Consider the following 40,882-nt stretch of genomic DNA (forward strand, 5'->3'; position numbering starts at 1 on the left):
CCACGCCCACGCCCACGCCCACGCCCGCGCTCTCGACCACGCCGAGGGCGCCGTCGACGATGACGTGGTCGCCCGTGTGCAGGGTGGACGTCGCCGTGCTCGTCCCCACGACGCAGGGGACGCCGAGTTCGCGGGCGACGATCGCGGCGTGGCAGGTGATGCCGCCGCTGTCGGTGACCACAGCGGCGGCACGGCGGATGACGGGTACCCAGTCCGGCGAGGTCATCGCGGCGACCAGGACCTCGCCGGTGGCGAACCCGGCCGCCTCGCCGGGCGAGGCGAGGACGCGGACCTTTCCGCCGGCCCGGCCCGGCGCGCCACCCCGGCCGGTCAGCAGGACCGTGCCGGCCGGCGCCATGCCAACAGACGCCATGCCGGAGCGCGGCAGCACACCCGGGTCCGGGCCGCCGGGTGCCGCGGCCGCGCCGGTGGTGACGGGGCGGGCCTGCACGAGGTGGATGTGGCGGCCCTCGATCGCCCACTCAATGTCCTGCGGCCGGCCGAAATGGTCCTCGACCTGCAGAGCGAGCCGGGCAAGGCCCAGAATCTCGTCAGCGGAGAGGGCCTGCCGACCATCCTGCGTCGCCATGCCGACGGCGAGGTCGTGTCCGTCGGTGCCACGGACTATCTGATGGCTCTGCGCGCCGGTCCGGGCGTCGACGAGCCGTAGGCCGTCCTTGTCCACGATGTATGTGTCGGGGATGACCTTGCCGCCGACGACGACCTCACCGAGCCCGAAGGCGGCTTCGATCACGATCCGGGACCTGTCACCGGTCAGCGGGTCGGCCGAGAACATCACGCCTGACCGCTCCGCGTCGATCATCCGCTGGACCACGACCGCGATCTCGGGTTCAGCCACCAGGCGGCGGCTGGCCCGGTAGGCGACGACCCGCGGCCCGTACAGCGACGCCCAGCAGTCGCGAACCCGGGCGAGGAGTTCCGCCTCACCGGAGACGTTGGTGAACGTGCTGTTCATGCCCGCGAAGGAGGCGTCGGCCGCGTCCTCGGCCGTCGCCGACGACCGCACCGCCACCGGGCCGCCGCCCAGCTCCCGGTAGGCCCGCGAGATCGCCTGGCGCAGCGGCTCCGGGACGGGCGCCGCCGCGATGCGTGCCCGCAACTCCCCGGCGACCTGCGCGAGCTGCGCGGAGTCGTCCGGGTCGATCCGCGCGGCACGAGTGGCGATCTCCGAGCGCATCCTGGCCGTCTCGACGACGTCGACGTACGCGGACGCCGTGACGACGAAACCAGGTGGCACGGGCAACCCGGCGCGGGTCAGCTCTCCGAGGTTCGCGCCTTTGCCCCCGACCTGGTCGACGTCGTCCGCGCCGATCTCCTTGAACCACGCGATCCAACGGCGCTCGCTCACCGGCCGGCCTCCCTGCCGCTCGCCCCGGCCGCACCGATCGGCTGGGCGATCTCCAGGCCCAGCACCCCGGGGACGTCGCAAACGAGCCGTCTCAGCACGGCGAGATCCGAGGCATCGGCGTCGAAGACGCCGAGGTTCGAGATCCGAACCCTCCCGTGTAGCACCTCGATGTGGGGCGAACCGTGGACCCCGGCCGCTTCCACCGCTGCGCGGACGTCCTGGGCGACCGTCTGGTCGGGGCGGGCGAGCAGCCGGAGCAGGTCACTGCGGCTGATGATGCCGACCAGCATTCCGGCTTCGTCCAGGATCGGTACGCGCGAGATGTGCTGGGCCAGCATGACGCCGACGATGTCCGCGATGTCGGTGTCGACTCTGGCCGTGACGACCGGCGACGACATCAACTCGCCGACAGTGCCTGGTGCGGCCGGCCGCGGATTGCGATCACGGCGGGCGTGCAGCCTCGAGTCGGGTCGGGCCTCGAGGGCGATGAAGTCCGCCTCCGTCACGATGCCGACCAGCTCACCCTGAGCGGAGACCACCGGCACGGCGCCGATTCCCCGCAGGGCGAGAAGCCGCGCGACGTCCTTCACCGGCACGTCGGGTGTCACGATACTGAGCTTGCGCGTCATCAGTTCTCCGGCACGCATCGCCGCCGCCTTTCCAGGAGGAATCAGTTCGCCCGGCGCCGCCGAATGGATTTGTATCGGGTCCATCCGGCGGCCGCTTTTCAGGAAAGCTCGGGTCCGTCCCGCCACGAGACGGGGGAGTTCAGATCAGGTAGGGCCGGCCGCGGGTGACTGCGGTGCGCTCCCACCAGCCCCCGAGACCAAAGGAACGACCGGCGCCGAAGACGGCGAGAACACCGAGGAGCAGGGCGTAGACGAGGTGGTCGTCCATGAAGGGGTTGTTCTCCGGGGGAAGAACCGCGGCCCACATGAGGACGAGCAGAGTGGCACCCGTGACGGCGGCGGCGCGCATGCCGACACCGAGGACGAGGGCGGCTCCGATACCGGCCAGGCCGATCATGAACAGCCAGTCGGCCCAGGCGGCGCCCGCGATGTCGTGGTAGATCCCGGCGAAAGGCCCGGTGGCCGCGTGGGCCAGGAAACCCTCGGTGGGGCTGCCGCCGTTGACCCAGGCCTGGGCTGAGGTGGTCTCGTGGCCCAGGCCGAACAGCTTGTCGACGAAGGCCCACAGGAAGACCCAGCCGAGGCTGACCCGGGTGACCGCGAGCAGGACGTCGGCGGCGACGCTGTGGCGTCCTGGGTGGGGGCGGTGGTTGAGGTCACCCAGGGGCGAGCGGACCGCCGCGGTGGCCTTCGTACCGGTGGTGGCAGGCATCGTGTCCTCCTCGATCGGGATGACCATCAGCATGTCGCCAGCCGAACGTCCCTCCGAGTGAGCTACCTCCTGCCACCTATGGGCGGATGGTCCTGGTCCGGACGGGACCGCCGGACACCCGGCAACCCACGGTCAGCGGAGGTCCCCGCTACCGGGGACCGCTGGCCCCGAACCACGGCACCGCTGCCGGCGCTCAGCCCGGACGGCATCCTCGTGACAGGCGCAGTGCGGTGGCGCCGATCAGGTAGGTGAGAAGGCCGCTGGCAGGCATGCCGACGATGTAGTTCCCCGTCCGGGGGGTCAGGTTGTTGCTGAGCAGCCCGGCGATGACCGCGGCGAAGGCGGCCAGGGTCAGCCCAAGGCGCGGAATCGGCGTACTGACCGTACTGACGACGCGTTCCAGCCGTGGTGGGCACGGGGCGGGCGCGAGGCGCGGGCCGTGTACCTCGATCCGGCCGAATATCGTGACCAGGATGGTCAGAGCCACGGTCAGCATGACCAGCCACGGCAGCCGCCAGAGCCACCATGCCGCGGTCGCCGCCGGCGGCGTCGGCAGGGCGTCCAGTGCGTTCAGGAGACCGACGACCAGCAGCACAGCGCTCATGTGCCACAGGAACACGGTGAGCACCACCGTGTTCACCGCCACCACCGCCTGCCAGGGCCGGGCGCGACGCAGCCAGCGCTCGGCCGGGTCGCGCAGCATCAGCACCAGGCCCAGCTGGAACGCGGTGTCCGCGAGCAGCGCCAGCGTCGGCGGGGACGCGTTGTGCATCCGCTGCCCGGAGACGTCGATCATGCTGATCGAGTAGGGCCCGGGCACGGTCAGGAGGAACACCACGGCCAGCCCGCCGACCAGCAGGGGCAGCCACAGCTGCGGCCGGAACGACAGCTGGCCGCCCTGCCAGGCGAAACCGATCTGGTGAATCGCCAGCCAGCCGAAGACGAAGTTGCCGTCACCCCAGGCGTCCGCGCCGCACAGCCGGGCCAGGTCGCCCAGCCCGACCAGGACGACCAGCACCGCCGGCACGCGCCAGCCGTGGTGCTGATGTAGCCGGAACATGACCGGCGCCAGCAGCACCACGACGAGGTAGGCGGACAGGAACCACAGCGGGATCGACGCGACCCAGACGGCCATCCGGGTCAGATCGGGGTCCGCCCCGGACAGGCGGGCGATGAGCGCGCTGCCGGCGAGTACGACTAAAAGAGTGGTGGTGGGTGGGACCAGACGCCCGGCCCGGTTCTGCAGCCAGGTGGCGGCGTCGCCGCCTCGGCGACGGTGCGAGGTCAGGGAGGCGGCGTTGGCGTATCCGCCGACGATGAAGAACAACGGCATCACCTGAACCAGCCAGGTGATCGGATATGCCCACGGCTGCGACTCCAGCGCCGAGTGCCCGGTCAACTCGCCGCGTTCGTCGTACTCGAGCACGCTGATGAGCCAATGGCCGAGGACGACGAGAACGATCGCTGTCGCGCGTAGCAGGTCGATGTAGCGCTCGCGCGAGGCCGGGGTCCTCTCGGCCCGTTCGCGTAGCGCGCCCACGGCGGCAGCCTAGGGTCCCCGGCGGCCTGCCGCCCGCCGATCTGACCGGTGCTGGCCATGCCGACCACGCCACCTTCGCCGGAGGCTTCGGCGGCGCGCCTGGCGACGGATCAGGAGCTGGCCACGTCGACGAGAGCGTCGGTGACCGCCTGTGGCTCAGTGATCATGAGGTCGTGCCCGGTGTCGATGTCCCAGAGCCGGCCGGCGGCGCGGGCCTTCGATGTCAGCTCCGGGTCCCTGGTCGCCAGGGTGGAGGTGCAGACGATGTGGTACTGCGGGATCGCCCACAGGGCGTCCTCGTTGGTGAGGGTCAGCGGCTGCTCGAAGCACCGCCAGGGGTGCGGGGTCAGCCGGTCGGCCATCCAGGCGATGTCGTCCGGGTCGGTCACCCCGTAGAAGGTGCCGGCTTCGGGGAACGGGATGAGCACGAGCTCGACACCGTCCACGACCTTCCCCATCGGGCGGGTGGCGGCGATGATCGGCCCGGCGACGTCGAGCAGCGACTGGCCGTTGACCGGGTTCGCCGCGTCGAGGTAGACGAGGCGCCCGATCCGGTCCGCGGCACGGTCGGCGACGCCGGTGATGACCATGCCGCCGTAGCTGTGCCCGACCAGGATCACGTCACGCAGGTTCTCGTGGTGCAGCAGCGCGACAACGTCCTGGATGTGCAGGTCGAGGTCGATGTGGGGGCCGACGAGGTGCGCCCGCTCACCTAAGCCGGTCAGCGTCGGCGTGTACACCTCGTGCCCGGCCGCCCGCAGCAGCCGTGCCACCGGCTGATAGCACCAGCCACCGTGGCCGCCGCCGTGTACGAGGACGTATGTAGCCATTTGATGCCGTCTCCTCCGCACGATGGCGCCGGTCGAGTTGGTGCCTGACGGAACCATCGAAACCTGGATTAACCACCCGAGTAACGAGGTTACTAGAGTAACCGTGTTACTCTGAGGGCGTCAACCGAGATCGTCGCGGCTGATGCGGCGGCTGGGCGCAGGGGGCGTGCTGGCGGGGAGACGGACGCTGGGAACACATCGAGGGGGCCGGCGCGGTGGCGGAGTCACGGTCGGCCGACGCGATCATCGATGTCGTCGTCGCGCTGCTGGAGTCCGAGGGCTACGACGCGGTCCAGCTACGTCTGGTGGCTCGTGAGGCCCGCGTCTCGCTCGCCACGATCTACAAGCTTTTCGGCACCCGTGACGAACTGATCGTCGCCGCCGTCGAACGGTGGATGGCGCGGAACAGCTGCGCGCCGGTGCCCGCCCCGCCACCCGGCGAGAGCCTCTACGACGGCCTGATGAGGGTGTTCCGGCACGTCTTCGAACCATGGGAGCGCAGCCCGCGCCTGCTCGAGGCCTACCACAAGGCCCGTGCCACGCCGCCCGGCGATCGGCTCGAACAGCAGACCATGACCATCATCGAGCCCGCGGGCCGTGCCGTGCTCGCGGCCGGCGAGCCCGGCTACGTCAGCGACATCGGCCTCCTGCTGACCAACGTCGCCTACGCCGTCGTCGCCCGGTTCGCCGTCGGCGAGATCGACATCACCGCCATCCTCCCGACACTCGAGCGTGCCGCGTACCGGCTCACCGCGAACAACGAGCCCGCCGCCAGAGCGGCCTCCGCGCCTGCGGTCGCGCCCCGCCGGGCCAAGCGGCGGCCGCAGCACCGCGAGGGCGCATGATTCCGCATCGGTAGACGCCGCATCAGTCCGCGTTCGCCCGCTGTTGCCGCGGTGCTCCAAGGCGCAGTGGTGACCAGGCCGAGGCGGACGGTGGAGCGGTCGGCCGGCGCGAACGCTCCGGCGTCGGGCAGCGGCACGACGACCAACCGCCGGTCAGGCGCCGACCGCGGCGAAGACGTCGTGGTCGGCGGCCGCCGTGCCGAGCCGCTCCAGGAGCGCCGCGGTGATGGGCGGGTCGACCTTCACCGTGATGCCCCAGAGGTAGAAGCCGTGCAGGATCCCGCGGCCGATGGCGCGCCATGCCTCGTCCCACTCCGGCGCCTGCACCCCGCCTGCCCGCAGCCGGTCAAGGTAGTGCGAGAGGAGGTCGCGTTCGCTGCGGCGGCGGTCCGCGACGGTCAGCGCGGACGCGATGTGATAGCCGACGTCGATGTACCAGGGGCCGCGCTGGACCAGCTGCCAGTCCAGGAAGGACGGGCGTCCCGCGCCGTCGAGGAAGAGGTTCCCGATGTGCGGATCACCGTGGATCACGGCCCACGGTGACGCGGCGGCGGTTTCGGCGGCCAACCTGCGGTAGGCCGCCACCAGGCGTTCGGCGTCGCGCGTCTCGTCGGGTACTCCGGCGCCGATCCAGCAGGCGAAGTTGGCGGAGATCTCGGGCAGGCCGCGTCCCCGGAGATAGCTGTCCAGCCGGCTCCGCAGCCATCCGACGTCCGCGAGGGAGGGATCGGCCCAGGTCGCCGCGTGCAGGGTGGCCAGCTGGTCGAGGCTGTCGGCGGCCTGGTCCGGCGTGTAGTCGCTCAGCCCGTCGAGGAAGACGCCGCCCTCGGCCACCACATCCTCGGTGATGACGATGTTCGCGTCGGTGCGCGTGTCGACGTCCGCGAAGACACTTCGCAGGGTGCGGATTCCGGCGCGGTCGGCGAGATCCCGGTAGAAGCTGGTCTCGGGCACCCCGGCGGGGCTCGCCGGCCGGCCGATCTCGCTGAAGTAGCCCTTGGCACACAGGTGGGGCGACAGGCCCTTCGGGACTCCGCCGGTGCAGTCGATGCGGAACCGGGCGTTGGTCGAGACCCGGCTGACCACCGGGCCGGGGGTGACCTCGACGATCTCGATCCCCGGGTAGCGGATCGCCAGCGCTTTGTTGAGCCATCCAGGGGAGAGCACCTCGTGGAGCTCGTCGGGTAAGGCGACCACGGATGCGGATTCGGAAGACACGGCTTTCCCCTCTTGTCAGGCACAGCGCCCTCTTGTCGGGCACAGCGCGCCCGCCCTGGTCAGGCAGGCTCTGAAACGGGTGCTGGGGCGGAGGCGGGTGGGGGCGCAGCCGGGGCCCGACGGCCGCCGGACCGGTGGAGGCGGCGGTCCGGCGGCGCGCCGGGCCCCGGCAGGCCCGGCGCCGGTCAGGCCCCGGCGACCTCGTAGCTCGTCGGGTATCCCTTGTCGTCAAGCGTGCTGATCAGGCCGCCCTGTACGCAGGAGGCGGGCGCTGTGGAGGCCGCCTTGCCGCCGCACTGGAACTTCTGCCCGCCCGAGCCGGGCAGCTCCTTCTCCGGCATCGTCTTCAGCGCGTTGATGATCGTCGCAGGGGTGACCTCACCGGTGAGGTCCTCCAGCGCCGTCTGCAGGCCCGCGACCGCCGTGAAGATGTTGATGCCGGCGATCTTGCTGGTGTCGATGTTCTTGCCGTAGGTGGCGGCGATCGCGTTGTACAGGCGGGTCGACGGGTTGTCCGTACCGACCGGGGCGATGGCGGAGATGCTGATGCCCTTGAGTTGGTCACCGGAGATGGCGGTCCGGGTCGAGTCGGTGACGCACTGGGCGATGGCACTGATCGGGCCGGTGAACCCGACCGCGTTCAGCCCGTTGAGAGCGCTGATGCAGAACGAGTCGTTGCCGAGGATGAACACCTCACCGTCGTCCTTCGCGATCTGCTGCATCTGCGGCGTCATGTCGGCGGTGCCGATCGGGACGGCGACCAGCTCGAACTCGATGCCCGCCTTCTTGTAGATCGCGGGCGCGCTGGCCTCGAGCGCTCCCTTCGCCGCCGGGACGTCGATCACGACGGCGGTGACCTTCTTGACACCCTCCTTCTGCGCCACCTTGAGCGGGAGCCCGATGGTGCCGAAGGTCGCGTCGGCGAACGAGAACGTGCTCTTGGCGTCGGCCAGCAGCGCGGTGGCGCTGGTGGAGTAGAGGATCACGGGTATGCCGGCGTCGTGCAGCGGCGTCCAGGCGCTCTCCTGGGCGGCGACGCCGCCGATGACCACCGCGGCGACGTCCTGCTCGATCATGCGGTTCGCGCAGTCGGCGGTTATGCCGGGATCGGCCTGGGACGCGCAGGTGACCAGCTCGATCGGCCGCCCCGCGATGCCGGAGCGGTGCTCGTTGAGGTAGGCCACGGTCGCCTTGCCGGCCTCGATCTCGACCGACTGGTCGACGGTCGCCGCCTTCCCGTCGGAGACGAGCCCGATCCGCACCGGCTCGCCGGCGGCCTTCGCCACCGGTCCCAGTACCTCGGTCGCGTTCGTGGCATCGCCGGTGCCGCTGGCGCCACCGGCTGTGTCGGAGCTGTCGCTGCCACAGGCCGCGACCAGCAGCAGGCAGGCGGCCAACCCGCCCGCCACAGCGCCTAACCGGACCGCGGCCGGCCGCGGTGCCACCACTCGCCGACGTGTTGTCCCTCGGCGGAAGCCGTTCTGCCGCATGGGCGGATTACCTCGTTTCGCTTGTCAGCGGTCGACGATCAGGACCGGCGGCCGGTTGTTTCGGGGATCGGGAGGTCGATCGATCGGGAGGTCGATCGATCGGTGGGTGCGATCGATCGGTGAGGTGCGATCGGTGAGGTGCGATCGGCTGGTTCCGATCGGCTGTTCCGATCGGCTGGGTGTGATCGGCCACGGCGCCGGGCCGTGCGGTTCGCGGCCCGGGTTCGCGAGTCCCGAGGTCCGCGACCTGCGATGCCGGCCGCCGGATGACTGTGAGGAGGATCGCAACACCTCCGAGAGAAGTCAACGTTCTACCCAAAACGAGATGGGGTCTTCCCAAGAGGCATGTCGTCGGCCTACATTCGGGTCGTTCAGCTGACGACGGCGCCTCGCCCGTCTGGTCGCGCCCCAGCCCTTGATCGCAAGCTCCTGATCGTGCGCAGGGGCCGGGCCGCTCTGCCCGCGCGGGACTTCCGCGTCACCCGCGGGGACGCGTCGTCTCGATCACGAACCCGGCCCGGCCGAACAGACCGACCGGCACGCCGACCGGTAGACCGAACGACCGAACGACCGACCGAACGACCGAACGAACGACCGAACGAACGACCGAACGAACGACCGACCGAACGAACGACCGACCGACCGACTGAACCGACTGAACCGACGCAGAGGAGGAGGTGCCGCGTGGCGAAGGGGGCCTTCGACGGCTTACGTGTCGTCGAGCTCGCCCAGTGGGTGTTCGTGCCCGTCGCCGGTGCGCTGCTGGCGGACTGGGGCGCCGATGTGATCCGGGTCGAGCGGCCCGAGGGCGACCCCTACCGTGCGCTGGCCACCCAGGGCATCGGCACCGATGGCGGCGGCGTGAACCTCTCGGTCGCCCTGGCCAACAGGGGCAAGCGCTCCGTCGCCCTCAACCTGCGCACCGAGGCCGGTCGGGCGTCGCTCGACCAGCTACTCGAGTCGGCAGACGTCTTCCTGACCAGCTTCCGGCCCGGCGCCCTGGAGCGTCTGGGCCTCGGCGCCGAGGAGCTCACCCGGCGCTTTCCCCGCCTCGTCTACGCCCGAGGGCACGGTTTCGGTGCCCGCGGCCCGGGGGCCGACCGGCCGGGGTACGACTCGTCGGCCTTCTGGGCGCAGGGCGGCATGGCGCATGTGCTGACGCCACCGGACCGCGATGCGCCGATCGGCCAGCGCGGCGCGATGGGCGACCGCAACGGCGCGATGGCCCTGGCCTTCGGGATCGCCACCGCGCTGCTGGGCCGGGAACGGACCGGTGAAGGGTCGGTCGTCGACGTCTCGCTGCTGGCCACCGCGATGTGGACGCTGTCCTCAGACGTGCTGGCGGCCCTCGCCGGCGGGCGGCCGCGGGCCGCCAGCGGGCGGGCGGGGTACGTCAACCCGCTCGTCGGGGCGTACCGGACCAGCGACGGGCGGCACATCCAGCTGGTCTTCCTGGAGGCCGACCGATACTGGGCCGACTTCTGCCGCCTCGTCGGGCGCGACGACCTCGCCGCCGACCCGCGCTTCGCGGACCTGCGGGCCAGGGCCGAGAACCGCGAGGCCTGCGTCGCCGAGCTGGAGGCCGAGTTCGCGAAGCGCTCGTTCGACGAGTGGAAGGAGCTGCTCGGACGGATCGACGCGCCGTGGGCTCCCGTGCAGGCCGTGGAGGAGCTGCTCACCGACCCGCAGGTGCTCGCCAACGACTACCTCGGGGAGGTCGTCGTCGAGGGCGGGCCCAGGTATTCGCTGCCGAACGTGCCCGTACAGCTCGACGGGGCGCCGCCGGCACTGCGCCGGGCCCCGGAGCACGGCGAGCACACGGAGACGGTGCTGCTCGACCTCGGCTACACCTGGGAACAGATCGTCGAGCTCAAGGACGCCGGGGTGATCCCGTGACGGCCCAGCCGCGGACGACCGAAGGTCAGCCGACCCGGCCGTTACCGGTTCCGGACGCGGTGTCGTCCGGCTACTGGGAGGCGGCGGCCGGGGGAGTGCTCACCGTGGCTCGCTGCGGACGTTGCCGTGCCCACGCGATCCCACCCGGCCAGGTCTGCCCGTCCTGCGGCAGCACCGACCCCGGCTACGGCTTCGAGCCGGTCAGCGGGCGGGGCCTGGTGCGGTCCTGGACCGTCGTCCGCCAGGCGTTCCTGCCCGGGTTCTCCGCCGACGTGCCGTTCGTCCTCGTCGACGTCGAGCTCGCCGAACAGCCTGAACTGCGCATGATCGGCCGGCTGCTGGACGGCCCCGCGGCCCCCGGGCTGCGGCTCGGCGCCCAGGTCACGGCGGCGTTCGAGGACGTCGCTGCGGGGGTGGCCGTACCGGCCTTCCAGCTCGCGGACGCGTCCGGGCGGCCTGGGGAGGCGTCATGAGCCGCCGGTTCGCGGCGCGCGGCCAGGTCGCGATCGTCGGCTACGCGCACAGCGACGTGTGGCGGCACGCGCCCCGGCCGCTCGGCGCCCTCGCCGTCGACACCGCGCGCGAGGCCATCGCCGACGCGGGACTCAAGCCCGACGACGTCGACGGATTCGTGACGGCGCCGCTGTTCCCGACCGCCGGTGCGCACGCCGTCGAGGACGGGGTCAGCACCGTGACGGCGCAGTGGCTCGCCGAGCATCTCGGCGTCACCCCCGCCTACACGTCGGGATTCTCGGGGATCGGGCAGCTTCCCGGGGCGCTGGGGCTGGCGGTGGGCGCCCTTTCCAGCGGCGCCGCCGACTACGTGCTTCTGCACCGGGCGCTGCACAACCCGCCGGGTCGCTACCACGGCAATCCCCTGCGGGAGGCGGCCGGCTCCGCGCAGTGGACGGCACCGCAGGGCTTCTTCGGCCCGTTGCCGATGATCGCGCTGCCCTACAACGAATACCTCCAGCGCTACGGCGCCAGCCAGGAGGCGATGGCGGCCGTTGTGACGGAGGCGCGCAAGAACGGCGCGCGGATCCCGTGGTCCTACTGGCGCGACAAGCCGCTGGGCGCGGAGGAGTACCTCGCCGCGCCGATGATCAGTGACCCGATCCGCCGCTTCGACTGCGACCTGCCGGTCGACGGGGTGGCGGCGTTCGTCCTGACCTCCGCCGAGCGGGCCCGGGACCTGCCGCACCGGCCGGTTCACATCGCCGGGATCGCCACCGCCGCGCCGCCGCGCCGCCGGCTGCCGCTGCACTGGCCGCTCGACGACATCATGGCCGCCGGCACCGGGCTGGCCGGGCGGCTCTGGGAGGCGGCCGGGATCGGGCCGGGCGAGGTCGACCTGCCGCAGCTCTACGACGGTTTCTCGCCGTTCGTCTACTTCTGGCTCGAAGCCCTGGGGCTGTGCCCGGTGGGGGAGGCGCACCGCTTCGTCCAGGACGGGCGCATCGACAGCGACCGCCCCGACGGGCTGCCGGTGCTCTCCGGTGGCGGCGCCATCGGGAACGGCCGGATGCACGGCGTCCCCCAGATGCTCGAGTGCTACCTGCAGTTGTCCGGCCGGGCCGGGCCGCGCCAGCGCGAACGGGCGACGGTCGGCGTTGCCTGCCAGTCCTCGCCCCACTTCGGCGGCGCGGTCGTCTACACCACCGAGCCCGCCTGAGAGGCAGCCCGAGACAGGGCCCGAGACAGGAAGGAGCGAGCACCGTGACGGAGATCCTCGCCGAACGCCGCTCGTACATCGCCGGACGCTGGGTCGACGGCGACGAGTCGTTCGACGTCGAGAACCCGGCCGACGAGTCGGTCGTGACGAGCGTGGCCGCGGCGTCGCCGGCCGATGTGGAGCGGGCCATCCTCGCCGCGCGGGACAGTTTCGACCAGGGCACCTGGGCCGAGACCCCGGTGGCGGAGCGGGCGAGGGTGCTGCGTGCCCTGCTCGACCACATCGAGACACTGCACGCGCCGCTGGTCGCCAGCATGGTGGCCGAGGCCGGTCAGCCGGTGCTCTTCGCCGAGTTCGCGCAGTACGCGGCCGGGATCACGCTCGCCCGCAACACCATCGACCTCTACCTGTCGATGCCGCACGAGCAGGCCAACCCCGTCCCGCTCGACGAGCTGGTGCGCGGCGGGCTCAAGGCGAGCGTGCGCCGCCACGAGCCGGTCGGGGTCGTCTCGGCGATCACCCCCTACAACGGGGCGATCATCATGGCGTTCCAGAAGCTGATCCCGGCGCTGATGGCCGGCAACTCGGTCGTGCTGCGCCCGAGCCCGCTCACGCCGATCTCGTCGCTGGCCTTCGGCGCGGCGGCGGAAGCGGTGGGCCTGCCGCCCGGCGTGCTCAGCGTCGTGATCGAGCAGGGCTCGGCCGGGGCCGAGCTGCTCACCAGCCACCCGGCGGTGGACATGGTGTCCTTCACCGGCTCCACCGCGGTCGGCCGGAGCATCCTCGCCCAGGCCGCGCCCACGGTGAAGCGGGTCGCCCTCGAGCTCGGCGGCAAGTCGGCGCAGATCTACCTGCCGGACGCGGTGGAGCGGGTCGCCGCCGGTGCGGCGGCGGTGGTGGCGATGACCGCCGGGCAGGCGTGCGTCGCGGCCACCCGCATCCTGGTGCCCGCCGATCGCAAGGACGAGGTGGTCCAGATCGTCGCGCAGGCCTACTCCGCGCTGACCGTCGGCCCGCCGTCCGATCAGAAGGCCACAATGGGCCCGCTCATCAACGCCGCCGCCCGCGAGCGCTGCGCCCGGATCATCGCGGCGGCCGAACAGCACGGCGGCAAGGTCGCCCTCGGCGGCGGCCGCCCGGCCGGGCTGGACCGCGGCTACTACGTCGAGCCGACCGTCCTCGACCTGCCGGACAACAGCAACCCGGCGGCGCAGGAGGAGATCTTCGGCCCGGTCGTGAGCGTGCTCGGCTACCGCGACCTCGACGACGCGGTGCGCATCGCCAACGACAGCCCCTACGGGCTGGCCGGCCAGGTCTACGGCGCCGATCTCGCGGCGGCGACCTCGGTCGCGCGCCGGCTGCGCACCGGCGCGGTGAACGTCAACGCCGGCATGTTCAGCGCGTACGCCCCGAGCGGCGGCTACAAGCAGAGCGGCCTGGGCCGCGAACGGGGACCGGACGGCATCCGGGCGTTCCAGGAGGTCAAGCACATCGCTGTGGGCGAGCTGCGCTAGCGGCTCGCCCGGAGGACGCGGGCCCGCCCGTCCCGCCTCGCTTCGCCCGGACCTGACCAAGAGCAAGAGCAGGAGGAGGAGACATGACCTCTGACCCGAACGGCCTGAACCTCGACTGGCTGATCTCGGTCGACGACCACGTTCTCGAACCGCCGCACCTGTGGGTGGAGCGCGTCCCCGCCAAGGACCGCGACCGCGCTCCGCACATGGAGATCGACGACAGGGGGATGGACTTCTGGGTCTACGACGGCAAGAAGTTCCCCAGCTCGGGCCTGTCCGCGGTGGCCGGCAAGTCGAAGGAGGAGTTCTCCCCGGAGCCCCTCGCCTACAGCGAGATGCGCCCTGGCTGTTACGACGCCGCCGAGCGCATCAAGGACATGGACCAGGCCGGCGTCCTCGCGTCGCTGTGCTTCCCGACGCTGCCCAGGTTCTGCGGGCAGCTGTTCTACGAGGCCTCCGACCGGGACTTCGGCCTGGTCTGCCTGAAGGCCTACAACGACTGGATGATCGAGGAATGGTGCGGCGCGGCCCCCGGCCGGTACATCCCGCTCGTCCTCATCCCGCTCTGGGACCCGGCCCTGGCCGTGAAGGAGCTGGAGCGCTGCGCCGCGAAGGGCGCGACGTCGTTCGCGTTCTCCGAGAACCCGGAGCCGCTCGGCCTGCCGACGATCCATGATCCGTCCGGCTATTGGGAGCCGGTGATGGCCGCGGCCAACGACCTGGAGATGGTCGTGTCGATGCACGTCGGCTCGTCCTCGCAGGTGCCGAAGATCGCCTCGAACACCCCGTTCATGGCGAACCTGACCTGGGGCGCCATGCGTACCTCGGGAACCATGCTGTCCTGGCTGTTCTCCGGCCTGTTCCAGCGATACCCGAACCTGAGGATCGCCCTGTCGGAGGGTGAGGTCGGCTGGATGCCGTACTACCTGGAGCGGGCCGCGCAGGTTGTCGACAAGCAGCGCTACTGGGTCCAGCGGGGCGCGACGTTCGGGGACCACGGTGCCGCGACCAGCGTCGACCTGGACACCTTCGACGTCCGCCAGACTTTCCGCGACCACGTCTTCGGCTGCTTCATCGAGGACCACCACGGCATCGCCAGCATCGCCGAGATCGGCGAGGACAACATCATGTGCGAGACGGACTACCCGCACTCCGACTCCACCTGGCCCAACTGCATCCAGACGGTCAAGAGCATCATCAGCCACCTCCCGGCGCAGACCCAGTACAAGCTGCTGCGGGGCAACGCCGAGCGGCTCTACCGCTTCACCCCCGCCGCGCCGCCCGTGCTCGCGGGGGTCTGAAAAGTGGCTCAGATCGGCGCGGTCACGGTCGTGATCGACCGAGGGCGCTGCATCGGCAGCGGGATGTGCGTGATGTACGCGCCGGCGACCTTCGAGCACGACGACGCGGCCAAGGCCGTGCTCGTCGAGCCGATCGGCGACTCCCCCGAGACCGTGGAGAACGCGGTGGACGCCTGCCCCACCGGGGCACTGGCGCTGGCTCCGGCACCAGCTCCGGCCTCGGCCCCGGTGGCGGCTGACGCCTCCCCATCAGAGAGGGAACAAACATGAGTTCCACCGCACTGCTCGACGGCAGGAGCGCGATCGTGACCGGCGCCGGCTCGGGTGTCGGGCGGGCGTCGGCCCTGCGTTTCGCCGAGGAGGGCGCCCGGGTCGTGTGCGCCGACATCGATCTCGGCTCGGCGAAGGAGACGGTCCAGCTGGTCGAAGCCGCCGGCGGCACCGCCGTGGCCGTGGCCTGCGACGTCTCCCAGGAGGACGACGTGGCGGCGGCGGTCGCGGCCGCCGTGGACAGCTTCGGCCGGCTCGACATCATGTTCAACAACGCGGGGATCCCGACGCCGCGGCTGGGGGCGGGCTTCACCGACCACACGGTCGCCGACTTCGACCGGCTGGTCGCGGTCAACCTGCGCGGGGTGTTCCTCGGCTCCCGCCAGGCCGTGCTGAGGTTCCGCGAGCAGGGCGACGGCGGGGTCATCGTCAACACCGGCTCGGTCGCCGGCCTCGTCTCCTGGGGCGGCTCCGTATACGGCGCCACCAAGGCCGGGGTGCACCAGCTGACGCGCGCCGTGGCCATCGAGGGGGCGCCGTACGGCATCCGCGCCAACGCCATCTGCCCGGCGGGCATGCCGGCGACGAACTTCATGGCCGCCGGCGGCCTGCCGTCCAGCCCGGAGCTGCTGGAGGCGACGTCCCGGCAGGTCGGTGCCTCGCATCCGCTCGGCCGCCCGATCACCGCCGAGGACTGCGCCGAGGCCGCGGTCTTCCTCGCCTCGGACCGCGCCGCCAACATCACCGGCGTGCTGCTGCCCATCGACGGCGGATACGTGGCCAGGTGACGGACCGATGACGATGACCCACCTTCTCGACCGTGACCGGGTTCGCCGGCTGTTCGACCTGCGTAGCAGCTACAACGCGATCGCCGGCGGCGACTTCACCGACGACCCCTACCCGGCGTGGCGGCGGCTGCGTGAGCAGGCGCCGGTGCACGAGGGCACCGTCCACGAGCTGACCGGCTATCAGGGCCAGGCCAGCTTCCACGGCCTGCCGGAGCCGGACCGCCCGCACTTCTCCACGTTCAGCTTCGCCGTCTGCGACGAGGTCTACCGCAACGAGGAGCTGTTCTCCTCGTCGACGAGCCTCGGCCTGGACGGCGACGTCGGGGTCGGCGCCAGCCTGCTGACGATGGGCGGGAACCGGCACCGCCGCTACCGCGCCCTCGTCCAGCCGTCGTTCGTGCCGGCGAAGGCCAAGTGGTGGATCAGCAGGTACATCGAGGAGACGGTCCAGCTGCTGATCGACAGTTTTGTGGACGACGGCCGTGCTGAGCTCAACGTCGACTTCTGCGCGGCCATCCCGGTGCTGACGATCACCAGCAGCTTCGGCGTCCCGGTCGAGGAGGCCCTGGACATCCGCGAGGCGCTGCACCAGCCGGCGAAGGTGATCCAGCATCTCGCGCCGATCGTCGCGGCCCGCCGCGAACAGCCGCAGGACGACCTGATCAGCATCCTCGTCGAGGCGGAGGTCACCGACGAGGACGGCGTCCGGCACCAGCTGACCGACGCCGAGATCTACACGTTCGCCGTCCTGCTGCTGCTCGCGGGTTCCGGGACGACCTGGAAGCAGATGGGCATCACGCTGACCGCCCTGCTGACCCGCCCCGAGGTCCTGGCCGCCGTCCGGGAGGACCGGTCGCTGCTGCGGCCGGCGATCGAGGAGGCCGTGCGCTGGACACCCACCGACCCGATGTTCTCCCGGTGGGTCACCGAGGACGTCGACTTCCACGGCGTGCATCTGCCCAAGGGGTCGGTGCTGCACCTGTGCATCGGAGCGGCGAACCGGGACCCGGCCCGGTGGGATCGCCCCGACGAGTTCGACCTGCACCGGCCGATGAAGCGCTCCCTGGGCTTCGGTGGCGGGCCGCACATCTGCCTGGGCATGCATGTCGCCCGCGCCGAGATGGCGGTCGGCATCGGCGCCCTGCTGGACCGGCTGCCGAACCTGCGGCTCGACCCGGACGTGGCGCCGCCGCGGCTGATCGGGATGTACGAGCGCGGAGCAACCGAGATCCCCGTGCTGTTCGGCTGACGACCGCTGTTCGGCTGACAACGCTGTTCGGCTGACACCGCCGGCAGCAGACCAGACCATCCGAGAGGCGATGCTCATGAGTTCACCGGGCTACCAGGCGCCCGACCTCGCTCTTGTCGGCGCCGAGCACGTCCGGCGCTACCGGGAGACCGGCGGCGAGGTCGGCTACGAGTGGAACGGAGTGCACACCCTGCTGCTCACCACCACCGGGCGGCGCAGCGGCCAGCCGCGCACCAGTGCGCTGATCTTCGCCCGGGACGGGGACGACTACCTGGTCGTGGCGTCCAAGGGCGGCGCGCCGGAGCATCCCGAGTGGTACCGGAACCTGCTCGCGAACCCAGCGGCGGAGATCCAGGTGCAGGCGGAGCGCTTCACGGTCCGCGCGGCGACGGCCTCCGACGCGGAGAAAGCACGGCTGTGGGAGATCGTGACGAAGGTGTGGCCGAACTACGACGCCTATCAGACGCGTACCGAGCGGCCCATTCCGGTGGTGGTCCTGTCACCGGTCTGAGCGCGGGTACTGTTCCTCCCATGGGCTGGGCTGAACGTGCCGCCGACCGGTCGCCGGTGGTGCATCGCTCCCGCTCCCGCAGCATCCAGCAGACGCGGGGCATCGTGGACGCCGCGCGCCGCCTGATCGCCGTCAAGGGATCCTCCTTCACGACCCAGGAGCTCGTGAAGGAGGCCGGCGTCGCGATGCAGACGTTCTACCGGCACTTCACGGGAAAGGACCAGCTGCTTCTCGCCGTCATCGAGGACGTCGTGGCGGAGAGCGCCGTGCGGTTCGAGGAGGCAGCGCGGGCCATTCCCGATCCGCTGTCGCGGCTGCGGTACTACCTGACGACCACCGTGGACGGCCTGTTCGAGGACATCGGCTGGTCCCGGTTCGTCACGTCCGAGCACTGGCGCCTGCGCGAGCGCTTCCCGAAGGAGATAGCGGACGCCGACCAGCCCTTCACCGACCTGATCGAACGGGAGCTGCGGGCGGCCCAGGACGCCGGCCTGCTGCCGCCGAGCGATGTGGGCCGGGATGCGGAGATGGTCGCCCGGGTCGTCATGTCCGTGTTCCACCACTACGCGTTCGCCCATGGGCGCTGGTCGCCGCAGGACATCGGTGACTATCTCTGGGAGTTCTGCCTGGGCGGGATCAGCCGCGCGGACAACCCCCGGCTGACCGCCACCACTGTCGCACCGGCGGCCTCGGCGGGCCTGGAAACCGGTGGCCATCCGGCCGAGGAACAGCAGAACACCACCCCGTAGCTGTCGGCCGTGTAGCTGTCGTCCGTGTAGCTGTCGTCCGAACGCCGGCCGAACGCCGGCCGCCCGGTCCACGCTCGCGCCGCCCGGTGCACGCCCATGCCCGGCGGCGCCGGGCCGCCGGGCCGCCCGGCCGCCCAGTCGCGGCTGGACACCGCCGAGCACACCTCCTGGACACCGCAGCGCACCCTCGCGGCGCGGTCCACCCCGATGAGGCTTTGCCGCGCCGTCTCACCCGGCGCCGCCGTTACCTGAGGAGATCAGATGTCTGCGCACCGGTGGCCCATCCGACCCGTGCCGAGCGAGGTCACCACCGAATGGCGGCGAGCCGGCCTGTGGGACGACACCACCCTCGGCGTGAAGATCGACAGGGCGCTGCGCAACCACCCCGAGCAGCGGTTCCACGTCCATTCGCTGGAGCGGCCCTGGGAGGGGACCTACGGCGAGCTGAGGGAGCGCGCCCTGGCGGTCGCCGGCGGGTTGGCGGAGCGCGGAGTCCGCCCGGGCGACGCGGTCGCCTTCCAGCTTCCCAACTGGGCGGAGGCCGCCGTCGCCTTCTACGCCACCTCGTTCCTGGGCGCCGTCGTCGTGCCGATCGTGCACTTCTACGGCGTCAAGGAGGTGTCGTACATCCTGCGCCGGACCGAGGTGGTCGCGTTCGTCACCGCCGCGCGCTTCGGCCGGCGGGATTATCTGGCGGATCTCCCAGCCGTGGTCGACGCCGCGCCTTCGCTCAGGGTGGTCGCCGTGGTCGGCGGCAGCAGCCAGGGCGGTGAGGGTGGCGGTGCTGGTGACGGTGCCGGCGGTCGGGCGTTGCCGGCGGGTGTCATCCCCTTCGAGGGGCTCGAAACGGGGCCCACCCTGCCCGGCCCGGTCGACACCGATCCGGACGGGCCCGCGGTCGTCGCCTACACCTCGGGCACGACCTCGGACCCGAAGGGAGTCGTGCACTCCCACAACACGCTCGGCGCCGAGATCGTGCAGCTCGACGACATGAACGCCGGCGGCGGCCTGCCGTCCCTCGTCGGCGCCCCCGTCGGCCATTTCATGGGCATGCTCGGCGCGCTGCTCGTACCGGCCGTGAACGACATGCCGGTGCACCTGATCGACGTCTGGGACCCCGCCCGGGTGTTGTCCACGATGCTCACCTGGGGGCTGTCGGCCGGGTCCGGGTCCACCTTCTTCCTCACGAGCCTGCTGGACCACCCCGACCTGACCCCCGAGCACCTCAGCCTCATGCGGTACGTCGGCCTGGGCGGTTCCGCGGTGCCGGTGGCTGTCGCGGAGCGGGCGACGGCGGCGGGCATCTCCGTGCTGCGCAGCTACGGCGCGACCGAGCACCCGTCCATCACCGGTTCGAAGCACGACCATGACGCCTGGTCACGGCTGCGGACCGACGGCCGGCCGATGCCAGGCGTCGAGATCAGGCTGCTCGACGACGAAGGGCGCCCGGTCCCGCCCGGCTCACCAGGGGAGATCTGGTCGCGCGGGCCGGACTGCGCCGTCGGCTACACCGACCCCGGGATCACGGCCCGGGCCTTCGACGCCGACGGCTGGTACCGCACCGAGGACGTCGGGATCCTCGATGACGGCGGATGTCTCACCATCACGGACCGGAAGAAGGACATCATCATCCGCGGCGGCGAGAACATCAGCGCGGCGGAGGTCGAGGAGGTGCTCCTGCAGGTCATCCCCGGGCTCGCGGAGGCCGCGGTGATCTCGGTACCGGACATCCGCTTCGGGGAGAAGGTCGGCGCGGTCCTGCGGATGGCGCCGCAGGCATCCGCCCCTGACCTCGACACGGTGCGCGCGCTGCTTCTCGACGCCGGGCTCGGCCGCCAGAAGCTGCCCGAGTACCTGGACACCGTGGACGACTTCCCGCGCACCTCCACCGCGAAGATCATGAAGGCGGAGCTGCGGAGGAGGATCGCCGCCCGTTGGCCGATACCGGCGGCAGGCTGAACGTGTTGTGTGCCGGTGGTCCCCACGGGTAGGCCTGAGCTGTGGACGAAGAGGTCCGGCACTGCCCATCGTGCCTGGGACCGCGGTGGCCGGTGACGGAGCCGTGGACGGTCCTCGTCGATCTGTTGGAGGTGCTGCGCCGCAGGTTGCACATGGAGATCACCTGGCTTGGCCGGCTCGAGAGCGATGTGCTCGTCCTCCAGATCGCCAACGGCGATGCTGCTGCGCTTGGGGTGGGCCGGGCTCGAGCGTGCGCCGCGCCGGCTCCCTGTACGACCGGATCCTCTCCGGCGAGCTGCCGTCATTACTTCCCGATGTACGAGGTGACCCGCGCACGTCCGATCTGCCCGTGGTCAGGGAGCTCGGTATCGGTTCCTACGCCGCCACACCGATCGTCGACACCGAGGGTCAGGTGTACGGCCTCCTCGGAGGCCTCAGCCGGCAGCCGTGTCCCACGTTGCACCAGAGTGACGGTGGCTTCCTGCGCCTGCTCGCGTCGTTTCTCACCGAGTTCGTCATCGACCTGCGCCAGCAGTGGGAGTCCCGCAGCGCTGTCTGGCGCCAGATCCGTCGGCTGCTCGATCAGGGCGCGCCGGACGTGGTCTTCCAACCGGTCGTCGAGCTGGCGACCGGCCGAGTCGTCGGAGTCGAGGGACTGGCACGGTTCCTGACGGGACGGCATGGGCCCGAGGACCTGTTCGCCGCGGCCGGGATGGTCGGCCTGCGGCCGGAGCTCGAGATGGCGGCGGTCCGCAACACCCTGCGAGTGCTGCCCAGCGTGCCCGGCGGCGTGATCCTGACCGTGAACGCCTCGCCGGACACCGTGACCAGCGGCCTCATCGACGTGATCGTCGGGACCGGAGCACCGGAACGGGTGGCCGTCGAGATCACCGAGCACGACCATATCGGTGACAGCCAGGAGCTTCTGATGGCCACCGAGGCCCTTCGAGGGCACGGGACGCACATCGCGGTGGACGACGTCGGCAGCTGTTACTCAGGGCTGGAACAGCTTCTCCACCTGCGCCCCGAGGTCATCAAGATGGATCGCTTCATCACCCATCGCATCCATCTCGATCCGGCCCGCCGCGCCGTGGCCGCGGGACTCACCAAGGTCGCGGCTGAGATCGGCGGATCGGTGGTGGCCGAAGGCATCGAGTCGATCCCCGAGTTCGAGGCCGTTGCCGACGCCGGTATCCCCTATGGCCAGGGTTTCCTGCTCGGACGTCCCACCGCCGAGATCGGCGAGGCCTGCAGCGCCGGCGACAGGCTTCCCGCCGACGTGGTGGCGGGCCTGCCGCGCGGGCCTGTCTCCGCTGCGGGCGCGCCCCGTCTTTAGACCGGCCGCCTCAGTTCTTCAGACGGCCGCCTCAGTACGGATCCCGGATGCGCCGGTCGGCCCGGCATACCGACAGCTGTCGCACTGCTCGCGGCCATGCCTTCCGCCCGTATCGCTACCTATCCGCAGGACGGGCGTTCCGTAGTTTCACGGAGGACTTGGGGCAGCGCCGCCTGCATCGTGTGTCTGGCCGCTGCACCGCCCTGAAGGGGGCTGCCTGCCAGCAGGCGCGACACCATGCCCGCGCCGCCCTCCCGAAGGGATATGCCCGCATGCTCACACCGTTCGACGACTACCCCGTGCACCAGACCGCCCAACCGGTCGCGCACGTCGGTGGCGGGCATCCTGATCACTACGACCGCTTCTGGTTCAACGGCTACGACGAGCACATGTTCTTCGCGGTCGCGCTCGGGCTCTACCCGAACCGCGGGATCATCGACGCGGCCTTCAGCGTGGTCCGCGATGGTGTTCAGCGGTCCGTGTTCGCCTCCGGGCGTGTCCCGCTCGACCGGACCCGGACCAGCGTCGGCCCGATCGCCGTGGACGTCGTGGAGCCGATGCGGGTCAGCCGCATCCGGGTCGACGCGCCGGAGCACGGGCTGGTCGCCGACCTCACCGCCACCGCCCGCACGGCCGCCTACGAGGAACCGAGGGCCACCCGTAACGACGGGACCTACCCGCTGATGGACGTCACGCGGGCAACCCAGATGGTGAGCTGGAGCGGGCAGCTCACGGTCGGCGGGCAGTCCATCCAGCTGAACGCGACGGGCACAGGTGCCGCCGGTGCCGGTGCCGGTGCCGGCGGAGACGGGGACGGCGTCGTCGGGGACGGTGCCGTCGGCGTCGTCGGGACGAAGGACCGCTCGTGGGGCATCCGGGGCCTGGGCGATCCCATTCCCGGCGCGCCCCGCCGCATGAAGCCCCAGACGTTCTTCCTCTGGGCCCCGCTCAACTTCCCGGACCAGTGCCTGCACTACACGGTGATGGAGGACGAGAGCGGGCGGCCCTGGACCGAGACGGCGGCGGTGCTGCCCGTGCTCGGCGACGGCAGCCCGGTCTTCGGGCCGGAGACGGACCTCGGCATCCGACGGCTACGCGGGGTGCGGCATGACGTGCGGTGGGCGGCGGGACTGCGCCGTTCCGAAGGAGCCACCCTGGTTCTCGGGCCGGGCGAGGCGGTGGAGCTGGAACCGCTGCGCACCTTCCGCATGAAGGGCGTCGGCTACCTGCATCCGGTCTGGGGGCACGGCCGGTGGCACGGTGAGCTCGTCGTCGGTGCGGAGACGCACAAGGAATCCGAGCTGGACACCCTCGCTCCCGACTGCATCCACGTCCAGCAGGTGATGCGGGCCAGGTGGGGCGACCGGACCGGGCTGGGCGTGCTGGAACAGCTCGTCATCGGTCCGCACGCACCCAGCGGCTTCCGCAAGCTGTTCGACGGCGCCCCGGCGCGCCCGGAGGCCTGAGCCACCATGCCGACGAATCACGAGCCGAGTCACGAGCCGAGTCACGAGCCGAATCACGAGCCGAATCACGACGAGCCGAATCACCAGAGGAACGCCGGCGGCCAGGTGCCGGTCGTCGACGATCCGGCTGCGGTGACCCCGCAGTGGTTGACGGCGGCGCTGCGTGCCGGCGGCACCGAGACCGAGATCATCGCTGTCGGTCACGAGGCGATCGGTACCGGCCAGCTCGGCGCCAGTTACCGCTTCCACCTGCAGGCCCGCCCCGGGCAGGACGGGAGCGCACCGAGAACCGTCGTCATCAAGATGGCCGCCGGCGATCTCAGGGCCCGGTCGCTGATCGCCACGGCCTATCGGCAGGAGACGGGCTTCTACCGCGTGTTCGCCCCGTCGGCCCGGATCCGGGTGCCGCGCTGCTGGTATGCGGGCCTGGCCGACGACGGGCTCAGCTTCACCCTGGTCCTCGAGGACGCCCACCCCGCGAGCCCGGGACGACAGGTCCAGGGGTGCACGATCGACCAGGCGACCGCCGCCGTGCGCAACCTCGCCGGCCTGCACGCGCCGTTCTGGAACGACGACACCCTCACCGAACAGGCGACCTGGCTGCGGCGGACGAGTGAGACGACGCTGCGCTCCATGCGGGAGGTGCTCGTCAGCGCGGCCGACGCGTTCGTCGCCCGCTTCCGCGCCGATCTCTCCCTGGCGGACGCCGACGTCCTGCTCCGAACCGCCGACCAGATCGCGCGGTGGGGCCGGCAGATCCGGCACCGCACGTCGCTGATTCACGGCGACTACCGCCTCGACAACCTCCTGTTCACGGCCGACGGGCAGGTGGTGACGGTCGACTGGCAGACCCTCGAGGCCGGCTTTCCCGGCCGGGACCTCGCGTACTTCCTGTCGACGGCGCTCCCTGCCCCGCAGCGCCGTCGACAGGAGACGTCGCTGGTGACCGCGTACCACGAGCGGCTCCTGCAGCACGGCGTCACGGACTACCCGCTCGACGCCTGCTTCGAGGACTACCGCCTCGGCACCCTGCACGGACCGATGACGGCGATGATCGGCTGCGTGTACGCGCCGGGGAAGCCGACCGAGAGCTCGGACCAGATGTTCCTGTCGATGGCGACCAACTGCGCCGCCGCGATCCGCGAGCTGGGCACTCTGGACCTTCTCTGACGGACAGGTGTCGGGGCGGGACGTCGTTCTCCGTCCCGCCCCGACAGTTCAGTTCAGTTCGTCAGCGGTCCGTTGTGGAGGCGGGGCTGTCAGGCGAACGGGGTCGGCATGATGTGGACCGGCGTGAGCTCCACGTACGACCTGCCGGCGACGGACTGGCCGTTGATCGTGCCGGTGACGGTCGACGCGCCCTCCCAGTAGGACGACTGCGGAATACCCGGGATGAACAGTTCCTGGCCGGCGAGCCGGGGGGTGACCGTCAGCGTGCCGCCGGGGACGTTGACCGTCCACTTCGCCGGGTAGACGGCTCCGGTGTCGGGGCTGGTCCAGCTGCCCTGCGGGGTCTCGCTGATCGCCGTCGGCGCGAGGCTCGTGGTGGAGCCGTTGGCGTTGACCTTCGTTCCGACGACCTGGACGACCTGGCCGTACATGTCCTTGATGAAGTACAGCATGTACTGGGTGTTGTTCGTCAGCTGGATGCTGAACCAGTCCCAGTTGCCGATGCCGTTGTTGAAGTCACCCCACTGGTGGTCCTGCCAGCCGATGCCGGTGATGTACACCTTCACACCGTGGTCGGTGACCGTGCCCAGGGCCTTCAGGTTCGTCTGGGAGTAGTAGGCCGACTCGCCCCACGGGCCATAGGGGATGACGCCGGCGGTTCCGTGCAGGGCGGTGGGCGTCGCCTGGCGCAGCGTGATGTCGAGGGCGTAGCTGTTGTCGGAGAAGCTGCCGGTCAGGTGGTTGACGCCGTTCTTGCCGTCCGCGTGCAGCAGGCCGACGGTGTTGTTGTAGCCGCCGCCGGCCGGCACGACGTCGGCCTGCGTCGCCACCGTCATGATGTCCTGCTTGAAGGTCTTGCGGGTGAGGTCGGTGATGGCGAACTGGCCGTTGTAGTCAGCGGTCGCCGGCTCGGTTCCCCGCGCGTCCGAGCGGATGATCGTGTGCTCGAACCCGTACTCGTGGTACTTGCCGAAGGTGTCGAAGCCCTGCAGGTGCCCGGTGAAGTACCACCATTCCATGGACGAGTCCGGGTGCGCCGCCTCGTCCGCCGGCAGTACGACCGCGGGCATCGCGGCGGTCGCGCTCTGGCTGTTCAGCACGAGCAGGAGCGGAGTGCACAGGGCGCCGAGGACAAGCCCTAATCGCCTGCGCTGACGGCGCCCGGGCGATAATTTGGTCAGTTTCATTTACTGCCTCCCTGGAGGGTGGTGAAAAGGGGAGCGAAAGGTCATGTCGCCCCTGGCGAGGCTGCATGCGGTCTCGCCCGCCGGCGGATGTCATTCTTTCCCCGCCGGCGCGGAGCGTGGGGATCAGGATGCCGAGGGCGATGCGGGAAGTCCTCCGTGAAACTACGGACGACCCCGCACGGCTGATAGGTAGTTCGCGGTGAGTTGACGCCCCTGCCGGCGGGCCCGAGGATGACCCATGCCCGTACGGCCGCTGAATCCCGCACTGCCCGGGGAACGCACCAGTTTCGTGGGCCGGGGACCGGAGCTCACGGAGCTTCGGCGCCTGCTCGGGCGGCACCGGCTGGTGACGGTCACCGGCCCCGGAGGAGTGGGCAAGTCGCGGCTGGCCCTGCGCGCGGCGGCGAAGGCCCAGCGGGCGTACCCGGGCGGTGTCCACGCCGTGGAGCTCGACGGGCTCCACGACCCCGACCTGCTGGCTCCCACGGTCGCGGCGGCGCTCGACTGCCGGCCGCGTGACGATGTGTCCGCCATGGAGGCGCTGAGCGAGCACCTCGCGTCCAGGCAGCTGCTGCTGGTCCTGGACAACTGCGAACATCTCGTGGCGGCCTGTGCCCACCTGGCTGACGAGCTGATGGGCCGGTGCCCCGATCTGCGCCTCGCCGTGACCAGCCGGGAGTCCCTGCGGATCCCGGGCGAGGCCACCTACCTGGTGAAGCCGTTCGACGTCGCGCAGGAGAATGCGCCCGGCCGCGCCGCCGATCGGGACGCGATGATGCTGTTCCTGGACCGGGCCCAGTCGGTCCGGTCCGATTTCGAGCTCACCGACGACAACCGGGCCGCGGTCTGGGAGATCTGCCGCCGGCTGGAGGGCATGCCCCTGCCCATCGAGCTCGCCGCGATGCGAACCCGGGCGCTGTCACCGGCGGAGATCCTCGCCCATCTCGCCGCCGGCACCGAGATCCTCCGCCAGGACGGCCGGGGCGTCACCACCGTCCGGCAGAGCTCCCCGCAGGCCTGCGCCGGCTGGAGCTACGAACTGTGCACCGGGCCGGAACGGCAGTTGTGGGCTCGCCTGTCGGTGTTCGCCGGCGGCTTCGACCTCGACGCGGCCGCAGGTGTCGGCGGAGGCGGCGGGCTCGCCGAACCTCCCCTGGACCTGGTCTTCACCCTGGTCGACAAATCCGTCCTGACGTTCGAACCGGGACCGGAACGCGGCCGCCTCCGGCTGCCGGAGATGTACCGGAAGTACGGGCAGGACAGACTCGCGGAGCAGGGTGAGACGGAGGCGTTGCGGCGCCGGCACCGGGACTGGTTCTCCGCCGTCGTGAGCCAGGCCAGGGACGAGGGCGCCGGCGCCGGGTGGTCGCGGTGGCTGAGCCGATTGCGTCGGGACCACGCGAACCTCGACCGGGCCCTCGGCTACTGTGCCGCCGCGGGAGACGGCGACGCCGGGTTGGAGCTGGCCAGCTCGCTGCACCGCTACTGGGTGGCCGACGGCCGGTTCGCCGAGGGCCAGCGATGGCTGACCACCTTCGTCGACCAGACCGAAGGCGAGGGACCGGGCCGTCTGCAGGCCCTGCACACCGCGGGCTGGCTGGCCGCCATGCGCGGTGACATCACCTCCGCCGAACGGCTCCGGCTCGACGCCGCGCGACTGTCCGCCCGCGAGGGCAAAGGCGGCGGCCAGGCGCTCATCACCCAGCTCGACGGGCTCGGCGCGCTCTACTCCGGCCGACCCGGAGCGATCGAGGCGCTGAAACCCGCGTTGGCGCAGTTCCGCCGGGACGGCGAGCTCGACCATCTGCAGGAGACGCTGTCCCTGCTCATGCTCGCGGTCGCGTTCGGCGCCGACTCCGGCGACGCGGAGGACTACCACCGCGAATGGACCACCATCGCGGCCGCACTGGACGAACCTCGGCTGCGCTCGTACGCCGACTGGGCCTACTCGATCGCCACCTGGAAGGCCGGTGACGCCCGGCGCGCCCGCGAGATCGCCCGGGCAACGCTCGCCGACGGGCACGGCAGCCTCGACAGGCTGGGCATCGTCCTGCTGCTGGAGGCCGCGGCCTGGTTCGAGAGCAGCCTCGACGAGCACGCCACCGCCGCCCTGCTGTTCGGCGCCGCGGACAGTCTGTGGAAGCGGATGGGCACGTCGACCACCGCCCTGCCCGGGCTGTTCCGCTGCCGCCAGCGGGCCGAAGCCACCGCCCGGCGGTCGCTGGGCCGCCGGGCGTTCGAAACCGCCTGGGCGCGCGGCGCTGTGCTGGAGCTGGAGGAGGCCTGTGCCCACGCCGTCAGCGGCCGGAGCCCCATCGTCGCGGTGCCAGCCGTCAGCAGCGGCAGTGCCCCGACCGTGACCGCCCCGCTGACAGCACGGGAACGCCAGGTGGCCGACCTGCTGGCCCGCGGCCTGAGCAACCGGGAGATCGCGGACACCCTGAAGGTCTCGCCCCGCACCGCCGAGGCGCACGTCCAGCAGATCCTCAACAAGCTCGGCCTCCCCACCCGCGCCCGGGTCGCCGCCTGGCTCGCCGAAAACCGCCTGTGAGGAGCACCCCCGCCTGGAAGCATGAGCGCTGGGGGCGTGATCGGAGGCCTCGCGCGCCGGACCGGGTTCCGCTCGGCCTGGCGCGTCAGCCTGGCGCGGAGGCGTAGCGGGCGGTGCCGTCGGCGACGGCGGCGTGGACGGCGCGGGCCAGCCGTGCCCCCCACTGGGAACGCGGGCCGCAGTACTCGGCCTGCGTCCTCCGGCTCGCGTCCGCGCCTTGTGAGCTGTCCGTGGTGCCTGGACTGTCCGTGGTTCCTGGGCTGTCCGTGGTGCCTGGGCCGTCCGTGGTGCCTGGGCCGTCCGTGGTGCCTGGACCCTCCGGGCAGCAGACCACGATGGCGTCCGACGCGGTGCCGGTGCCGGGCATGCCGGCTTCCAGCAGCGCCTGGCTTTTGGCCTCGGTGGCCGTGATGACAGCGTTGACCATCGCGGCGTCGCTCAGCCGCACAGGCAGCATGCAGACCAGGTTGACCGTGCCGGGACGCCATCTGGCCGACGGCAGCGACAGGCCGTCCGGTGCGGCGGCCCAGGTCGGGTACGACAGCCCGACCGTCGCGTCGCAGCGGACACCGCCGTCGCAGGAGCTGGTCATCTGCCGGGTGTTCGCGGCGGTCATCAGCCCGGCACCGGCTCCCGCCGCCAGGCCGAGCCCGGCGGCGATCTCACTGAGATGGACGGCAGGGTCGTCGCGACGGTAGTTCAGCGCCACCTCGGCGTTGATGACCCACTGGCCGCGCGCGAGCCCGCCGCCGAGCACCGCGCTGGAAAGCATTCGCACCGGCGCGGCGAACTTCCAGACGAGTACGGGACGCCGTTGCCCGGCGCCGCCGTCGTGGTGCTCGTACTGGTCGAGCCGCACCGCCAAGGCCGGATGGGCCGGCGCCTCGGGTGCCTCCGCCGTGCTGGTGAGGTCGACGCTCACTGTGGCCGCACTGCTGACGCACTCACCGGCGCCGACGAACCGGTGCGGGAGCCGGACCGACCTCGCCGAGCGGGGCGGCCAGCCTGTGGGTTCTGTTTCTCATCGTCATCATCGGCTCCTCGCCACACCTTAGCGAGATCGAGCCGTCGCCTACGGCCGAGTCCGAGTCCGAGTCCGGGGCCAGCGGCACCGCGGTCCACGGTCCGCGGTCCGCGGTCCGCGATGCCGCCCATCTTTTACGAACGTATAGCATTGTGGGCTGGGGCTTGAGACGGCACTGAGAGGTTCCAGATGACGACACCCCGCCGGGTTGGCACGGAGACGTCGAAGACGCGCGCGGCGCTGTTGGACAGCGCGGAGCGTCTCATGCTCGGCGAGGGGTACGCGGCGGTCACCTACCGTGGCGTGGCAGCCCGGGCCGGGGTGACCTCCGGCCTCGTCCAATACTATTTTCCGACGCTGGACGATCTTTTCCTCGCGCTGGTCCGGCGCCGGACGGAGCAGACCCTGAGCACGCTGGTCGAGGCGCTGCAGGCGGATCAGCCGCTACGCGCCCTCTGGGAGTTCTCGAACAACCGGACGGCCGGAGCCCTGATCGCGGAGCTGACGGCACTGGCGAACCACCGCAAGATAATCAGGGCCGAGATGGCGGCGGTCGGTGAGAAGGTCCGTGCGCTGACGCTCGAGGCGCTGGCCAGATCGTCGAACGACTACACGGTTCCGCTGGAGAACATCCCGCCCGAGGTGCTCGTCTTCCTGGTCACCAGCAGCCCGCGGGCGATAATCACCGAGCAGTCGGTGGGCATGTCGACGTCCCATGCCGAGACGCTCGAGTTCGTCGAGCGTTACCTCGACAGGGTCGAGCCCCGCCATTCGGACAGCTAGCCCCGACGGTGTTCGCTTTCACGTCGCTGTGGGGGTGGACGCCGGTTTCAGGTCGTCGTCGAAGTCGAGTTGCAGCGCGCCCATCATGAACGCGGAGATCTCGTAGGCGCCGACGGTGAGAATGACATCCAGGAGCTGCTGTGTGTCGAGCTCGGCCGCGAGGGCCGTCCAGGTCGGGTCGGTGATCGTGCCGTCGGCGATCAGTTCGTCGACGGCACGCAGCAGCGCGGCGTCGAGGGGCTCCCAGAACGGGGCGTCGGGCCCGAGGGCGATACGGCCGATCTCCCCCTCGGTGAGGCCGGCGTCCAGGCCGACGGGAACGTTCTGGGCCCAGACGTAGCCACACCGGCGGACGGCCGCCACCCTGATGACGAGCAGGTGCCGCTGCCGCGAGGTGAGGGTGGTGCCCCGCATGACGTGGCCGTTGAGGGTGAACAGCGCCCGCGCGAGCTCCGGATGATGGGCGAACGTTCCCAGTGAGTTGAGCGCCCTGGGGCGGCCCTCCCGGTAGGTGGCCGGGTGGCGAGGCTCGGGCGGGGTCATCGCGGCCAGCGCGTCCCGCATCCGCGCCGGCCACTGCCGGGGCGGGATGGGCTCGACTCGTGCCATTCTCAGGGCTCCTTCCGGCTTGTCGCTCCGTCGCTTCGCCGCTCGCCGCTTTTGCCGGCTACCAGCGCGCGGGTGCGGGGGAGTCGAGGCGGAGCGGTCGCTGGTAGGCCAGGTCGTGCTGGTCCCGGGTGCCCTTCAGGTAGCCCTGCCGTTGGAACGCCGGCGTCTGCAGCGCCGAGGCGTCGGCCGTGAGCATGAGCTCGACGGTCGACCGCCGCAGGCTGATCTTCCAGGTGCCGTCGCGTCGTTCGAGGCGGTCGAGGTAGCGGCCGTTGATCAGGGTCGCGGTCCGGCCGTCGGGGCTGAGCAGGGTGACCAGCACGTAGCTTTCGGCGTGCGCGACGTCTCCGTCGATCTCGCAGCTGTGGGTCGTGATGTTGTGCAGGTGCTGCTGGGAGGTGGCCGCGTGCACCGTGTTCGCCCAGGCGCCGTACTCCGGCCCGGGGTTGATCTTCGCGCCGTGCTCGTCGACGCCGTCCGGGTGATAGGTGCCCGCGATCAGGTCGAGGTCGTGGCGGTCGCAGCCACGGGCGTGGTCGGCGATGCAGTCGATGATCGCCGCGCGGTCGGTCAGGTACTGGACCTGACGGCGGAGGCCGTCGAGCCCGCCGTGCTCGTCGTGCTCGTCGTGCTCGTCGTCGGGCATGCGCGCTCCTTCGATGGCCGGATTCGCTGGCGGGCTTCCGGCGGGATGCGGGCCCTCGGCCCTGCACATCGGGACCATACACATGTATAAAAGGACGCGTCCACGATTTTGAGAGCGTGATTCTCTTGCGCTCGCGGGCTCGGATGAGGCCGCGGGCCCGCGAGCGCGCTCGGCCCGGCCCGAGGAGGCAGCCATGCGTATCGGTCTGACCGGAGGTGCGTCGACGCCCGACAAGATCGTCAAGCAGGCCCGCCAGGCGGAGCAGGACGGGTTCCACGCGCTCTGGTACGCCAGCGTCGTCACCGGCGACCCGCTCGTCGCGATGGCGCTGGCCGGGCGGGAGACGTCCAGGATCGAGCTGGGGACCGCCGTGCTGCAGACCTACCCGTGCCATCCGCTGCTGCAGGCGAACCGGGCCGCCTCGGTCGTCGCGACCATGGGCCGGCCCGGATTCACGCTCGGCATCGGGCCCTCGCACGAATCGGTCGTCCGCGACGCGTACGGGATGTCCTACGACCATCCGGGGCGCAGCACCGAGGAGTACCTGACGATCCTCGGCCCGCTCCTGCGCGGCGAGGACGTCGACTTCCAGGGGCAGGACTGGTCAACCCACAGCGCGGGACGGATGACGCCGCTCACCCATCCGGTGCCGGTCCTGCTCGCCGCCCTGTCACCGCGCCTGCTGCGCATCGCCGGTGAGCACGCCGACGGCGTGGTGCTGTGGATGGCACCGCCGAAGGCCATCGAGACGCACATCGTGCCCCGGCTGTCCGCCGCGGCCTCGGCTGCCGGGCGCCCGGCGCCCCGCGTCGTCGCGGGCCTGCCCGTGGCTGTCCATGATGACCGGGCCGAGGCCCGGACGGCCACCGCGGCGACCGCCGCCGGGTATGCGGGCATGCCGAACTACCAGCGCATTCTCGCTCTCGGTGGCGCCGACACCCCCAGCGACGCCGCCATCGTGGGTGACGAGGCCTCCGTCCGTGCGCAGCTCGAAGCGCTGATCAGCGCCGGCGCCACCGAGGTCTGGGTGAACATCGTCCCGGTCGGAGACACCAGGGAGGCGAGGGTCGCCTCCCTGCGCCGCACCACCAGCCTGCTGCAGGAGCTCCTCGACTAGTGGCTGCTGCCTGGCAGGAGTTGACGACCGTGGTCGTTCTGATTTCTGGTTCTGGAGCCCGACGCAGAATCCCGAGCCTCGGGCTCCTGTTGCCGCCACTGCTCCCGAGCAAGAAGTGAGGATTTTGGCTGCTGCGGCAACCGAAATCCTCTTTGCTTGCGAGTTGTCAAGTGGCCTCGTGTCGCGTTTTGCATCTATTGGTGTGAATCGCTGGCGCTGGGTGACGGCGCGTGATCCCCGATGGGCGGCCGTGCGGTGCGTGGACGCGGATCGCCAGGCCAATGTCGGTGGCCCGGATCCGCTACTTCTCGTCGCGGGCCGACCAGTGGTGGGCCGAAGCGCTGTGCGTCGTAGCGTCGTGAGCTCCGACGTCTCGGGCCGGGCGCGGCCGTGGGTCGGGTGTGGCTGTGGGCCGGGTGTGGCTGTGGGTCGGGCGGACGTATCGTCACGAACGGTTGCCGCGTCGGTACCCTTCCTGGCAGGCTGCAAATTGTCGTATGCAAATTGCGCATCCGGCCTCCCGGTGGAGTTGAATCCGTCAGGATGAGTACCGACCCAGGGCAGGGAAGGTGAGGCGGCCGCCATGGCGACCAACGCTGTCGTTGCACGCAGGCGACTTGCGCTGAGCCTCCGGGAACGGCGGCTGCGGGCCGGGCTGACCCTGGAGGAGATGGCCCGCCGGATGGAGTGCTCGCCAGCAAAGATCAGTCGGATGGAGACCGGGCGCACCGGCGTGCGCGTCGCCGACCTGCGAATGATCGCCGACGTGCTCGGGCTCGGGCCGGCCGACCACGAGGCGATGATCGAGCTGGTGCGCCAGGCCCGGGGCCGGGAGTGGTGGCATGAGTTCGCCGACATCGTCCCCGACGGGTCGGCCACGCTCTTCGGCCTCGAGGACGGCGCGCCGGCCATCAGCCAGCACAGCACGTCGATCGTGCCCGGCCTGCTGCAGACCCCCGAGTACGCCCGCGCACTGATCTCCTCGGTGGAGGGGATCACCGCCGACCTGGTTGAGCGGCGCCTGGCGCTGCGGCTGCGCCGCCAGCACCTGCTGGACCGTCCACAGCCCCCGCGGCTGGACATCGTCCTGGACGAGGCTGTGCTGTGCCGGGTGATCGGTGGCGCCGAGGTGATGGCTGGCCAGTGCCGCCATCTGCTCGCGCGTGCCGCGGCCCCGCATGTGGTCGTCCGGGTGGTTCCGTTCGACGCCGCCACGCACGCCGCGGAGGGCGTCGGTTTCATCATCTTCGAGTTCGACGGCGAGGAGGACGTGATGACTCCGGTCGTCTTCGCCGAGCAGCTGAGCCGGAGCACCTTGATCGATGATCCTGATGAGGCGGGCGGCTACCAGACGGCGCTCGCCGGCGCGCGCAGCGCCGCGCTGACGCCGGAGCGCTCCCTCGAGCTGATCGCCGCGCGGGCCGCCGGGCTGCGCTGACCTGCTGGGAGCGCCGACCCGCTGGGAGCGCTGACCCGCTGGTCTGTGCCGGCCTGCACAGACCAGTACGGACCTGCGCTGACCTGCGGCCTGCGCTGACCCGCCGGGCGCTACCTGGGCTCGCCGCCGTCCCTCTCCCCGTGTGGGACGGCGGCGAGCCTTGCGTCCGGCCGGACGTCTCGGTGGCGGTTAGCCAGATGGCCGACCAGGCGGAAGCCTTGCGCAACTTGCGAGATGCAACTTGCAAGATGCAGTATTGCGGATGCGTCCACCGATCTCAACGAAATGCCGGTCGTGGCCGGATGAACCGTGCGACCGGCCGGGTCGGCGGGCCCTCGGGTGACTCAGATCAACGGCAGCTCGAACTCGCCGTTACGAACGCCGAGCAGGAACGCCTCCCACTCCTCGGGAGTGAAGCGCAGGACCGGCCCGTCGAGGTCCTTCGAGTCGCGCACGCCGACACCGCCCGGCCCGAGCTGCACGTCCACACAGGTGTCCGCGGCGCCCTGACAGAAGCTGCTGCGCAGCCAGGCACGGTCGGCGGAGGCAGAGGCGGAGGCTGGGGCGGAGGTGACGGGATGCGACGCACTGTCCAGGTGCGCGGGGCGGTACATGAACACTCCTGGATGGAAGGCCGGGACGATCGGCCGAGGCGGAGCGTGTCTCGCGGGCTCCGGACCACTGTCGGTGGACATTACGATCACACCTTTTTGTGGCCTGTTCCGAAAGGCTGCGCTGGCGCAGTGTCCGGTCACAGTGTCCGGTCAGCGCAACCAGGCCGGTGGGCGGCGATAGGCCGCGAACGCGGGCGGTGCGAGGTAGCCGGCCTGGACGAGGACGTAGAGGTAGTCGGGGTTGGTCAGCCCCACCCGGCGGTGCAGGCCCAGCCGTACCGCCCGCTCGTGGACGTGCCGGAGCCGTTCCCGTACCGCGCTCTCGCCGATACCGAGGCGGCGGGCGGCGGCGTCGAGCTGCATGGGCTGTGCGGGTAGCCGCGGCGGCCACTGCAACAGCTCGTTGAAGACCAGCCGCACCGCCTCCTCCTGCGGGCCGGACAGCGGAAGCGGAGGCTCGGGGCTGACGGTCCAGGTGGTCGTGGGCGGATGGGCCCGCGGGCCCTGGGCCGTAACCGTTGCGGTGTCCGCTTCCAGCAGCAGCCAGTGATGGGCCGGATCACTGGTGTCGGGCCCCTGGCGCTTCGCCCCGCCGAGCAGGCGGATGGCGAGCCGCGGCCAGCGCAGGAACTGGCGCCCGGTGATGCGCTGCGGCGCCTGGCCCCAGGGGTGCAGCATCGCGCCGTTGAGGTTGAGCACGTTGATGTCCCAGCCGTCCTCGGCGGCCGTCACCTCGATCGCCTTTCGGGAGATCCCGCGGTTGAGGACCTCGACGCCGAGCCTGAGCTCGCCCTCGCGGCCGACGACGAGTGTTCTGCCGACCTCGACGGACAGCCCGACGGGCACACACGACCGGCCGGGCTCGTACTCGTAGGCCAGGATCCACCGCTCACCCGCGCTCATCGTGCCGATACCCCGCTCTCCCGACTCCGTTTCCGTGGTTGCCGCGCGAACGGTATTTTTTCGATCCACCGCCTCGCCGGACGCGGCGGGTGCGCCCGCGATGGCGGGATGATGCTGGGGTGTAGTGACTCCGCCGGTGGGAGCGTCAGGAGATCCCGACAGCTGTCGCCGATGCGTGGTTCTGCGGGCGGGCGACAGCCTCAGAAGATCGCCGGTGTCCGCAGATCGCCGGTGTCCGCCGGTGATCGAGGTGGAACCGCTCGGGTGCCCTGAGGCCGGTCGGGTCACACCTGGTAGGTGGTGACGGATTGTCCGCCCCCGGCCTGCTTGGCCTTGTACATGGACATATCCGCGGCGTTCAGCAGGCGGTCCGGATTGGTGCGGCCCGTATCCGATATGGCGACTCCCGCGCTGGCGGTCACCGTGTGGAGGACTCCTTCCACCGAGATCGCCTCGCCCAGGCGGGCGATGACCCGGTGGGCCAGCCGCTCCATCTGACCGCCGTCGCGCACCTCGGTACAGACGATGGCGAACTCGTCCCCGCCCAGCCGGCCGACGAGATCGGTGGGCCGGACGGCGGCCGACAGGCGTCTGGCGACGGTGCGCAGAACGGCGTCCCCGGCTGTGTGGCCGTGGTTGTCATTGATCGTTTTGAAGCCGTCGAGGTCGAGGAATATCACCGCGACGGAACGGCCCTGGCCGCGGGAGGGATCGAGGGCCTGGCCGAGGTGGTCGAGGAGCGCTGCGCGGTTGGCCAGCCCGGTCAGATCGTCGTGCTGGGACCGGTACCGCAGCTGGCGTTCCGCGGCCAGCCGCGCGGTGGCGGAGACCAGGACGTCCGCGATGGCCCGAACATGTTGTTCGTCGTCCGCGTCGTCCGCGTCGTACATACCGTCCGCGGATGCGCCGGCGGTGTCGGTGTGGCTGTCGGTGTTGGTGTCGGTGTCGGGCCTCTGCACCACGACGACCCGTGCCGACCGGCGACCCTGCCCCGCGCCCGCCACCAGTGTCTGCCAGCCTGGGACGACGGACGAGTACCGGATGTCGCCGGCCGCGGGGATGTCACTCGTTCCGGCGAGGTGGGCGGCCACGAGGCTGGCCCAGCCGGGGGGTGGGCCCAGCGCCGGTTCGGGCACCGTGCAGGCCACCGGGGCCGTACCGCCGACATCCCACAGTGAGACGTGAGCATTCAGCGAACCGGCGAGCGTTCGCACTGCCAGGCGCCACAGTGCGGCCGAGTCGGCGGTCTCAAGAGCCTGATGGGCGAACCGCGCGACGACAGCCTGTCGGGCGCGGGACCGCTCGCGGGCCGTGACATACACGCCGACCCCGACCATCCGGGTCACCTTGCCGTGGGCGTCCAGCAACGGGGTGAGGTTGACGTCGACCTGGCCGCCGACGGCGGCGGTGGCGGTGCATGCGACGACGTGGCCGGACTGCGCGTCGCGCAGAAGCTCGATGAGCTCCGTCTCGTCGGCGAAGACCTCGAAGACGGAGGAGACCGTCGACTGCGCCAGCCCGGCGACAGCTCCCGGGGCGATACCGCCGCCGCCGATCAGCACGCGCCCGGCGGCGTCCAGCAACGCGAAGCTGACCGGGCTGTGGGTGAGGATCGTCCGCACCTGCTCGCGCAGCGGGTCGCCGTCGACGCGGTCCTGGAGAAAGCACGCACAGTCAGCGCACCCGGGTCCTGACGTCAGTCTGGTCATCACGACCGGCACCGCGGAGCCGTCCGGCCGCCGGATCACCATGGCGTGGCGGTCCGGCGAGGAGTGCTGATCCCCAGGGAGCAGTTCGTCCCACTCGTCGAAGGACAGCAGGGACGTCAGCGGGGTGCCGAGCAGTGCGCGCCGGTCTCGGTCGAACAGGGCGACCGCGCGGTTGTTGAGATAGGAGATGCGGTCGTCCGGCGGGGTGACCACCACGACGCCGGCCGGCAGGTCGTCGACCAGCTTGCGCCATCGCACTGTTCCTCCCTCCGCCCCGTCCGGTTTCCCATCCACCCGGACCTACCCAGGGCGACGCGGGAGCTATCGCGCCGCTGGGGACTGCCCGCCCGGTGTGTGCTGGTCAGGGACCGGGCGGACACCGGACGTGTCAGGACAGGGGCTGCACCTGCCCGCAGATCGGGCCGTCTCCGACGACCTCGAAGTTCTGCCCGAGGGAGTCCACCCGAACAAGGTTCAGGCAGGCGCTCGGCAGCGTGTAGTCGGTCAGGTTCACGGCCGGGCGCATCAGGCCGCCCGCGTCGTACCGCAGGACTGAGCGCAGCGCGCCGATGAACCCGTCTCGGGTCGGGCAGGCGCTGGCCGCGTTCAGACCGCGCAGCTGCAGCTCGAACGGCGGTGGGGCTGCGTTTACGCCCGGGGGCTTGCGAACAGACCTGCGTCAGGCGCAAGACACCGGGCCGCGACCTAGGAGGTTCCGCCGATGATGGCTTTTGGGTCGCGGAGGCCCTGTGACCTGGGCCGTCGGAGTGCCCCGGATCGTGGGAGCGCGCCGGATCGTCACAGCGGCCTGAGCCGTCGGAGCGGTCGGGTCCGGTCGGCCCTGCTGCTGGCCGCGGGGCTCGGGGCGGGTTTCGCCGGCGGGCGCATCACTCGTGCGCGTGGCCCGGTGGGACGAGCGCCTGGTGGAGCGCCGGCCTCGGTCGGGGCCGGCGCCGAGCCGACCGATCCCGTGTCGCCGCTGCGCTTCGGGGATCAGCCCGATCTGCTGGCCACCGAGGATGCCGCGAGCCCGCCGTTCGAAGGACTGTCCGCCAACACCCGTTTCGCCAACGAGGTCCTCGGCGCGGACATGTCAGACTGAAGGTCATGCGGGCGGTGGTGCAGACGGTCAGCCGCGCGTCGGTCACCGTCGACGGCGATGTCGTCGGCTCGGTGGAGAACGGCCTGCTGGTTCTCGTCGGCGTCACCCACACCGATGTCACGGCAACAGCCGAGAAGCTCGCGAGCAGAATCCACAATCTGCGGGTTCTGGATGGCGGACGGTCAGCCGCGCAGATCGACGCGCCCATACTGGTCGTCAGCCAGTTCACTCTCTACGCCGACACCAGCCGCGGCCGGCGTCCAGGCTGGCAGGATGCCGCGCCGGCGCCGATCGCCGAGCCGTTGGTCATGGCCGTCGTCGAGAGGCTGCGAGCCTTGGGCGCCCGGGTCGAGACGGGTCGTTTCCGCGAGCACATGCTGGTCGAAAGCGTGAATGTCGGCCCGCAGACGATCATTCTCGATGTCGACGGCACGTGAGCGCGATGTGCCGGGGCGGGGGTCCGTGACGGCCGGTCCGTGACGGTCGGTCCGGCCTGGTCTCGTGTCCCGCCCCGACTGCTCGGGAACTACAGGCCGAGCGCGTCCTTGATCAGGTCGAAGACGAAGCCGCGCTGGAACATGGTGTAGGTGGGGGTCATCTCAACGTATGACTGGCCGGTGACGGCCTGGCCGTTGATGGTGCCGGTGACGCTGGAGGCACCTTCCCAGTACGAGCCGTTCGACAGACCCGGGATGGACAGCTCCTGGTCGAGAAGCTTGGGCGTGATGGTCAGCGTTCCGCCGGGTACGGTGACGGTCCATTTCGAGTCGTAGGTGTACCCCGTGTGTGGGCTGGTCCAGGTGCCCAACGGGGTTTCACCGACCTGGGTCGGGTTGAGCTTGACGGTGCTGCCGTCGGCCTTGACGAGGGTGCCGACCGTCTCGACGATCTGCTCGTTCTCGTCCTTGATGAAGTACAGCATGTACTGGGTGTTGTTCGACAGCTGGATGGCGAACCAGTCCCAGCCGCCGGTGCCGGGGGCGAAGTCGCCCCACTGGTGATCCTGCCAGGCTATACCGGTCACGTTTACCAGCACGCCGTGGTCCCACAGCGTCCCCTTGACCTTCAGGTTGGTCTGCGAGTAATACGCCGACTCGCCGAACGGGCCGTAGGGAATCACCCCGGCGTCACCGTGCAACGCGGTCGGGGTGGACTGCGTCAGCGTGAGGTTGATCGACGAGTAGCTGAGGTCCGAGAAGCCGGCGAAGAGGTGGTTCACACCGTTCTTGCCGTCCATGTGCGTCGTGCCGACGGTGTTGTTGAAACCGCCGCCGCTGGGCACGACGTCCGGCTGCAGGCCCACCATGGACATGTTCTGCGTGAACGTGCCACGGGTGATGTCGCTGATCGCGAGGTGCCCGTTGTAGGCGGCCGCGACCGGCTCGGTCGCGAGGGCGTCGAGGCGGATGTGCGTGACTTCGAACCCGTACTCGTGCTTCTTGCCGAAGACGTCGGTGCCCTGGAGGTGGCCGGTGAAGTACCACCACTCCATGGTGGTGTCAGGGTGCGCGGCCTCGTCGATCGGCAGCGATACCGGCGGCATGGTGGCGGATGCGGAGGGGGCGGCCACGAGGAGTAGAAGCGGAGTGCACAGGGCGCCGACGGTGACCATCAGGCGCCTACCTCGACGGCGGCCCGACCATAATCCGCTGATTTTCATCAACTTGCCTCCCAAAACGCTGGCTGGTGGTAGAGGCGCGCGACTGTGCGGCGACTCCGCGCATCCGTCGACCTGAGGGAAGAGCCTGAGCCGGCGACGAGGCCTGGCTATTCCTTAAGATCTCCTGGATTCCGGTCAGCTTCGATGAGAAGGCCGATGACCCGCATCCGTAGAACTACGTGGATGTCCACGTGCGCCCGCGGAGGTGAAGGCGTTGCCCGGCGAGCGCGTACCTGAGGAGGACGTACCGGAGGTGGCGTAACCGGGACGTGCCTAACCAGGGCGTACCGACCGGGAGCTTCCGTTCTTCTCCTGACGGCGGCGCTTCGAGTGGTACATGGCGGTGTCGGCCTGGTGCAGGATCTGCTCGGCGCTCGTGGGCTGCCCGTCGGCCAGGGCGAGGCCGATGCTGATCTGGATCTGTTCGGTGTGGCCCGAGAGCGCCACCGGTTTGGCCATGGCCGCCATGATGCGTCGTGCGCACTGCTCGCCGGCGAGGCGCGGGCTGGCGTTGGAGTCGGCGAGCAGGACGGCGAACTCGTCGCCACCGAGACGGGCGGCGAGGTCGTCCTGGCGTACGGCGGTGTGCAGACGGGCCGCCACCGTGCGCAGGAGCTGGTCGCCGGCGTGGTGGCCGTGCGTGTCGTTGACGGTCTTGAAATGGTCGATGTCGCAGAAGAGGACGACGACCGGCCGGCCGCGGTCCCGGTGGGCGGTGACCGCGTGTTCGAGTTCCCGGGTGAACAGGGCGCGGTTGGCGAGCCCGGTCAGTCCGTCATGGTCCGCCTGATATTGGAGGCGATGGTGCGCCAGCTTCACGTCGGCGACGAGCCGGCGGTTCTCGGTGACGCTGACGATCTGCCGGAGGCTGACCAGCGTGGCGAGTCCGATCGCCAGGTACAGAGGGAGGCCGCGTAACGCCCCGTTGCGCACAGCGGTCGCCAGCACGAGGGCAGCGGCGACGCTGAGCGGCAGGTAGGGCAGATAGGCGTGCAGCCAGGGCCGGATGTCGGGTCGCCGGTGGC

Annotated in this window: 38 protein-coding genes; 21 read left to right on the forward strand and 17 right to left on the reverse strand. The window is 70.9% G+C overall.

The features are described from left to right. The 5 genes from FREUN1FDRAFT_RS22180 to FREUN1FDRAFT_RS22200 all read right to left on the reverse strand — a co-directional run. The coding region (locus tag FREUN1FDRAFT_RS22180) for a PEP/pyruvate-binding domain-containing protein (RefSeq protein ID WP_006542437.1) at window positions 1–1,369 on the reverse strand (1,369 nt) is incomplete at its 3' end. Continuing rightward, window positions 1,366–1,998, reverse strand: a complete 633-nt coding sequence (locus FREUN1FDRAFT_RS22185) for a CBS domain-containing protein (RefSeq protein WP_232295336.1) — start codon at window positions 1,996–1,998, stop codon at window positions 1,366–1,368. The genes FREUN1FDRAFT_RS22180 and FREUN1FDRAFT_RS22185, both read right to left, overlap by 4 nt. A gap of 139 nt (window positions 1,999–2,137) precedes the next feature. Then, window positions 2,138–2,743 carry a DoxX family protein gene (locus tag FREUN1FDRAFT_RS22190; protein WP_006542439.1) on the reverse strand — a complete coding sequence of 202 codons (606 nt, stop codon included), beginning with the start codon at window positions 2,741–2,743 and terminating at the stop codon, window positions 2,138–2,140. A gap of 160 nt (window positions 2,744–2,903) precedes the next feature. Next, complete coding sequence (locus FREUN1FDRAFT_RS22195; protein WP_006542440.1) at window positions 2,904–4,250, reverse strand: acyltransferase; 1,347 nt, start codon at window positions 4,248–4,250, stop codon at window positions 2,904–2,906. Between the two features lie 110 nt (window positions 4,251–4,360). Beyond that, window positions 4,361–5,080 (reverse strand): alpha/beta fold hydrolase, encoded by a 720-nt coding sequence (locus FREUN1FDRAFT_RS22200; RefSeq protein WP_006542441.1) that lies wholly within the window; start codon window positions 5,078–5,080, stop codon window positions 4,361–4,363. Window positions 5,081–5,295: 215 nt separating this feature from the next. Between FREUN1FDRAFT_RS22200 and FREUN1FDRAFT_RS22205 the strand changes: the two genes are divergently transcribed. After that, window positions 5,296–5,925, forward strand: a complete 630-nt coding sequence (locus FREUN1FDRAFT_RS22205) for a TetR/AcrR family transcriptional regulator (protein ID WP_006542442.1) — start codon at window positions 5,296–5,298, stop codon at window positions 5,923–5,925. Between the two features lie 153 nt (window positions 5,926–6,078). Here FREUN1FDRAFT_RS22205 and FREUN1FDRAFT_RS22210 read toward each other — a convergent pair whose 3' ends face one another. Together FREUN1FDRAFT_RS22210 and FREUN1FDRAFT_RS22215 are read right to left on the reverse strand one after the other, a co-directional pair. Continuing rightward, complete coding sequence (locus FREUN1FDRAFT_RS22210) at window positions 6,079–7,143, reverse strand: aminoglycoside phosphotransferase family protein (protein ID WP_006542443.1); 1,065 nt, start codon at window positions 7,141–7,143, stop codon at window positions 6,079–6,081. Between the two features lie 185 nt (window positions 7,144–7,328). Further along, window positions 7,329–8,633, reverse strand: a complete 1,305-nt coding sequence (locus tag FREUN1FDRAFT_RS22215) for an ABC transporter substrate-binding protein (protein ID WP_006542444.1) — start codon at window positions 8,631–8,633, stop codon at window positions 7,329–7,331. A 684-nt stretch (window positions 8,634–9,317) separates the two neighbouring features. Here FREUN1FDRAFT_RS22215 and FREUN1FDRAFT_RS22225 point away from each other — a divergent pair. The 14 genes from FREUN1FDRAFT_RS22225 to FREUN1FDRAFT_RS22290 all read left to right on the forward strand — a co-directional run bounded on the left by FREUN1FDRAFT_RS22225 (window position 9,318) and on the right by FREUN1FDRAFT_RS22290 (window position 24,514). Further along, on the forward strand, window positions 9,318–10,529 hold the full coding sequence (locus tag FREUN1FDRAFT_RS22225; protein WP_006542445.1) for a CaiB/BaiF CoA-transferase family protein: 1,212 nt from the start codon (window positions 9,318–9,320) through the stop codon (window positions 10,527–10,529). Next, window positions 10,526–11,002 (forward strand): Zn-ribbon domain-containing OB-fold protein, encoded by a 477-nt coding sequence (locus tag FREUN1FDRAFT_RS22230; RefSeq protein WP_006542446.1) that lies wholly within the window; start codon window positions 10,526–10,528, stop codon window positions 11,000–11,002. Before FREUN1FDRAFT_RS22225 ends, FREUN1FDRAFT_RS22230 begins: the two co-directional genes overlap by 4 nt. Next, window positions 10,999–12,201 carry a thiolase family protein gene (locus FREUN1FDRAFT_RS22235; protein WP_006542447.1) on the forward strand — a complete coding sequence of 401 codons (1,203 nt, stop codon included), beginning with the start codon at window positions 10,999–11,001 and terminating at the stop codon, window positions 12,199–12,201. Before FREUN1FDRAFT_RS22230 ends, FREUN1FDRAFT_RS22235 begins: the two co-directional genes overlap by 4 nt. 44 nt (window positions 12,202–12,245) lie before the next feature. Next, on the forward strand, window positions 12,246–13,715 hold the full coding sequence (locus tag FREUN1FDRAFT_RS22240) for an aldehyde dehydrogenase family protein (protein WP_006542448.1): 1,470 nt from the start codon (window positions 12,246–12,248) through the stop codon (window positions 13,713–13,715). Window positions 13,716–13,798: 83 nt separating this feature from the next. After that, on the forward strand, window positions 13,799–15,016 hold the full coding sequence (locus tag FREUN1FDRAFT_RS22245) for an amidohydrolase family protein (protein ID WP_006542449.1): 1,218 nt from the start codon (window positions 13,799–13,801) through the stop codon (window positions 15,014–15,016). 3 nt (window positions 15,017–15,019) lie between these two features. Continuing rightward, complete coding sequence (locus FREUN1FDRAFT_RS40700; RefSeq protein WP_006542450.1) at window positions 15,020–15,286, forward strand: ferredoxin; 267 nt, start codon at window positions 15,020–15,022, stop codon at window positions 15,284–15,286. Continuing rightward, window positions 15,283–16,074 (forward strand): SDR family NAD(P)-dependent oxidoreductase, encoded by a 792-nt coding sequence (locus tag FREUN1FDRAFT_RS22255; RefSeq protein ID WP_006542451.1) that lies wholly within the window; start codon window positions 15,283–15,285, stop codon window positions 16,072–16,074. Before FREUN1FDRAFT_RS40700 ends, FREUN1FDRAFT_RS22255 begins: the two co-directional genes overlap by 4 nt. 7 nt (window positions 16,075–16,081) lie before the next feature. After that, window positions 16,082–17,323 carry a cytochrome P450 gene (locus FREUN1FDRAFT_RS22260; protein WP_006542452.1) on the forward strand — a complete coding sequence of 414 codons (1,242 nt, stop codon included), beginning with the start codon at window positions 16,082–16,084 and terminating at the stop codon, window positions 17,321–17,323. A gap of 76 nt (window positions 17,324–17,399) precedes the next feature. Further along, the gene (locus FREUN1FDRAFT_RS22265) at window positions 17,400–17,834 is read left to right on the forward strand and encodes a nitroreductase family deazaflavin-dependent oxidoreductase (RefSeq protein ID WP_006542453.1); all 435 of its coding nucleotides are present in this window, start codon (window positions 17,400–17,402) and stop codon (window positions 17,832–17,834) included. Between the two features lie 20 nt (window positions 17,835–17,854). After that, window positions 17,855–18,583, forward strand: a complete 729-nt coding sequence (locus FREUN1FDRAFT_RS22270; protein ID WP_006542454.1) for a TetR/AcrR family transcriptional regulator — start codon at window positions 17,855–17,857, stop codon at window positions 18,581–18,583. A gap of 261 nt (window positions 18,584–18,844) precedes the next feature. Further along, window positions 18,845–20,542, forward strand: coding sequence for an AMP-binding protein (locus tag FREUN1FDRAFT_RS22275; protein WP_006542456.1), 1,698 nt, complete (start codon window positions 18,845–18,847; stop codon window positions 20,540–20,542). 250 nt (window positions 20,543–20,792) lie between these two features. Further along, window positions 20,793–21,878 carry an EAL domain-containing protein gene (locus FREUN1FDRAFT_RS22280; protein ID WP_006542457.1) on the forward strand — a complete coding sequence of 362 codons (1,086 nt, stop codon included), beginning with the start codon at window positions 20,793–20,795 and terminating at the stop codon, window positions 21,876–21,878. Between the two features lie 272 nt (window positions 21,879–22,150). Further along, window positions 22,151–23,344, forward strand: a complete 1,194-nt coding sequence (locus FREUN1FDRAFT_RS22285) for a hypothetical protein (protein ID WP_006542458.1) — start codon at window positions 22,151–22,153, stop codon at window positions 23,342–23,344. Window positions 23,345–23,476: 132 nt separating this feature from the next. Next, entirely contained in the window at window positions 23,477–24,514 is a 1,038-nt protein-coding gene (locus FREUN1FDRAFT_RS22290; RefSeq protein ID WP_232295338.1) for an ecdysteroid 22-kinase family protein, read from the forward strand. An 89-nt stretch (window positions 24,515–24,603) separates the two neighbouring features. Here the strand turns inward: FREUN1FDRAFT_RS22290 and FREUN1FDRAFT_RS22295 are convergent, their stop codons facing one another. After that, a complete protein-coding gene (locus tag FREUN1FDRAFT_RS22295; protein ID WP_006542460.1) occupies window positions 24,604–25,701 on the reverse strand; it encodes a lipocalin family protein in 1,098 nt (365 codons plus the stop codon). Between the two features lie 238 nt (window positions 25,702–25,939). On the opposite strand from FREUN1FDRAFT_RS22295, the gene FREUN1FDRAFT_RS22300 reads away from it, so the two are divergent. Then, complete coding sequence (locus tag FREUN1FDRAFT_RS22300; protein WP_006542461.1) at window positions 25,940–28,252, forward strand: LuxR C-terminal-related transcriptional regulator; 2,313 nt, start codon at window positions 25,940–25,942, stop codon at window positions 28,250–28,252. An 85-nt stretch (window positions 28,253–28,337) separates the two neighbouring features. On the opposite strand, the gene FREUN1FDRAFT_RS22305 is transcribed toward FREUN1FDRAFT_RS22300, so the two are convergent. Then, a complete protein-coding gene (locus FREUN1FDRAFT_RS22305) occupies window positions 28,338–29,174 on the reverse strand; it encodes an adenosylcobinamide amidohydrolase (RefSeq protein WP_006542462.1) in 837 nt (278 codons plus the stop codon). Window positions 29,175–29,465: 291 nt separating this feature from the next. Here FREUN1FDRAFT_RS22305 and FREUN1FDRAFT_RS22310 point away from each other — a divergent pair, with 291 nt between their 5' ends. Continuing rightward, on the forward strand, window positions 29,466–30,059 hold the full coding sequence (locus tag FREUN1FDRAFT_RS22310; protein ID WP_006542463.1) for a TetR/AcrR family transcriptional regulator: 594 nt from the start codon (window positions 29,466–29,468) through the stop codon (window positions 30,057–30,059). An 18-nt stretch (window positions 30,060–30,077) separates the two neighbouring features. Here FREUN1FDRAFT_RS22310 and FREUN1FDRAFT_RS22315 read toward each other — a convergent pair whose 3' ends face one another. After that, entirely contained in the window at window positions 30,078–30,668 is a 591-nt protein-coding gene (locus FREUN1FDRAFT_RS22315) for a carboxymuconolactone decarboxylase family protein (RefSeq protein WP_006542464.1), read from the reverse strand. 58 nt (window positions 30,669–30,726) lie between these two features. After that, window positions 30,727–31,314, reverse strand: a complete 588-nt coding sequence (locus FREUN1FDRAFT_RS22320; protein WP_006542465.1) for a nuclear transport factor 2 family protein — start codon at window positions 31,312–31,314, stop codon at window positions 30,727–30,729. A gap of 193 nt (window positions 31,315–31,507) precedes the next feature. Between FREUN1FDRAFT_RS22320 and FREUN1FDRAFT_RS22325 the strand changes: the two genes are divergently transcribed. Next, window positions 31,508–32,431 (forward strand): TIGR03564 family F420-dependent LLM class oxidoreductase, encoded by a 924-nt coding sequence (locus FREUN1FDRAFT_RS22325; protein ID WP_006542466.1) that lies wholly within the window; start codon window positions 31,508–31,510, stop codon window positions 32,429–32,431. A 583-nt stretch (window positions 32,432–33,014) separates the two neighbouring features. Further along, window positions 33,015–33,869, forward strand: coding sequence for a helix-turn-helix transcriptional regulator (locus FREUN1FDRAFT_RS22330; RefSeq protein WP_006542467.1), 855 nt, complete (start codon window positions 33,015–33,017; stop codon window positions 33,867–33,869). A 344-nt stretch (window positions 33,870–34,213) separates the two neighbouring features. On the opposite strand, the gene FREUN1FDRAFT_RS22335 is transcribed toward FREUN1FDRAFT_RS22330, so the two are convergent. The 4 genes from FREUN1FDRAFT_RS22335 to FREUN1FDRAFT_RS44115 form a co-directional block, all read right to left on the reverse strand. Continuing rightward, window positions 34,214–34,483 carry a DUF397 domain-containing protein gene (locus FREUN1FDRAFT_RS22335; RefSeq protein WP_006542468.1) on the reverse strand — a complete coding sequence of 90 codons (270 nt, stop codon included), beginning with the start codon at window positions 34,481–34,483 and terminating at the stop codon, window positions 34,214–34,216. Window positions 34,484–34,633: 150 nt separating this feature from the next. Continuing rightward, the gene (locus FREUN1FDRAFT_RS22340; RefSeq protein ID WP_006542469.1) at window positions 34,634–35,386 is read right to left on the reverse strand and encodes a hypothetical protein; all 753 of its coding nucleotides are present in this window, start codon (window positions 35,384–35,386) and stop codon (window positions 34,634–34,636) included. Window positions 35,387–35,670: 284 nt separating this feature from the next. Then, entirely contained in the window at window positions 35,671–37,353 is a 1,683-nt protein-coding gene (locus FREUN1FDRAFT_RS22345; RefSeq protein WP_006542470.1) for a sensor domain-containing diguanylate cyclase, read from the reverse strand. A gap of 130 nt (window positions 37,354–37,483) precedes the next feature. Continuing rightward, the gene (locus FREUN1FDRAFT_RS44115) at window positions 37,484–37,621 is read right to left on the reverse strand and encodes a hypothetical protein (RefSeq protein ID WP_006542471.1); all 138 of its coding nucleotides are present in this window, start codon (window positions 37,619–37,621) and stop codon (window positions 37,484–37,486) included. A 381-nt stretch (window positions 37,622–38,002) separates the two neighbouring features. Between FREUN1FDRAFT_RS44115 and FREUN1FDRAFT_RS41755 the strand changes: the two genes are divergently transcribed. Both FREUN1FDRAFT_RS41755 and dtd read left to right on the forward strand, forming a co-directional pair. Further along, a complete protein-coding gene (locus FREUN1FDRAFT_RS41755) occupies window positions 38,003–38,197 on the forward strand; it encodes a hypothetical protein (protein WP_232295339.1) in 195 nt (64 codons plus the stop codon). Window positions 38,198–38,202: 5 nt separating this feature from the next. Next, window positions 38,203–38,634: a D-aminoacyl-tRNA deacylase gene (gene dtd, locus FREUN1FDRAFT_RS22350; protein WP_006542473.1), complete on the forward strand. Its 432-nt coding sequence runs from the start codon at window positions 38,203–38,205 to the stop codon at window positions 38,632–38,634. Window positions 38,635–38,723: 89 nt separating this feature from the next. On the opposite strand, the gene FREUN1FDRAFT_RS22355 is transcribed toward dtd, so the two are convergent. Next, the gene (locus tag FREUN1FDRAFT_RS22355; RefSeq protein ID WP_006542474.1) at window positions 38,724–39,809 is read right to left on the reverse strand and encodes a lipocalin family protein; all 1,086 of its coding nucleotides are present in this window, start codon (window positions 39,807–39,809) and stop codon (window positions 38,724–38,726) included. Between the two features lie 321 nt (window positions 39,810–40,130). Beyond that, window positions 40,131–40,882 (reverse strand): GGDEF domain-containing protein (locus FREUN1FDRAFT_RS22360; protein WP_006542475.1); only part of this gene is annotated, 752 nt, incomplete at its 5' end.

It is taken from the genome of Parafrankia sp. EUN1f, assembly GCF_000177675.1.
GTDB lineage: Bacteria > Actinomycetota > Actinomycetes > Frankiales > Frankiaceae > Parafrankia.

Coding starts and splice junctions, on each gene's coding strand:
- dtd (WP_006542473.1), top strand. CDS start 38,203: ATGCGGGCGGTGGTGCAGACGGTCAGCCGCGCGTCGGTCACCGTCGAC.
- FREUN1FDRAFT_RS22270 (WP_006542454.1), top strand. CDS start 17,855: ATGGGCTGGGCTGAACGTGCCGCCGACCGGTCGCCGGTGGTGCATCGC.
- FREUN1FDRAFT_RS22330 (WP_006542467.1), top strand. CDS start 33,015: ATGGCGACCAACGCTGTCGTTGCACGCAGGCGACTTGCGCTGAGCCTC.
- FREUN1FDRAFT_RS22355 (WP_006542474.1), bottom strand. CDS start 39,809: ATGGTCACCGTCGGCGCCCTGTGCACTCCGCTTCTACTCCTCGTGGCC.
- FREUN1FDRAFT_RS22275 (WP_006542456.1), top strand. CDS start 18,845: ATGTCTGCGCACCGGTGGCCCATCCGACCCGTGCCGAGCGAGGTCACC.
- FREUN1FDRAFT_RS22190 (WP_006542439.1), bottom strand. CDS start 2,743: ATGCTGATGGTCATCCCGATCGAGGAGGACACGATGCCTGCCACCACC.
- FREUN1FDRAFT_RS22300 (WP_006542461.1), top strand. CDS start 25,940: ATGCCCGTACGGCCGCTGAATCCCGCACTGCCCGGGGAACGCACCAGT.
- FREUN1FDRAFT_RS22215 (WP_006542444.1), bottom strand. CDS start 8,633: ATGCGGCAGAACGGCTTCCGCCGAGGGACAACACGTCGGCGAGTGGTG.
- FREUN1FDRAFT_RS22335 (WP_006542468.1), bottom strand. CDS start 34,483: ATGTACCGCCCCGCGCACCTGGACAGTGCGTCGCATCCCGTCACCTCC.
- FREUN1FDRAFT_RS22185 (WP_232295336.1), bottom strand. CDS start 1,998: ATGACGCGCAAGCTCAGTATCGTGACACCCGACGTGCCGGTGAAGGAC.
- FREUN1FDRAFT_RS22265 (WP_006542453.1), top strand. CDS start 17,400: ATGAGTTCACCGGGCTACCAGGCGCCCGACCTCGCTCTTGTCGGCGCC.
- FREUN1FDRAFT_RS22200 (WP_006542441.1), bottom strand. CDS start 5,080: ATGGCTACATACGTCCTCGTACACGGCGGCGGCCACGGTGGCTGGTGC.
- FREUN1FDRAFT_RS44115 (WP_006542471.1), bottom strand. CDS start 37,621: ATGCGCCCGGCCGTGAACCTGACCGACTACACGCTGCCGAGCGCCTGC.
- FREUN1FDRAFT_RS22325 (WP_006542466.1), top strand. CDS start 31,508: ATGCGTATCGGTCTGACCGGAGGTGCGTCGACGCCCGACAAGATCGTC.
- FREUN1FDRAFT_RS22295 (WP_006542460.1), bottom strand. CDS start 25,701: ATGAAACTGACCAAATTATCGCCCGGGCGCCGTCAGCGCAGGCGATTA.
- FREUN1FDRAFT_RS22310 (WP_006542463.1), top strand. CDS start 29,466: ATGACGACACCCCGCCGGGTTGGCACGGAGACGTCGAAGACGCGCGCG.
- FREUN1FDRAFT_RS22255 (WP_006542451.1), top strand. CDS start 15,283: ATGAGTTCCACCGCACTGCTCGACGGCAGGAGCGCGATCGTGACCGGC.
- FREUN1FDRAFT_RS22315 (WP_006542464.1), bottom strand. CDS start 30,668: ATGGCACGAGTCGAGCCCATCCCGCCCCGGCAGTGGCCGGCGCGGATG.
- FREUN1FDRAFT_RS22320 (WP_006542465.1), bottom strand. CDS start 31,314: ATGCCCGACGACGAGCACGACGAGCACGACGAGCACGGCGGGCTCGAC.
- FREUN1FDRAFT_RS22260 (WP_006542452.1), top strand. CDS start 16,082: ATGACGATGACCCACCTTCTCGACCGTGACCGGGTTCGCCGGCTGTTC.
- FREUN1FDRAFT_RS22340 (WP_006542469.1), bottom strand. CDS start 35,386: ATGAGCGCGGGTGAGCGGTGGATCCTGGCCTACGAGTACGAGCCCGGC.
- FREUN1FDRAFT_RS22235 (WP_006542447.1), top strand. CDS start 10,999: ATGAGCCGCCGGTTCGCGGCGCGCGGCCAGGTCGCGATCGTCGGCTAC.
- FREUN1FDRAFT_RS22245 (WP_006542449.1), top strand. CDS start 13,799: ATGACCTCTGACCCGAACGGCCTGAACCTCGACTGGCTGATCTCGGTC.
- FREUN1FDRAFT_RS22285 (WP_006542458.1), top strand. CDS start 22,151: ATGCTCACACCGTTCGACGACTACCCCGTGCACCAGACCGCCCAACCG.